Below are 56,756 nucleotides of genomic sequence, written 5' to 3' on the forward strand. Positions count from 1 at the left end.
CTGCGGCAGCCAATGGCCCCTCGACAACGGCCATCGGCGGCGAATCCGTTGCAACCGGCCCCGGCGCCTCTGCCATCGGCTGGCAGTCGATGGCCACCGCCGAACGCGCGCAGGCCTTCGGGCATCTGGCGACCGCGCAGGGCGTGCGTTCGCTGGCCGTCGGTGAAAACGCCGATGCGCAAAGCGACCTGTCCACCGCCATCGGCAATGAAAGCATCGCGAACGGCACCGATGCGTTGGCGCTTGGCGATACGGCGATGGCCAACGGCACCTCGACCACGGCAATCGGTGGCGAATCCGTTGCCATGGGTCCGGGCGCGACGGCACTGGGCTGGCAATCGGCGGCAACGGCTGAACGGGCACAGGCCTTCGGGCATCTGGCGCAGGCGACGGGCGTGCGGTCCACCGCAGTTGGCGAGGCGGCGGCTGCCGCCGGTGCACGGTCCATCGCAGTGGGCGATCAGGCCTCGGCGACAGGCGACAACTCGGTCGCCATCGGCGCCGGCGCGGAAGCGACGGGCGACAATCAGTTCGTGCTGGGCAACACAAGCAACACCTATCGCGCAGCCGGCATCGCCTCCGAAGCCAGCCTGGCGGCGCAGTCAGGGGCGGTCGGCGTGGTCACCTCGGACGCGCAGGGCAACCTTGCCGTCGATCGTTCGCTTGGCACGGCGATGGGATCGCTCAGCAATTCGATCCGGTCGAACTCCAGGCAGATCGAGGACAACAAGGAAGGTATCGCCATGGCGATGGCGCTGGATGCGCCCTATGTCCCCGAGGATCGGACCTTTGCGGTATCGGCCGGGTTGGGCAGCTTCGAGGGCAGTCAGGCCATTGCAGCCTCGATGGGCTATCGCTTCAACGCCAATACCCAGTTTGACGCGGGCATCACCTACGGTATGGATCGTGACCAGATCGGTGGTCGAATTGGTGTGACATACGCGTGGTAAGACATATCGCAACGATACTTCTGGGGGCGCTGCTGCTTGCGGCGACCCCTTTCATGGCCGGAAACGTCAATGCGCAGTCGCAGGACGATGCGCCTCTGGTCGAGGAAAGCTACGCCACCGCCGTGGTCCGCGATGTCCTGACGGCGGTCAATCATGGCAACTGGACAGGCAACTACACGGTCCTGCGCGACTATGCGTCGCCGGATTTCGCGCTGACCAACGACCCGACACGCCTTGCCGGGCTGTTCACGCAATTGCGCGTGCAACGCCTGGATCTGTTGCCTGTGCTTGTCACAGATCCCGTTCTGCTGCGAACGGACCTGGCTGAACAACAGTCCCAGATGCGGCTGACAGGCTATTTCCCGCTGCAGCCGCAACATGTCAGCTTTGATCTGACCTTCGAGCGCGAGGGATCGCGCTGGCTGCTGCTGGCAATCTCGGTCGGAGCTTTTGATCCGATCGAAGAGGGCGAAACCGAATAGCCTGGCCCGATCCTTCGCAGAATCCACTGTTCCGTCATGACACGATCATGCGGCGAGGATCGGCGATCAGCGCCGCGTAATGGGAAAGAAAGCGCGCGGCCTCGGCCCCGTTGATCACCCGATGATCATAGCTGAGGTCCAGCGGGACCATCGGCACAGGTTTGGGAACCCCGTCGTGCCAGACCGTGATCGTTTCCGTCCTCGTGATGCCAAGGATCGCCAGCTCGGGCGGGTTCACGATGGGTGTGAACCCCGTGCCGCCGATCCCGCCCAGATTAGAGATGGTCATCGACGCGCCCACCATTTCATCAGGGCCGATCTTGCGCGCCTGCGCGCGGCCGGCAAGATCGGATATTTCTGCGGCAATCGTCCACAGGCCCTTTCGGTCCGCGTCGCGAATGACAGGCACCATCAGTCCGTGTTCGGTATCGACCGCGATGGCGATATGAACATAATCCTTGATGAAAAGGATCTGGCCGTCCGCCGACAACGAGGCGTTGAACCGGGGATACGCGCGCAGGCAGCGGGCCAGCGCCGCCACATGGAACGCCAGTGGCGTCAGCTTGATCCCACGGGCAGCCGCCTCGGCCTTCCACTGTCGGCGAAGCGACTCGATCGCGGTGACATCGGCGCGATCATGATGGGTGACTTGCGGAATCAACGCGTTGGCCGCTGCAAGATTGGCGGCGGCGACGCGGGAAAACCGGCTGGTCGCCTCTTCTGTGACCGGGCCGTAGGCGACGTGATCAACATCCCAATAGGCAGAGGCCGAAGGGCTGCCCGTTGTGCTTTGCCCGGCCTTTAGATCTTCGCGCGCGATACTGGTCCGGCCAAGGTCACGACCAAGCCGATCCAGATCTATTCCCTTCTCGCGTGCCAGCGCCCGAACCGAGGGCGGTGCGATTACATCCGTCATCCTGTCACCTACCAGCTTGCCGAGATATATTGCGTTTCCATGAACTCCAGCATGCCCTCGTGCCCGCCTTCACGCCCCAGCCCGGATTGCTTGACGCCTCCGAACGGCGCGGCGGGATCGCTGACAAGCCCCCGGTTCAGTCCGACCATGCCATAGTCCAGACGCTCGCAGACCTGCATGGCGCGCCTGAAATCGCGCGAGAAGACATAGGCTACAAGGCCGTATTCCGTATCATTGGCGCGCCGGATCACGTCGTCCTGATCTGTAAAGGTCTGAATCGCGGCGACCGGGCCGAATATCTCGTCATGGACGCAATCGGCGGCTTCGGGGACACCCGATAGAACCGTGGGTGGGTAGAAGAAGCCCCGCCCCTCGGGAACCGATCCGCCGCATTCGATCCGTGCGCCCTTGGCAACTGCGTCCTGGACGAATTCAGCCACCTTGTCCCGCGTCGCCGCGTTGACCAGCGGCCCGACATCCACGGATGGATCGCTGCCGTCGCCCAGCCGCAGCGCGGACATGCGTTCGGTCAGTCGGCGGGTAAATTCTGCCGCGATGGACCTGTGGACATAGATCCTGTTGGCCGCGGTGCAGGCCTCGCCCAGGTTGCGCATCTTGGCCTGCATCGTGCCGTCGATCGCCTCGTTCATGTCGGCATCCTCGAAAATGATGCAGGGTGCGTTTCCGCCCAGTTCCATCGCTGGTTTCAGCACCTGGTCCGCCGCCGATTTCAGCAGCTTGCGCCCCACACCGGTCGAACCGGTGAAGCTGACCACCCGCACGCGCGGGTCGTGCAGCATGTGATCGACCAGGGCCCCTGTCCGGCGCGACGGCAGGACATTCACCAGCCCGGGTGGAACCCCGGCCTCGGCCAGCAGCGGCATCAGTGCCAGCATGGTCAGAGGTGTCTCGGACGCCGGTTTGATGATGACGCCGCACCCAGCCGCCAGGGCCGGTGCGATCTTGCGCGTCCCCATCGCGGCAGGATAGTTCCAGGGCGTCACAAGGACCGCCAGACCCGCAGGCTTGTGCTGGACCATGATCCGTGCGCCGGACGACGGGGCACGGGTGATCATCCCATCGGCGCGAACCGCCTCTTCCGCGAACCAGCGGAAGAATTCGGCGGCATAGGTGGCCTCGCCCATCGCATCGGCACGGGCCTTGCCGTTTTCCAGCGTGATGAGGCGCGCGAAATCGTCAAGCTGCGCGGTCATCAGCTCCCACGCCTTGCGAAGCACTTCTGAACGCTGCCGCGGGGTCCGCGCGGCCCATTCCCCCATCGCGCGCTCAGCGGCATCCAAAGCGGCATCGGCGTCCGCGATATCTGCCGAAGCAACCGAGGCCAGAACCTCTTCGGTAGCCGGGTTAATGACGTCGAACCGGTCTCCGGACTTCCGCCAGTCGCCATCGATGTAAAGGTCGGTATGTTCCATTTCGGCGTTTCCAGATGTCAAAGCAGGTGGCGAAGCGGCTGTTCCAGCCGACCTGCAAATTCGGTGAGAAGGTTGATCGCGTCGCCTGCTTCAAGCTGGGCAGAACTGCATTCCAAAGTGATCGACAGACCGCGTCCGGCTGCCATCATGGTCAGCACGGGAATCTCTGCCGCACCCATCTCGACATGCCGCAGGCGGCTGTCGCGCAGATCTCGAAGCAACAGCGCAGGACGATCGTCGCTGCGCACGACTTGCGACAGATCCGGCCCTGCGGGCACGGAGTAGCTGCGCTGCACGCCCAGACGCTGAATGGCAACCACCTTTGTCCCGGACACGGGCAGGCAGGCACCGGCAAGACCGGCGAGGATCGCGTCGGGATCGGCCAGCCCCTGCGGGTTGCGCGCCCATGAAACGAACTCGGTCAGGCCTTCTTCATCCAACTCGGCTGTCAGGCGCTGCGCGGCGACCGCGGGGCCCGACGCAGCGGGCGACGGCAGGGACGCCAGCCTGTCCAGATCCGCTGCGTGATAGGGCTGCGGATGGCCCGCATCTACCAGCCGCGCAAGGTCCAGGCCGCGCTCGGCCGCCAGTCGCCGCGCCTTCGGAGAGGCAAGAATGCGGCCACCCTGCCTTGGTTGCGCGGACGAACGCGCGTTGGAGGTGACCGGCTGAGACGATTTTTCTGCCTCGGCCTTCTTGGGCGCTGTCACCTTTGGGGTTTCGTCGGGGCCATTTTGAAAGCTGCGCGAGACGGGATTTTCCGGCCGGTCGGCGCTGATGATGGCGACCGCCGATCCGACGGGAACCGTCTCGCCCGCCTCGGCCAGCGTCGCGGCAAGATATCCGGCGGCGCCTGCCGGCACCTCCATCGTGCTCTTGTCGGTTTCGACCTCGAACAGGACATCATCCTCGGCAACCTGATCGCCGGGGGCCTTCTGCCAGTTGACCAGCAGACCGCTGTCCTGCGCCATGCCAAGCTGCGGCATGGTGACTTCCCTGCCCTTGGGCAACGCCGCTGTGGCCGATGCGCCCGGCGTGGCATCCGATTTCGGTTCGGGTTCATCCGCAGGCTCGTCCGCGCTGTCGGTGATGCGCGCAATGATCTGACCGACGGGCACATCCTCGCCCGCCTCGGCCCTGACGCCTGTCAGAAACCCGTCCGCCTGCGCTTCGACCTCCATCGTGGCCTTGTCGGTTTCCACCTCGAACAGCGCATCGCCCTTGGATACGGCATCGCCCGGTTTCTTCAGCCACGAGACGATCTTGCCTGCATCCTGGGCCATGCCCAGTTGGGGCATGGTGACGTCATGCGGCATGGATCATCTCCCCGGCGCACAGCTTGCGCGCGTTCGCGGCGACGTCTTCGGGCGTCGGAACGGTCAGATCCTCAAGCGCGGGCGAGAACGGCACGGGCACGTCCATCGCCCCCATGCGCAGGACAGGCGCATCAAGATGATAGAACGCCTTCTCATTCAGCCTGCTGGCGATCTCTGCGGTGACGCCATAACTTTGGTGGCCTTCGTCGATGACGATGGCCCGGCTGGTCTTTCGCACGCTTTCCAGCAATGTCTGCTCGTCCAGCGGCACGATCGTGCGCGGGTCGATGACTTCGGCCTCGATCCCCTCATTCGCCAGAATTTCGGCGGCTTTTTCCGCCACCTGAACCATCGACGATGTTGCGATCAGGGTGATGTCGCGCCCCTCGCGCTTGATGTTCGCCTGACCGAACGGGATCAGATATTCCTGTTCGGGGACCGGCGCCTTGTCCTGATACATCAGCTTGTCTTCGAAGATCACGACGGGGTTGTTGTCGCGGATCGCGGTCTTCATCAGCCCCTTGGCCTCGTAGGCGGACGACGGCATCGCGACCTTCAGACCCGGAATATGCGCCACAAGCGCCTGCAGCGATTGCGAGTGCTGGGCCGCCGACCGGCGCGTGGCGCCCAGATTGGTGCGCAGCACAAGGGGCACGTTCAGCTTGCCGCCCGACATGTAGTGGGTCTTGGCCGCCTGATTGCACAGCTGATCCATGATCAGGAAGATGAAATCGCCGAACATCAGATCGACGATCGGACGGGCGCCGGTCATCGCCGCGCCGACGGCAATTCCCATGAAGCCCGGCTCGGCGATCGGCGTATCGATGACACGGTCCGTTCCGAATTCCTCGACCAGCCCGGACAGCACCTTGAAGGGCGTGCCCGCCTCGGCGACGTCCTCGCCGATGATGAAGGTCGTCGGGTCGCGGCGCATTTCCTCGGCCAAGGCCTCGTTGACGGCTTGCGACAGGGTGATCTCTCTCATCGTCTCTTCTCCTCAGGCCGCATAGACATGCATGTCGACTTCGGACGTGTCGGGATAGGATGCGGCCTCGGCATAGGCGACAGCATCGGCGGCATCCTTTTCGATCTCGGCATTGATGGCCTCGATCTCGTCCTCGCTCGCGACGCCCTGATCGACCAGCCAGGTGCGGAAGCGGACGATCGGATCGCGATTTTCGCGCCAGTCCTTCTCTTCCGCCTTGGAACGATAATATTCCCGGTTGATGTCGCCGACATGGTGGCCGTGATACCGATAGGTTTCCAGTTCGACGAAGAACGGCCCTTCTCCCTTGCGACAGCGGGCCACCAGCTTTTGCGCCAGTTCGTTCACCGCCAGGACATCCTGGCCATCGATCCTGAACGCCTCGATCCCGAATGCCTCGGCCCGCGCGGTGATCGAGCCTGCGGCGATTTCCTCGGTCCTGGTGTATTCGGAATAGCCGTTGTTCTCGCAGGCATAGATGACCGGCAGTTTCCAAAGCGCGGCCATGTTCATCACCTCGTACATCAGGCCTTGCGCCGTCGCACCATCACCGAAGAAACAGACCGTCACATCGTCGGAACCCTGCAGCTTGGCACGCAGCGCGGATCCGGTCGCGATGCCCATCGACCCGCCGACAATGGCGTTTGCGCCAAGATTGCCGTGGCTTTGATCGGCGATATGCATCGAACCGCCCTTTCCCCGGCAATAACCTTCGGCCTTGCCCAGCAATTCGCAGAACATCTTCTTGAAGTCGGCACCCTTCGCCACGCAGTGCCCGTGGCCGCGATGGGTCGATGTGATGCGATCATCATCGGTCAACGCCTCGCAGATGCCGACGGCCACGGCCTCTTCGCCCGAATACATATGTGTCAGCCCTGGCATCTTCGCCGACAGGTAAAGCTGGTTTGCATTGTCCTCGAAGGTGCGGATGCGGACCATCTGGCGATACATCCGCAAGTAATCCTCGGTGTTTGTCTTGGCACTGGCCATCTGGACCTCCCACGAGGGGCAAGGGCATCGCGCCCCCGCATCCTCTGTTGAAAACACGTCCCGGCCGGAAAGGGCCGGGCAACGACGGTCAATACCGGTTGGCGATCGGCAGTTCTTCGCCCGGGAACAGCGAGATCACCTCGACGCCGGTATCGGTCACAACCACTTCTTCCTCGATCCGGGCCGCGGAATACCCGTCGGCCGCGGGGCAATAGGTTTCCAGCGCGAAGACCATGCCGGTCTGGATTTCCATCGGGTGATCCAGCGATACGGCGCGGCTGATGATCGGCCGTTCATGCAGCGCAAGCCCAAGCCCGTGACCGAATTGCAGGCCGAATGCCGCGTCCTCGTTCGGAAAGCCGAATTCCTCGGCCTTGGGCCAGACGGCTGCAACCTTGTCGGTGGTGACGCCCGGCTTGATCATCGCGATCGAGGCGTCGATCCATTCGCGCGCCTTCACATAGGCGTCGCGCTGCGCGGGCGTCGCACGACCGATATTGAAGGTCCGGTAATAGCAGGTCCGGTACCCCTGATAGGATTGCAGGATGTCGAAGAACGCCTGATCGCCGGGCCGGAAATAGCGATCGGTGAAGTTGTGGGGATGCGGATTGCAGCGTTCGCCGGAAATCGCGTTGATCGCCTCGACATCGTCCGAGCCCATTTCATAGAGCATCTTGTTGGACAGCGCGACGATGTCGTTTTCGCGCACGCCGGGCTTAAGTTCCTCGTAGATCATGTGATAGACGCCATCGACCATGCTGGCCGCCTGGGTCAGCAACTGGATCTCGTCCCAGTTCTTGATCTCGCGCGCCGCCAGCATGATCTGCTGACCATCGACCACGTTGATCCCCTCTTCCCGCAGCGCGTGGAACATCGCCGTTTCGGCGTAATCCACACCCACCGGCATGTCGGCCATGCCCGCATCACGGATCAGGCCCGCGATCTGTCTGGCATATTTGCGCATCAGCCCGAATTCAGGCGGGATCGTGCCGCGCATGCCCACGACACCGGCAAGGCAGTGATCAGGCTCCAGCCAGTCGGAATATTTCTTGTGATGCATGGCTGCAGAGCCGAAATCCCACACATATGGGCTGTCGTCCCCGGTCAGCAGGCAGAAGCGACACATCTTGTCGCGTTCCCATTCGCCGATCTTCGTCGCGCTGACATAGCGGATGTTGTTGACGTCGAACAGCAACAGCGTTCCGGCGTTGGACGCTTTCAGGGCCTGACGCGTGCGGGCAAGGCGATAGCGGCGCAACCGGTCATGGTCGATCCGGCGTTCGAAATCGACCGAAGTGTGCCCCCAGGCAGGCAGGCGACCTTCCCACCGCCAGTTCGGTTCAAGGTCTTGCGGTGTAAGAAGATTCGGCATCAGGGCGCGGGACATGGAAAATCCTTTCATCGGGCAGGCCGACGCCCGCCCCGGTTTAGGGTCTGTCTGTGGGTGGATGGCCGGCGCGCAAGCCGGCCTGATTGGTCACTGGATGCACCAGCCCCCGTCGATATGGATCATCTGGCCGGTCATGTAGTCGCTATCGGGACTGACCAGGAACGCGGCCGTGCCCTTCACATCATCGGGATAGGAGACGCGCTTGATCTGCAGGGCATCGCGGACGATGTCTTCGTAGGCCTGCCCTTCCTTGTCCTTGAACCCGATATCGACCAGATCCTTGTCAAGCTGTTCCCACAGCGGCGTCACCACGACGCCCGGCGCATAGCCGTTGACGGTAATGTTGTGTTCCGACAGCGCCACCGCACCGCAATGGGTCAGTGCAAGGCAGCCGTATTTCGAGGTGCAGTAGACGGTCACGTCGACCAGCGGCTTTCGCGAGGCGATCGAACCCACATTGATCAGCTTGTAGGGATAGTCCTGCTTGCCCTGCCGGATCATCTGACGCGCGGTTTCCTGCATGCCCAGCCACATCGCCTTGGTGTTCACGTTCATGATGAGGTCCCAGTTGTCCTCATCGATATCCATGAAGAACCGCGGCTTGTTCAGTCCGGCATTGAACAGCCCGACATTGATCAGCCCGAATTCCTCGACCGTTGCCGCGACGGCGGCGGCATTGTCCTCGCGCTTGGTGACGTCCATGCGGACCGCGATCGCCTTGCCGTTTCCGGCCTGATTGATCTGCTGCGCGATCTCTTGAGCTGCGTCCAGATCCAGATCCCCAAGGCAGACATTCGCGCCCTGCTCGGCGAAGTGCTGGGCATTGGCGGCACCCATGCCGCGGCCCGCGCCGGTGATCAGAATATTCTTGCCCTTCAGGCGATTGGGGTCCATCGGATCCTCCCTAGGTAAGCGGTTTTCTCATGATTTCCTCGGCGCGGGCCTGCGCGCGCGCCAGGGCGTCTGCGGGCGGCGCGATGCCCCGCAGCATGTCGTGCAGTTCGTGACCGCAGATGCGGATGATGTCGGAAATCTGCGGGATGGGCGGACGCGGCCAGAACTGCAGCTCGTCGCGCCACGACATCTGATCCACGGTTTCGAAAATCGCCGACAGACCGTGCACTTCCGGATCGGCGCCCACCGAATAGCGGGGCGCGGTGCGGCTGCCATTCTGCGCATACAGTTTCTGCGCAGCGGGCGAGGTAAAGGCGATCAGCGCCTCGACGGCGCCCGCAACGCGATCCTCGGCAAGATTTGCAGGCACCGCCAGGACATATCCGCCCACGGGGGCGATCGGCGCCCCCTCGGGCCCGTGCGGATGCGGCAGATAGCCTGTTTGGCCATGTGCCGGGCAGGTTTCGTCCAGTTCGAAATACGGCGCAAGCAGCGTATAGCCATAGGCCATCGCAACCTTTCCGGACGCGAAGGGGCGGACGCGTTCATACCACGACATGGACAGGATATCGGGGGGCGAATAGTCCATCAGCCGGACAAGATATTCCGCCGCCGCCAGCGCGCGGTCGGAATCCAGCCGCGGCCTGAACTCGTGCCCTTCCAGATGGTCGGCATCGAAACCGCCCGCCGTCCGGGGCAAATCGATGATCGGCTGCCCGAACGCGGCACAAGTCATCATGAAGGTGTGGCCCAGTGCGGTGCCCCGCGCGGCGTTCCACGCCACACCATATTGGCCATTGCGCGAATCGTGGAAATGACGCGCGGCGGCGATCACGTCGTCCGTCGTCCGCGGCGGCTCCAGCCCGGCCATCGCGAACATGTCCTTGCGATAGAACATCAGTTCCGGCGTGGTCTGGCTGGGCACGGCATAAGGCACCCCATCCCAGTGCGCCGCACGCCAGCCAGCCGTATGGAAGTCGCTGGGGTCAAGCCGCGCGACATCCATGATGCGATGCAGCGGCTGGATCAGACCCTTCTTCACGAATTCGCCGACCCAGGGCAGATCCAGCGCGATCAGGTCATAGCGGCTCTTGCCGCGTTCTGCATTGCGCAGCGCCTCTTCGCGCAGCCTGTCGATCGAGAAGGCGCGCTGATGAATATCGACGCCGATGATCTGTTCGAATTGCCGCTTGAGATGATCCATGACCATGAAGGTCGGATCGCCATGGACAAGGATGCGCAGCCCGCCGGGCAGTCTCAACGGCGATTGCAGCACATGCGGCGGCGGGATCATTGCCTTCCCCGGAACATAGGTGCCGCCGAAGTAATAGTCCTCGTGGGCGCGATCGGGTTGGCCGCCGGCAAACGTCGTGCTGCCGATCCGGTCGATACGATCCGCCAACTGGTTGAAGCGTTCCAGCAGTGCGGGGCTGGGATGCAGCGAGAAGCTTTTCCCCGATTTCGTGCGCGGTCGCTGTTCGATCAAACCTGCGGCCTGTATGTCGTGCAGCTTTCGCACGGCGGTCGCATAGGGCACGCCCGCCGACGCCACGATGGATGACGCAGACACCAGCCGTCCCTCGATATGACAGCGCAGCAAATGCAGCACCATGTTCAGATGCGGGTTCGGGGTATTTGGCTCCAACGCGGCTTCGATCTCTCCGCCGAGTTCGGCCAGGAACGCCACAATCCGCGACAACTCGGCACCGGCGGGCTTTGATGCGCGCCGCTCGGACGTTGCCGTGCGAGCTTGTCCATATCGGATATTTTGGGCAAGTTCCTGTTGCATGGCGTCTTGCGGCGAGGCCTTTCCCTTGCTGGTTGTGCGCTTTGTCATCGTCGTGCCTCCCGTTTTGATCCGGTTTGATACTCAGTCGATACGCGGTTTTGATCCATTCTGGACATCTGATTATCCAGAATGAACAAAAATGCGTGTGCTAGTTGGCGCTGAATGCCGCTGGATTGGTTCAGGTCGCATCGGACGATTCCCCAAACGGAACGCCGGGCGAAAGAGGACGAAAATCCAGGGAGGAGATGAGGAATGAAACGCACCATCAAGGCGATGCTGGCCTGCAGCGCAGCGATGCTGGGCACGGCAGCAGCAGCCGAAACCATGACGATCGGCATCACCCAGAACAATGTCGGCGTGGACAGCTATCAGACGACCTACGAGAAGGCTTTCATCGAAGCCGCCGACGCAAATCCGGATGTCGAGGCCGTCGTCCTGGACGCGGGCGGCGACGTCGCCCGCCAGATCGCCCAGATCGAGGATCTGATCCAGCAGGAAGTGGATGCGATCATCATCTGGCCGACCAACGGAGAGGCCGTTATCCCCGCCGTGCGCAAGGCCAAGCAGGCTGGAATTCCGGTCGTCATCACCAATTCGAACATCGCCGAGCAGGGCTTCGATTTCGTCAGCTCGTTCTCGGGTCCGGACAACATCACGCAAGGCGCGCGCGCGGCCGAAATCATGTGCGACAAGTTCAAAGAGATGGGCACCGACACCGAGGCGCAGATCGTCCAGATCAGCGGCCAGCCGGGCTATACCACCGCCATCGAACGCGCCAAGGGCTTCGAGGATCGCCTGCCCGAGGTCTGTCCCGACGTGACCCTGCTGGAATCCCAGCCCGGCGACTGGAACCGCGAGAAATCCCAGCAGGTCATGGAAGCGTTTCTGGTCAAATATGACGACATCGACGGCGTCTATGCCGGCGATGACAACATGGGCGTCGGCGCCCTGAACGCCGCCAAGGCCGCAGGACGCGCGGGCGATATCATCTTCGTCGGCGCGACCAATTTCTCGGTCGGATACGAAGCGATGGAGGCCGGCGAATACTGGGGTTCCATCTACCAGTCGCCCGTCGATGACGCCAAGGCCGCGCTGCAAACCGCCATCGATATCCTGGGCGGAAAAGAGCTTCCGTTCCTGAACTACTTCGACACTCCGAAGATCACCCAGGACAACATGGCCGAGTTCGACAAGCCCGTCTTCTGATGTTCCTCGGGCATATGCGGTGCCGTGATCCATGGCACCGCATATGTTTGACCGTCGCTGCGACCCTGCAGCGCCGGACGGCCGGTTTGCGCATCTGGCGCAATCCAGAGGCGGGACAATCCTGTCTGGCAAGGCCAAAGGGACCGGTGGAACATTGCTGCGGCAGGGATGCCGCGAGACGATAACGGGAGGAGATAATGTCAGCGATGACACGACAAGGCGTGGCCAAGTTGCTTGCGCGACAGGGCATTCTGGTGGCGTTCGTCCTTTTCATGGTCGTATTCGCCATAGCCAATCAGCGATTTCTGGCCATCGACAACATTTCCGGGGTGATCCGCTCGTCCGCGATTCTCGGAGTAATGGCGCTTGGCGTGACCTTTGTCGTCATCGGCGGCAATCTGGATCTTTCGGTCGGGTCCATGATGTCCTTCTCGACGATCGTCGTTCTGGATCTGCACGACAAGCTGGGTCCGACGCTGGCGATCCCCGCCATGTTCGGGCTGACACTTCTGCTTGGCGCCTTCATCGGCGTCTTGGTCGGATACCTGAAACTGAATTCCCTTATCGTCACTCTTGGGATGCTGTCGGCGATCCATGGCCTGACGCTGACATGGTCGGGCGGAAAGAACATGGACATCGCCGACAAGGAAGCCACCTGGTTCAGCGTCTTCGGACAGGGCGACATTGTCGGCATCCCCGTTCCGATCCTGATTTTCGCGCTGCTGGCCGGGGCGCTCAGCCTTGTGCTTGGGCGAACGCCCTTCGGCCGCAAGGTCTATGCCGTGGGCGGTAACGGCGTCGCGGCGACGTTCTCGGGTGTGCCTCGCGCCCGCGTCGTGTTCTTCACCTATCTGATTTCCGCTTTCTGCGTGGCGACGGCAGGGCTGATCCAGGCCAGCCGCTCGCTTGGAAGCCAGAACACCGTGGGCCAGGGGATGGAACTTGAAGTCCTGGCCGCTGTCATCCTGGGCGGCGCCTCGCTTCTGGGCGGATCGGGCACCGTTTTCAAGACGGTGATCGGCGTTCTGATCCTGGGGTTCATCCAGAACGGGCTGCTGCTGGTAGGGCTGGAATTCTACGCCCAATACATCGTGACCTGGATCATCATCATCCTGGCCGTCTGGCTGGACATCGCGGCCAAGCGTGGCCGGCTGTGGTCGTCGATCGCCTGAGGAGGGGAACCATGACTAAGGAAAACCTGATCAAGCAGGGGGCGATCTGGGCCTTCATCGCGGTCGAGCTGATCTTCTTCACGGTAATGGGCGATATCCTGTCCGTCACCAGCAAGTCGTTCATGGATTTCGAGAACATGCTGTTGTTGCTGAAACAGTCGGCACCGATCGGGATCATCGCGCTTGGCATGACGATCATCATGGTCAACGGCAATATCGACCTGTCCGTCGGCGCGACATTCGCCCTGTCGGCAGTGGTCCTGCTGGACAGTTTCTCGTGGCCGTTCATGGCCGCGATCGGCGACTGGGCGATCCCCCTTGCGTGGTTCTTCGCGCTGGCGACCGGCCTGATTCTGGGCGCGATCAACGGGCTGATCGTCTGGAAGACAGGCGTCGACGCCTTCATCGTCACGCTGGGGTCGATGCTGGGCTATCGCGGTCTGGTCTTCATGTATAACGGCGAACAGCCCACCAGCCATCTGAACTGGACGCTGGTAGATTTCGCCGAGTTGCAGTTTCTGGGCCTGCACACCGCCACGTGGTTCCTGCTTCTGACGGCTTTGGGGTTGTGGCTGCTGATGACCAGAACCGTGCACGGCCGCAACGCCTATGCGATCGGCAACAACCGCGAGGCGGCGGTGAATGCAGGAATCCGTGTCGGTCCCCACTTCCTGATCAACTTCATGCTGATCGGGTTTCTGGCGGCCCTGTCGGCGGTGGTGTTCTATTCGGAAAGCGGCTCGGTGAACCCCAATGACGGCACGCTTTACGAATTATGGGCGATCACCGCCGTCGTGCTGGGCGGCACCAAGCTGACCGGCGGCTACGGCTCGATCGTATCGACGCTTGGCGGGGTCATCGCGATCCAATTGCTGCGCAAGGGCCTGGGCCATATCGGCGCGGACACCGAAACGGTCAATCTGGTGATCGGCCTCATCCTCATCACGGTGCTGTTCCTTGACCGGCAACTGAACCGTCAGGGCAAAGAGGAACTGAAGACATGAACAACGATATCCCGATCCTGCGACTGGAAGGCATCGTGAAGACGTTTCCGGGCGTCCGCGCCCTGGACGGTGTCAGCTTCAACGTGTTGCCGGGCGAGGTTCATGCCCTGATGGGCGAAAACGGCGCCGGAAAATCGACGCTGATGAAGGTGCTTGGCGGCATTCACCAGCCCGACGAGGGCCGTATCCTGATCGCGGAAGAGCCGGTGGTGATGACGTCCCCGATTCAGGCCAAAGCCAAGGGGGTGGTCTTCATCCATCAGGAACTGAGCCTTGCGGACGAATTGAGCGTGGCCGAGAATATCTTCCTTGGCGAATTGCCCCGCAAGACGTTCGGGCGGGTCGACTGGACCCGGCTGTATGCCGAAACGGATGCGATCCTGAAGACGCTGAATGTCGGCTTCAATGCCCGCACCCGCGTCGGCGACCTGTCGATCGCGAACCAGCAGATGGTCGAGATCGCGCGCGCCCTGACCGTCGATCCACGCGCCGTCATCTTCGATGAACCGACAGCGTCGCTGACGGACGCGGAAAAGGTGGTGCTGTTCGACGTGATCGCCGATCTGAAAACCCGTGGTGTCGGGATCATCTATATTTCGCACCGCATGGAAGAGATCTTCAAGATCACCGACCGCATCAGCGTCCTGCGCGACGGCGAATATCGTGGCACGCTGGTCACCGCCGAAACCGACGAGGACAAGGTCACCCAGGCGATGATCGGCCGAAGCCTGGATCTGACGCGCAGCCCGCTGCAGCACGAAATGGGCGACATCGCGCTGGAAGTTCGCGGCCTCGAATGCGGAGCATTGTATCAGGATGTCAGCTTTTCTGTCCGCAAGGGTGAGGTGGTCGGTTTCTACGGGCTGGTCGGCGCGGGGCGCACCGAGATCGCCGAAACCATCTTCGGCCTTCGCGCACCGTCCGCGGGCAAGATCCTGATCAACGGGCAGGAAGTCCGCATCGGATCACCGATCGAAGCGATCCGACTGGGCATCTCGCTGGTCCCCGAGGATCGAAAGGGGCAAGGCCTTGTTCTGGGCATGAACTGCCGGGACAACATGACCTTGCCGCAGGTGGATGACATGACCGCGGGGCCGTTTCTGGCAAACGGCGCAGAGGTGGCGATCTTCGATCAGTATCGGGACAAGCTGGACATCCGCACGCCGGGTTGGCGGCAACAGGTCGGCAATCTGTCGGGTGGAAATCAGCAGAAAATCGTGATCGGCAAATGGCTGTCGATGCATCCCGAAGTCCTGATCGTGGACGAACCGACGCGCGGTATCGATGTCGGCAGCAAGTCCGAGATCCACAACCTGATCCGCGAACTGGCCGCGCAGGGCTATGCCGTCATCGTCATCAGTTCCGAGATGCCCGAGGTTTTGCATGTCTCGGACCGGATCGTTGCCATGCATAACGGCCGGATCACGCGCGAATTCACCTCGGACGAGGTGACCGAGGACAGCCTGATCCAGGCAATTTCCGGCATCGCATCCGACAAGGTGGCGTGATGCGGATAGGTTTCGCCGGTCTGGGCCGGATGGGCGCCTGCATGGCCCGGAATCTGGCGCTTGCAGGGCATGATCTGACGCTGTGGAACCGCTCGGCCGGCAAGGCGCGCGACCTGGCCCACGAATTGGGATGCAGGACGGCCCCGACGCCTGCGGCCCTGGCCGCAGAGACCCAGATCGTGGTCACCATGCTGGCGGACGATGCCTCGTCGCGTGAGGTTCATGCTGGTCGGGCGGGGCTTTTTTCAGGTCACAGCGCGCAGATCTTCATCGAAATGGGCACGATGAGCCCATCGCATATCGCTGAACTGGTCGAAACGGCCCCGTCCGGCACGCTGGTCATCGACGCGCCGGTGTCGGGCGCCACCCAGGCGGCGGCGGATGCACAGCTGCTGATCATGGCCGGCTGCACCGACGATCTGGCCAGGCCGCTGATGCCGGTTCTTAACGCAATGGGTCGTCACACGATCTGCCTGGGACGTTCCGGCGCAGGCGCGGTGATGAAGCTTGCCGTGAACTCGCTGATCCACGGCATCAATCAAACGCTGGCTGAAGCCATGACCTTGGCCGAAGCGGCGGGTATCGCGCCCGCGACCGCCTTCGACGTGATCGAGAACAGTGCCGCCGCCGCGCCGATGCTGTCCTACAGACGGCCGCTGTATCTGGACGAAACCGCGCATGACGTCACCTTCACCGTTGCGCTGGCGCGCAAGGACATGGAGGTGACGGCGGCGCTGGCAGCCAGTCTAGGCACGTCGATGCCGCAGGGACAGGTGACGCTGGACATGCTGCGACGCGCAGAAACCAAGGGCTATGGCGCGCGCGACATGGCCGCGATTCTGGATTTCATCAGGAAGGAGCCGACATGAAGGCCGCAGTTTTCGTGGGCGGATGGGAAGGCCACGCACCGATCGATTTCGCAGACTGGTACAGGACGCTTCTGGAAGCGAACGGGTTCGAGGTGGTCGTCTTCGACACGCTGGAGCCGCTGGAGCGCCCGGATGATCTGGCCGATCTGGACCTGATCACGCCAATATGGTCATCCGCGCGATCCGGACATCGCGAGGAATTCGGCAATATGACGAAGTCTCAAGAGGACGGTCTGCTGAAGCTGATCGCAGCAGGCTGCGGACTGGCCGGATGGCACGGTCACATGGGCGACGCATTTCGCGACCGACCAACCTATCACTTCCTGATCGGCGGTCAGTTCGTCGCTCATCCGCCCGGCTGGCCCGACAACCTGCAACCGGCCGAGGATTACATCGACTACGACGTGACAATCTGCCAGCCCGACCATCCTCTGGTGCAGGGAATCCGCAGTTTCCGCATCCGGTCCGAACAATATTACATGCTGACAGATCCGTCGAACAACGTGCTGGCGACCACGACCTTCTCGGGCGACCACCTGTGGTGGATCGAGGGAACGGTGATCCCGGTGACATGGACCCGCCGCTGGGATCGCGGCCGGGTGTTCTACTGTTCCATCGGTCACGAACTGGACGACCTGAAACTGCCGCAGGTGACCGAGATGATCCGCCGTGGCGCGATCTGGGCGGCAGAGGGCAAAGAAGCCGCCCGTTCGGCCCTGGCACCAGAGCGCGAGCAACGGACGGCAAGCTTCACCTGACAGATACGCGACCGAAGGCCATGCGGCGTCGGTCGAATTGCCGCATCTCCCGCGGTTTCATCCAACGGGAAACGAGGCAATTCATCGATCAGAACGTGAAGTCTGACAGGTCCAGATCGGATTTCTGCATGTCCTGAATGCTGACAGAGGTGCTGCCGTTGAGGCGCAGGACAAGATCGTCTCCCCGCTGCTCGGCCTGGTTGATGATTCGCTGCACTTGCGCACGACTGAAGTCGTCCAGCTCCAGGCGGTCGGTCCCGTTCTCGAAATCGGTGATGACATCGCGGCCATCTCCTAATTCGAATTCGAACACGTCCTGACCGCGACCACCGGTCAGGATGTCGTTTCCATGACCGCCATCCAGCGTGTCGCGGCCAAAGCCCCCAGAAAGCCGGTCGCGTCCACTGCCGCCCTCCAGTTCATCATTGCCCCAGCCGCCCCACAGACGGTCGTTGCCACTTCCGCCGTCCAGTTCATCGTTGCCCCAGCCGCCCCACAGACGGTCATTGCCGCTTCCGCCGTCCAGCTCGTCATTGCCGGATCCGCCCCACAATCTGTCATGACCGGATCCGCCCTCCAACTCATCGTGGCCGGCCTCGCCACGCAGCCTGTCGTTCCCGGCCCCCCCCTCAAGCTCATCATGGCCGCCGCCGCCAAGCAACGCATCATGCCCGTTTCCGCCGAACAGTTCATCGTTGCCGCCATAGCCCCAGATCCGATCATTTCCGTTCAGGCCGAACAGGAAATCGTCCAGACCTGTACCCTTTATCTGGTCATTGCTACCCGTGCCCCATCTGCGTGCCATGTGATCTATCCTTTCAACTGAAATCGCGGCGCTTGCCGCATTGCAAGGACGGCTTACAAGCATGCGGCTGACAGCAGCCTGACGGCCATTGTCAGCGAAATGTCAGCGACGCCGCACTAAAGGATGACGATGCGTTCAATCCACCTAGCCTCATTTCTGTTCGTGACCCTGTCCCTGCCCGCAGGCGGAGAGTCCACGCCGACCCGGACCAGTGACTACGAGATGGCAACAGAGGCCGTGACTCGAGGCGATTTCATGCCTCTTGACCAGATCCTCGATATCGTGTCGCTGTCCCATCCTGGGCGACTGGTAGAGCTGGATCTGGAAATGGAAGACGGCCGATGGGTCTATGAGGTAGAGCTTATCACCCCACAGGGCCGATTGATCGAGGTGGAACTGGACGCAGCCACTGGCGACATCCTGACCGTCGAAGACGACGATGACGACTGATGCGCGCTCTGATTGTCGAAGATGATCGCCGGATCGCCGAGGACTTGCAGCAGGCCCTGCGCGGCGCTGGATTCGTGGTCGAGCATGTCGAGGACGGAGAACTAGCCTGGTTTCAGGGCTCGACCGAAGCCTATGATCTGATCGTCCTGGATCTAGGCCTTCCTCGGCTGGACGGGCTTACGGTCCTGAAACGATGGCGCGCCGAAGGCTGCGACAGTCCGGTTCTGATCCTGACGGCGCGCGGAGCCTGGACAGAGCGCGTGGACGGTATCGATGCCGGGGCGGACGATTATCTGCCCAAGCCGTTTCGCATGGAGGAATTGACAGCGCGCGCGCGGGCCTTGGTGCGCCGTGCCGGTGGCCTTGCCGCGCCCCGGCAGCAGATCGGCCGGATCCTGGTCGATCTGAATCGCATGTCCGTCACGGTTGACGGCAACCCCGTCGTTCTGACGCCTCTGGAGTTCCGGCTTGTCGCCTATCTCGCCTTGCATCGGGAACGTATCGTGCCGCCGACGGAATTGCTGGAACATCTCTACGGTGACGACGAATCGCGCGAAACGAACGCACTAGAGGCCGTCGTCACGCGACTGCGCCGAAAGCTGGGACAAGGTATCCTCCTGACCCGACGCGGCTTCGGTTATGGACTGGATGACGGTAAATGAGACCGCTTTCGCTGCGCTGGCGATTGCTTGTCGCTGGCGGTGCCGCGATTCTTGTCAGCCTCAGCGTCGGCATCGCCGGGCTTGCGGCGCTTTTCGATCGACATGTCGAGCGGGTGGCCGTTGCGAATCTGGAAGCGCGCGCGCAGGCCGTGATCGCGATGGTCGAGCCGGTTGCGGGCGGCGCACCGATCCTGCGACAGGCGCCGCGTGACCCGAACTATGATCAACCTTTCTCGGGTCATTACTGGCAGCTGCGCCTTGGAGAAAGGACGGTTCGATCCAGATCACTATGGGACTATGCCTTTCCAATGGCAGAGACCGCCAGGCACGGCGCGCAAGAGGTCGTCAGCCTGACCGGTCCGCGAGGAAATCAGCTCTTGGCGATCGAGCGGCACCTGCTGGTCGGACGCGGCCCAGAGGCCGTTCCAATGGCGGTGATCGTCGCCTCCGAGCGTGCAGAATTGGTCAATGCCCGGCGCGGCTTCTTTCGGGATCTACTGCCATATGCAGCCGCGATGGCCGGGCTGCTGCTGGCGGCCTTCGTCGCGCAGGTGATGATCGGCCTGCGGCCACTGTCGCGCATCGCGGCGCGGATCACGGATCTTTCGCTTGGCAAGCGTGCCCGGTTGGGGGGCGATCTGCCGTCCGAGGTCATGCCTCTGGCGAGGCAGCTTGATCTGTTGCTGGACGACCGGGACAGGGAAATGGCCAGGGCACGCCACCGCGCCGCAGACCTGGCGCACGGCTTCAAGACGCCGTTGCAGGCCTTGATGGGGGATGCCGGCGAACTTCGCCGGCTGGGTCAGGCGCGTATTGCCGACAATGTCGAAAGCGTGGCCAAGACCATGCATCGCCTCGTTAGCCGCGAACTGGCCCGCGCCCGGATCCAGTCGGATCGCGCCAGTGCAACCTGCGATGCAGCCGCGGTGGTGGACAGGGTGGTAAGGGTCCTTCAGCGCGTGCCTGCCGGACGTCGCATGGATTGGCAGATTACCGTCTGTGACAATGCGATCGCCCGAATGGACGGGGACGATCTGACCGAAGCCGTCGGCGCCCTGCTTGAGAATGCCGTGCGCCACGCAGTCAGCGGGGTGCGGATCGAGATGTCCCGAACCGCCAAGATGATCCATATCGAGATCAGCGACGACGGCCCCGGCATCCCCGAGAAAGACCTTGCCCGACTGATGCAGCGCGGCGAACGGCTGGATAGTTCCGACGGTCAGGGCATCGGACTTGCCATTGTCTCGGATATCCTGGACGCGGCAGGAGGAAGGCTGAGCATGATCAATGCGCCGGCAGGTCTGAAAGTCACGGTATCGATCCCCGGCGCAGATTGATCTCGGTGCGGGGATATTTCCTGAGCGGACCGGACCCCGCGACCCGGAATGCGCATCAGGACGGCATGGTCGTCGCAGGCTGCGATTGACCGTCTGCCGCGGAACTGGCCAGTTGCGTCAAGTAACCTTCGCGCCCGAGAACTTATTCTCAGGCTTTTGCCTCCAACAGTGCGGCCATCGCCCTTTGGGTCACATCTTCAAGCGGATCGCTCATATCCAGACAGATCGCGCGCTCGTTCGGCAAGGGTGGCTGCAATGTGCTGATCTGCGAATCCAGCAGCGCGGGCGGCATGAAGTGCTGGCGTTCTGACATGCGCTTGCGGATCAGCTCTGGCGGTGCCTGCAGCATGATCAGCCGCAGCGGTCCAATCCTTTCGCGCAGGAAATCACGGTAGCTGCGCTTGAGGGCCGAACAGGTGAACACGGTCGGCCGGGCCGCGCAGGACGCCTTGACCGCTTCCGACAGGGCCGAAAGCCATGGCATCCGCATCTCGTCGGTCAGGGCGCGGCCCGCGCTCATCGCGGCCTGGTTTTCAGCAGGATGATAGTCGTCCCCTTCGATGAACACGGCACCGATCCGATCAGCCAGTGCATGGGCGAATGTCGATTTGCCGACCCCGCTTGGCCCCATGACCATCACGCACAGCCCGGCGGGGACGGTCCTGGGTTCAACGGCGCCCATCATTGGCTTCTCCTCTGGTCTCGTTCAGCGCCCGGTAATTCCCGGAAACGCGATCAGCAGCGACACTGCCAATATCTGAAGCGCGATGAAGGGCAACAGGGACCGGAAGATCATTCCCAGCGAAATATCGGGCGGGGCGACCGATTTCAGGTAGAACGCTGCGGGGCCGAATGGCGGCGACAGGAAGCTGACCTGCATGTTCATGCAGAAAAGTACCCCGAACCAGACCGGGTCCATCCCCAGATCGGTGATGATCGGGACGAAGATCGGCATTGTCAGAAGCGCGATCCCAACCCAGTCGAGAAAGGCACCCAGGATGAACAGGATGCCCATCATCACCAGCACGATCACTGTCGGATTGTCGGAAATTCCGGTGATCAGGTTCGACACGAAATCGACGCCGCCCATGAGGTTGTAGACGCCGACGATTGCAGTCGCGCCGATGCCGATCCAGACGATCATGCCGACCGTCGCCAGTGTCTGAATGGCCGCGTCTCTTAGCAGTGCATAGGTGAATTCGCCGCGCAGGATCGTGGACAACACCACCCCGCCCACACCGATGGCCGAGGCCTCGGTCACCGAGGCGATGCCGCCATAGATCGACCCCAGCACCATCACGACCACAAGGATCGGCAGCGCCAGCCCCTTCAGCAGCCGCATCTTTTCCTCGCGCGGGACCGGCGTCGGATCAACGTCCGGCACCGCACCCGGCGTCAGATAGGCGCGCGCCAGGATATAGGCACAGTAAAACATGGCCAGCATGAAACCCGGCAGGAACGACGCCGTGAACAGGTCACCGATCGAGACGTTGGCGGTCAGCCCATAGATGATCAGCACGATCGACGGCGGAATCATGGTGCCCAGAGAGCCGCCGGCACAGACGACGCCGATGGCAAGGCTGCGATCGTAGCCAAGCCGCAGCATCTGTGGCAGCGCCAGCAGGCCCAGCAGCACGATCTCGCCCCCGATGATGCCCGACATGGCGGCAAGGATCACCGAGACGAAGACCGTCTGGATGGCGACGCTGCCCCGGACCCGCCCGGCGAACAGCTTCATGGCGTCGAAAAGGTCGCGCGCGATCCCGGATCGGTCCAGGATGGCCGCCATCAGCACGAACATCGGAACCGATACGAAAACGAAGTTCATCACGAAGGAATAGACCCGGCTGGTGATCAGCGGGATCGACATCGGGCCGAACCATCCCAGCGCGAAGATCAGCGCGACCAGCAGCGTCACGAAGGCAAGCGGCATCCCGGTCAGAAGCAGCACGACCAGCATGCCGAACATGACCGCCGTGCCCCATTCGATGCCCAGGGATTGCAGATTGAATCCAAGCTCGATCATCGTTGGTTATCCTTTGGCCCGGCGGGCGTAGTTCACGGCAAGGATCAGGAACTGCACGACCAGCAGGATCATGACCACGAAGATGAAGATCTTGATTAGTGCGGGTGTCGGCGGGCTCCAGGCGCTGCCGGTCGTTTCCAGTCGAATATCGCCCGACGGCGTCCAGACAGCGCGCGTGACCATGTGCCATGCGGCATAGGCGAAGAAGCCCGAGGCGACCGCAGAGATCACGGAAATCACGATGTCGAAGATCCTGCGCGTGCCAGCAGGCAGGACGTCATAGATCAGCACGACCCGGATATGGCTGTTGCGGCTGGTGCAGTACAATCCGCCAAAGGTGAACGCCAGGCCGCACAGGAAGACCGTCGTCTCATGCGCCCAGATCGTAGGGCTGTTCAGCAGATAGCGCATGAACACTTCGTACAGAAGCACGGCGGCCGAGATGACGATACCGGCGGCAAAGACATAGGAGATGCGATCCACCATTCGCCCCATCAGGCCGGATTCGGGCGGGATGTGGCTGGTGGGCGTGCCGATCGCGGCAATGTCGATCTGTTGATGATCTTCGGTCATGGGCGTTCCCCGGAATGAAAAGGCCGCCCCGCGAAATCGGGGCGGCCCTGAACAGGCTTACTCCAGCATGCCCTTGTCGTTCAGATAGGCGATCAGGGTGTCATAGACCTGCTGCGCCATCGGCGATTGGCCGGCAATCTTCTGCCATTCCTCGGTGCCCAGCTTACGGAACTTGGCGCGCTCTTCGTCGGACCAGTTGTGAACGGTGATGTTGGGATCGGCCTCGGCCTCTGCCAGCGCCTTTTCGTCGGCGTCACGATTGCCTTGCAGCTGGGTCTGCTGGAATTCCTTTACGGTTTCTTCCAGCAACGCCTTCATATCGTCGGGCAGCGCGTCCCATTTCGCCTTGTTCATCGACACTTCGACCAGCGGCAGCGAATGGAAGCCGGGATAGACCGGATGCGGCGCGGTCTTGTTCAGGCCCTGTTGCTGGTTCACCGAAAAGACCGAATAATCGGCCGCATCAACGACGCCCTTGTCCAGCGACGTATAGACCTCGGATGAGGGCAGGTTCACCGGCGAGGCACCGGCCGCCGCGAACACGTTGGCGATCGGCCCTTCGGGCGTGCGGACCTTGACGCCCTTCAGGTCGTCAACGCCCTCAAGCGGCACGCGCGACACGAAAGCTTCAAGCCCGGGCGTCGAGACGCCGATGAAGTGCAGGCCATAGCTGCCAAGCAGTTCCTGCATGATCTCCTTGCCGCCGCCATTCTCGACGAAGTCGATCATCTGTTCGGGATCGGACCAGGCCCCGACCGGGTTCGAGATCAGGCCGAAGGCAGGGTCCTTCCCGGCCCAGTAGGAACTGTCGCAGATCTGACCGTCCAGGATGCCCGCGGCGACAGCATCCAGAGTTTCGTTGTATTCGACAACTGAACCCACGGGCAGCATCTCGATCTGGATCTTGCCATCCGACCGCTCGGCGACCAGTTCGGTCCAGCCTTTCTGGAACTCGTAGTTCGGGTTGCCGGCCGGATCCGACGACTGGAACTTGAAGCTGTATTCCTGGGCAGCGACACCGCTGGCCGTCAGGATAAGGGCCATCGTGGCCGCATGGATCAGTTTCATCTTAGTCCTCCCTGTACTTCAGATGTTTCTGGATTTGTCTGGCGTGGCGGATAGCCGCTGCACGCCGTTCGGGCTAGGACGCCCGTCCTCCCGGACCCTCGTCGAGACCGAAGCTTATATCCAGCAGCGCCGGATCAATGTTGCGTTCCAGCCGGTCCAGCATGACCAGCCCGAATTCGACCAGCCGGTCCGACATGGTCCGCGCCAGCGCCACGTCGCCCGCAAGCACGGCGCGCATGATTGCCAGATGGTTTTCGACCGTTTCCTCCAGCCCCTGCTGTCCGCTGACCTTGCTGATATCCAGAAAGCCCGCGCGCCGCCCCAGCGCCTTCAATGGACGCAAGCTGCGTTCCAGAAACCGTTCGCGCGAAGCCTCGATCATCAGCCGGTCGAAGGCCTTGTCCAGCACGTTGAACTGGTCCAGCGTGATCGTCGGCTGCTGATCCTCCAGCCTGCGCATGATGTGATACAGACGGGCGCGCTCGTTCCCCTCCATCTCCGATATGACGGCCCCAACCACGAAACGGTCCATATCCCGGCGCAGATCGGCAAGCCTGCGCTCGCGCGCCAGATCGATCGGCGATACGAGCAGGCCGTTTCTTGGCTGAACATCCAGCAACGTCTCGGCCGCCAATCGCCTGACCGCCTGATGGACGGGTGTCCGACCCAGCCCCGTCAACCCTTGCAGATCCTGCGTCCGCAACGTCGATCCGGGCGCAAGTCGCAGGGATACGAACAACTCCTCGATCCGCTCATAGGCGACGCTGGTGAGGTCTCCCGATGGCGGTGTCAGCGCGGCATCGGCACCTTCAGGGGCTTCCTGCCCCTTCAGTCGTTCCGATGTTTTGCCTTGAACACCCATCAAGTCTCTCCTATTGATGTTTTCTGATATTTCACAGCATATCTATAAAGTCAACGCGATTCGTTGGCGATTCGAGCGGAGGACACAGGGTGAAGATCACGGCGATAGAGACGCTGCGCACCGAGGAATTTTCGAATGTGCTGTGGGTCAGACTGCATACCGACGAAGGCAGCATCGGCCTTGGCGAGACGTTCTATGGTGCTGCGGCGGTCGAGGCGCATATCCACAACACCCTGGCCGTGCGCTTGTTGGGCAAGGACCCGACCCGGATCGAGGCGCTGAACCGCGCGATGGTCGATCTGCCGATGGCGCAAAGCTCGACCGGCGTCGAATACCGCGCGGCCTCGGCCATCGACATCGCGCTGTGGGACCTGTTCGGCAAGATCACCGGCCAGCCGGTACACAACCTGCTGGGCGGGCTGAACTGCGACCGGCTGCGGATCTACAACACCTGCGCCGGCTATGGCTATGTGCGCAGCAACAATATCCGCCCGGTGGACACCTGGAATATCGGCCGCACAGAGGGTCCCTACGAAGATCTGAACGCCTTCATGACCGATGCGGGCGCGCTGGCCGAAAACCTGCTGGAAAGCGGCATCACCGCGATGAAGATCTGGCCTTTCGATCCGCCGGCGCAGGAAAACCGCGGCATGTTCATCACCGCCGAACAGATGCGCACGGCGCTTGAGCCGTTCGAGAAGATCCGCAAGCGCGTCGGCGACAAGATGGACATCATGGTCGAGTTCCATTGCCTGTGGAACCTGCCGGCCGCCAAGCAGATCGCGCGCGCGCTGGAGCCTTATCAGCCGTTCTGGTACGAAGACCCGATCCGCATGAACAGCCCGCAAGCGTTGGAGGAATACGCCGCCTCGACCGATGTCTGGGTCTGCGCCAGCGAGACGCTTGGGTCGCGCTTTCCCTACAAGGACATGCTGGACCGGGGCGCGCTGCATGTCGCGATGGTCGATCTGTGCTGGACTGGTGGGCTGACCGAGGGTCGCAAGATCGCCGCGCTGGCCGACACCTATCACCGTCCCTTCGCGCCGCATGACTGCACCGGCCCTGTCGGGTTCGTCGCCGCGATCCACGCCTCGTTCAGCCAGCCCAACACGCTGATCCAGGAATCTGTGCGCGCCTTCTATGACGGCTGGTATCGCGAACTGGTCACCGAAATGCCGGTGATCCGCGACGGCCACGCCCTGCCCATGCAGGGGCCGGGCCTGGGGACCGACCTGCTGCCCGCCGTCTATGAGCGCAGCGACCTGACCGTCCGCAAATCGGAGTTGAAGACATGACCACAAGAAACCTGTTCGACCTGACCGGCCGCACCGCCCTTGTCACCGGATCGACCCGTGGTCTGGGTCGCGCCATTGCCGAAGGCTTTGCCGCCGCGGGCGCCGCGTTGGTCATCAATGGCCGCGACCCTAACAAGACCGAGGCCGCCGCCCAAGAGATGCGCGATGCGGGCATGACCGTGCGCGCCGCAGCCTTTGACGTCACCGACGAAAAGGCCGTCGAAGCCGTGTTCCGCGATCTGGATGCCGAAGGGATCGAGATCGACATTCTGGTGAACAATGCCGGCATCCAGCATCGTCAGCCGATGGTCGAACTGGCGCTGGCCGACTGGCAAAGGGTGATCGACACCAATCTGACCAGCGCCTTCCTGCTGGGTCGCGAGGCGGCGAAACGGATGATCCCGCGCGGCCGCGGCAAGGTCATCAATATCGGATCACTGACCAGCGAACTGGCCCGCGCGACGGTCATTCCCTATACCGTCGCCAAGGGGGGCATCCGTCTGCTGACCAAGGGCATGGCCGCCGAATGGACGCCGCACGGCATTCAGGCCAACGCGATCGGGCCGGGCTACATGCTGACCGAGATGAACGAGGCGCTGACCTCGAACCCCGATTTCGATGCCTGGGTCAAGGGTCGCACCCCAGCCGGCCGCTGGGGCCGTCCGGATGAACTGGTCGGCACGGCGATCTATCTGGCCTCGGATGCCTCGAACTATGTCAGCGGCCAGTTGATCTTCGTTGACGGGGGGATGATCTCGGTCCTCTAGGGGCCATAGGTTCGGATCCCTGCCTTCAGCATCCGAACCGCCGCAGGCCCGCGCCTGGAAGGATCAGGAATCCAGGCGCATGCCTGCCATCTCGCGGGCCAGTGCGTCGCACATCAGGCGTTTCGCGGGATCGATAGAGCTTGTGGCCGACACGAAGATCCCGACGCGGATGTTCGCAAGCATCTCCTGGATCAGGGGAATGAAGCGCAGTTGGCCGCTTTCGATGTCGTCGTGGAACCCGATCTTGGTATAAAGACCGATGCCGTGCCCGCTGAGGATCATCAGCTTCGCAAGCGAAAGCGTGTTCGTGAAGATGTGGGTGGACAAGGGCGTCACCAGCGTTGTGATCGCGTGATCGATGATCGAATTACCCCCCCGCGCGTCGATCGTGCGGACAAGCCTGTAGGTCGCGATATCTTCGATCGTCACACTGGTCCGGCCAGCCAGCGGGTGGTCGGGACGCAGAATGACGCCGAACGGGGCCGATTTCTCGGATAGCAGCCGGACGCCCGGCTGATCCGAAAAGGTGAAGGCGACGCCGACCTCAGCGGTGCCGCTGGCCACCGCATGCACCGCATCCTCGGGCTGCGAGGTGGTCACCGAGATCGAGATGTCCGGATAGACCTTTCCGAATTCGTTCATCGCGCGCGGCAGGCAACCCATCGTCATGGAATCGATCGTGTGGATGTTGATATGACCCGTTCGCAGGTCACGCATGTCGTCGATCAGGATTTTCGTCCGTTCGAAGTCATGCAGCACGGTGCGACAGTGCTCCAGAAGGATGGTGCCCACGGCCGTCAGCTCGACGCCCTCTGGCGTGCGGTCGAAGATGGAAACGCCCAACCTTTGTTCGACGCTGATGATCTTGCGATTGACGGACGTGGAAGACACGTTGAGCAGCTGCGCCGCCTTGCGGATCGACCGCTGTCGGGCAACCTCGTCAAAATACCTGAGAAAACTCGAATGCATGCGGCCGCCTGCCGAAGGACAAAGGGGGTGGTGCGTTTTCCGCACCACCGTTGGCAGAACTTTCTCCTACCTGCACCGCCCGCGCAACGGTAAAGTCATTTTAACAAGGTCGAAACAAGGGCCGCTTTCCCACCGACAGGAGAGACGCGAATGACGCAAGATAAGATGACGCTTGACCGCCGCGGTCTGTTGCGCGGCATGACGGCCTTTGGGGCTGCCCTCGCCGGGACGCATATCGGTATCGAAAAAGCCTGGGCCGCCGATACCCATACCGTGAAGCTGCAGCTTGGCTGGCTGGCCGGGAACGGTATCCTGGGTGAACTGGCCGCCGACGCGAATGGATATTTCGCGGAAGAAGGGCTGTCACTTGAGGTCGTGGCCGGCGGTCCGAACGTGGATGGCGTGGCCTCGGTCGCGTCGGGTCGGGCACAGATCGGTTCGATCAGTTCCAGCCCGTCGCTGATGCTGGCAAGATCGCAGGGACTGCCCATCAAGTGCATCGCCGCCGGATATCAGCAGCATCCGTTCACCTATTTCTCGCTTGAGAAGAACCCGGTGCGTCAGCCGAAAGACCTGATCGGCAAGACCGTGGCAACCAACGGGACCGCCAGGATCCTGTTGCAGGCACTGCTGGCGGCCAATGACATTCCCGAAGATCAGGTCGAGGTGCTGGTGATGGGGGCCGACATGACGCCCCTGCTGACCGGACAGGCCGACGTGGTGACCGGCTGGAAAACGAATGTCGGCGCGCTGTCGGTCCTGGGACCGGATCGGGTCGACATGAGCCTGTGGGACGCCGGGATCAGGCTTTACGCCAATCCCTATTACGTCAACGACAGCGCGCTGACCGATCACCCCGACCAGGTCCGCGGCATGCTGCGGGCCATCGCACGCGGCTGGGGCTGGGTGCATGACAACCCCCAGGAAGCGGTCGATATCCTTGTCTCGCGCTATCCCAATCTGGACCGCGAATCCGAATTGGCGGCGGTGGACGCCGTCGTCAAATACAGCTTCGACGAGAACACACGCCAGAACGGCTGGGGTACCATGACGCCCGATAACTGGCAGGACCAGATCGACATTTATGACCGACTGGGCCAGTTCGAAGGCGGGGCGCCGCAGGTCGACGACATCATGACGCTGTCGGTGCTGGATGAAATCGCCGCATCGCGGCCGGTCTACGGGTGATGGGCATGATGGAATCGAAAGCCACGCTGACGGGGCAGCCGATCGACGCGCTGCCCGCCGAAATCCCGGCCGCCGCGCTGAAGGCCGCCACGGTCCGCTTTGGCACCTACACCGCCATCGAAGAGCTTGATCTGCAGATCGAGGCCGGTGCCTTCTACACCATTCTGGGTCCCTCGGGCTGCGGCAAATCGACGATGCTGCGGCTGGTCTCGGACTTGATCCCTGCGGCGGGCGGCGATGTGTCAATCTTCGGGAAGACGACCGAACAGGCGCGTCTTGCCCGCGAATTCGCCTTCGTCTTCCAGGATGCGGCACTGCTGCCCTGGCGATCGGCGCTGAAGAATGTCGAATTGCCGCTAGAGATCGGACGCAAGCGGAATGTCGAGATCCCTGTCGGGCCGCGCAGCCCGCGGGAATTGCTGGAACTGGTCGGCCTGAAGGGGCGCGAAAACGCGCTGCCCCATGAATTGTCGGGCGGCATGCGTCAGCGCGTCGCGATCGCAAGGGCGCTGCTGTGCCAGCCGAAACTGTTGCTGATGGACGAACCCTTCGGCGCGCTGGACGAGATGACGCGCGACCGGCTGAACCTTCAGTTGCTGGATATCTGGCGCGAGACCGGCACGACCATCCTGTTCGTCACGCATTCGATCTCCGAGGCCGTGTTCCTTGGGCAGAAGGTCATCATGCTGCGCGCCAATCCCGGCCGCCTGCGCGAGATCGTCGATATCGACCTGCCCGAACCGCGCCAGATGAAACTGCGCGACACCCCCGAATTCAACCGCTACTGCGGCTATCTTCGCGAACTTCTGGAGACCTGCTGATGGCTGTCGCCGAGACAATCGACATCGTCGATCCCGAAATCCAGGCTCGCAACGCCGCCCGGAAACAGAAGCTGATGTCAGCGGTCGTACCGCTGGCGACGGCGGCGGGTCTTGTCGCCTTGTGGCAACTGGGCGTGAAGGGGTTCGGCGTTCCGACCTATATCGCGCCTGCCCCCTCGGACGTCGCCGCGACCTTCGTCGAGAAATTCCCGCTGCTGATGCAGAATTTCTGGCCCACATTCATCGAAAGCGTGGCCGGCTTCGCGGTCGGCAACCTGGCCGCGATCCTGATCGCCGTGGCCTTCGTTCATTCCCGCAATGTCGAACGGGCGTTCTTTCCCATCGCGGTCTTCGTGAACACGATCCCGATCCTGGCGATCGCCCCGATCCTGGTGCTGATCTTCGGACCCGGCATGACCGCGAAGGTGGTGATCGCGGCCCTGATCTGCTTCTTCCCGACCTTGGTCAACATGGTGCGGGGCCTGCAATCGGTCAGCCCGCAGACGCTGGAACTGGCGCGGATCCTGTCGGCATCGAAAACCGAGGTGTTCTGGAAGATGCGCCTGCCATCCTCACTGCCGTTCCTGTTCTCGGCACTGAAGATCTCGGCGACGACCTCGGTCATCGGCGCCATCGTCGGCGAATGGGTCGGCGCGGATCTGGGACTGGGGGCGCTGATCATCGATGCGACCTTCAACTTCAATTCGCCGCTGCTTTACGCGACCGTGCTGATGTCTTCGGGCCTGTCGGTCCTGATGTTCACGCTGGTCTCGCTGGCCGAACGCCGGATCGTTCGCTGGTAGCCTAAAGGCCTTCAAGCAAAAGAGAAATCGACGCCGCAGGCATGGACCCGCCGCGGCGTGACAGGAGGAGTTTGTCCAATGACCGAACGCAACAAGGACTTCATCGACAGCCGCGCAGAACAGGTTCCCGTCGTGTCGGACACCGATGTGGTGGTGATCGGGGCGGGACCCGCAGGCCTGTCGGCCGCCGTTTCGGCCGCACGGAACGGTGCGCGGGTGACGCTGGTCGAACGCTATCACCATCTGGGCGGCATGGCCTCGGGCGGGATGGTTTTGGTGCTGGACGACATGGTCAATGCCGGCACCGAGATCGTCACGACCGGCATCGTCAGCGAATTCGTGGACCGGATGCAGCGTCAGGACGGTGCCGTCTTTCCGCCGCCCGAGGACTGCCTGACGAATTGGGAAATGTGGCAGAAATGGTCGCGTTGGGGATGCATCGACTTTCACAAGCAGGGCATGCCGCAACCGATCATCCATGCCGTCGCCTTCGATCCCGATGCGTGGAAGCGCGTCAGCCTGGATCTGGTTCAGGAAGCGAAGATCGAACTGCGCACACATAGCTGGTTCTCGGAGGCGCTGGTCGAGGGCAGCCGGGTCACGGGCGTGATCGTGCAGACCAAGCTGGGTCGTCAGGCGATCCGGGCGCGTATGGTCATCGACGCATCGGGTGATCTGGACGTCGCTTCCTCTTCCGGCGCCTCGTTCGCCACAGGACAGTTCATCGTCACCACCGTCTTCCGGCTGATGGATGTCGATACCGCCAAGGCCGAGGCGTTCGAATACCAGAACCCCGAGGCATACAAGGCGCTGGACCGTCAGGCCCGCCGCGTCATCGGAGGGGCCTGGGGCATGTGGTGGCTGAAAACCCCGCTGCCGGGTGTTGTATGGTGCAACTGCCCGCACATGCCGGGCTATGACGGGATGTCGCCCGAACACATGGTCGAGGCCGAATTCGAAGGCCGCCGCCGCATGATGGCGCTGCTGGATTTTGCCCGCGCCAATCTGCCGGGATTCGAGAACGCCAGGATGCTGGGGGCGGCCGAACAGATGGGGATCCGTCAGACGCGGCTGCTGCAGGGTGAATATATCGTCACCAAGGACGACGTGAAGAAACGCCGCCATTTCGCGGACTCGGTCTGCCGGGGTCGCGACTACTACACGCCCTATCGTGCGCTGCTGCCCAAGGGCATCGACAACCTGATCGTCGCGGGCCGTCACTATTCGGTCGAGAGCGAGGCGCAAAAGCAATCGCGCGAGATTCCCCCCTGCATGGCCCAGGGCGAGGCTGCCGGCGTCGCCGTCGCCAAGGCGCTGCAGGCCGATTGCGCGCTGCGGGACGTCGATGTGACGGCGATCCAGAAACAGATGCGCGCGCAGGGCGCCGATCCCGGCGACGTGCCATCGGCCAACGCCCTGATCGAAGAAACCGCCGCAGCGTAAGGAGAAGACATCATGACCAAACAGGCACTTCCTTTGGAAGGCGTTCGCGTCCTTGACTTCACCCAAGTGATGATGGGCCCCTGCGCGACGCAGATGCTGGCCGATTTCGGTGCGGATGTGATCAAGATCGAACGCCCCGGCGAGGGCGATCTGTCGCGGAACTTCTTCGGCGAACCCAGCGAAGAGGCGATGAACAACGCCGTCTTCGCCTCGCTGAACCGCAACAAGCGATCGGTCGAGATCAACACCAAGTCCCAGACGGGGCGCCAGATGATCTACGATCTGGTCGCGCACTCCGACGTGGTGGTGGACAATTTCCGCGCCGGGGTGATGAAGCGACTGGGCTTTGATCATGACACGCTGAAGAAGATCAATCCGCGCATCATCTGCGCCTCGGGCACCGGCTTCGGTGAGGTTGGTCCCTATGCGCACAAGGGCGGGCAGGATGTTCTGGCGCAGGCGATGACCGGGGTCATGGAAAAGACCCAGGATCCTGCGGTTCCCAAGTCCATCTATCCGACAACCTTGTGCGACTATACGGCCGGAATGCACCTTGTTCAGGGCATTCTCGCGGCGCTGCTGGCGCGCGAGAAGACCGGGCGCGGCCAGAAGGTCGGGGTCTCGCTGTATGATTCCATGATCGCCATGCAGATGCAGGAGGCCGCGCAATGGTCCAAGCATCGCGAGGTGCTGAACTGGGCCGCCATGCCGCTGACCGGCGTCTTCGACACGACCGACGGCGCGGTTGTCGTGGTCGGTGCGTTCAAGCCGCATCCACTGCGCGACATCTGTGCCGCGCTGCAGATCGAGGATCTGTCGCCCGACTACCCCAACCTGGCGGCGCAGCGCGCCAACAAGCCGTATCTGCAAGGACGCTTTCGCGACGCCTTTGCCACCAACACCACCGCCCACTGGATCGAGCGGCTGGAACAGCAGGATCTGTTGTGCGCACCGGTCCGGTCACTGGGTGAGGCCTTGGCTGATGACCAGACCGCTGCGAACGGGATGCTTGTCGATATCGACCATCCCATCCTGGGCAAGATCACGCTGGTCGGATCGCCCGTCCATCTCAGCGAGGCGCCGGTGATGGTGCGCCACACCCCGCCACGGCTGGGACAGCACACCGACGAGGTGATCCGCGAATTCGGCCTAGATGCCGTCGCGCGGAAGGAGGCGGTATGAGCGTTCGCTTCGACGTCACGGGTCACGTCGCGCGAGTCACGATCGACCGTCCCGATCGGATGAACGCGGTTGATGCGGCGACCGAAGCCGAACTGAGCCGCATCTGGGCGCTGGTCGAGGCCAGCGATGACATCCGCTGCGTGGTCCTGACCGGCGCGGGCGACCGCGCCTTCAGCGCCGGCGCCGACATGAAAGCCGGCAACGGTCTCAGCGGGCTGGAATACTGGGCCGCGGCAAATCCCGACGGGTTCGGGGGCATCGCGCTGCGGCAAAGCCTGACCGTGCCGGTCATCGCGCGGGTCAACGGCCTGGCCCTGGGCGGCGGGTTTGAAATGGTGCTGGGCGCTGACATCGTGATCGCCTCCAGCACCGCGCGTTTTGGGTTGCCCGAGGCCAAGGTCGGCCGCCTGCCGCTGGATGGCGGCATGGTCGCGCTGCAGCGGCTGATCCCGCGCAACATCGCAGCGGGGCTGATGATGACGGGACGGATGATGCCTGCCGACGAGGCTGCGCGCCTGGGATTGGTCAATGCGGTCGTCCCGCCGGACCAGCTTGACGCCGAGGTGGATGCCTGGGTCGCCGACATCCTGTCCTGCGCGCCCCTTTCCGTGGCTGCGATCAAGGACACGATCCGTGCAACCGCCCATCTGGACCCGCAAGAGGCACGCGACCTGCGTCGGCCGGCGCTGATCGCCGCGCTGCAGTCCGAGGATTCTCTGGAAGGCGTCGCGGCCTTCCGCGAAAAGCGCGCGCCCGTCTGGCGCGGCAGATAGCGGGGATGCCATGACGCTTGTGATCCAGGGCCAATGCATCGACATCAAGGACGGGATCTGCACGACCTCGTGCCCGGTGGACTGCATCTACGAGGGTGAGCGGATGTTCTACATCCACCCGACGGAATGCATCGAATGCGGCATGTGCGAAAGCATCTGCCCGGTCGACGCGATCCGCTACGAGGATGAACTGGACGCAGAAAACGCCATCTTCGCCCGGATCAACCGCGAGGTTTTCCAGGCACCCACGGGCGAGATCGAGGAACCGGGCGGATGGTCGCGCGACATGGCACCGCGCCGCGACCACCCTGACCTGCCGCCGCGGCCCAGCCTGGCCACCCAAGACAACTGAAGGAAACCATCATGCACGGAATTATCGCGGCGGTGCCGACTCCGGTCACCGCGCAGGGCCGGCCTTCAAAGGCCGCGTTTCTGGAACACGCCCGATGGGCGCTTGCCAATGGCTGCGACGGCGTGAACATCCTGGGATCGACAGGCGAGGCGAATTCCTTCGACAGCGTGACCCGACGCGAGATCATGGCAATGGCCGCGAACGGGCTGGATCGCAGCCGCCTGATGGTGGGGACCGGCACCCCGTCGCTGGCCGAAACGATCGCGCTGACACGGCACGCCGATGATCTGGGCTATCCCGTGGCGCTGGTTCTGCCGCCCTACTACTACACCCCGCCTTCGGACGAGGGATTGATCGGCTGGTATCTGGCGCTTGATGCGGCGCTGGCCGACCGGCCAATCCGCGTCTGGTTCTACAACTTCCCGCAGATGACCGGGTTCGTCATTTCTGCATCGGTGATTGAACACCTACACGCCCTTGCCCCGCACCGGTTCGACGGAATCAAGGACAGTTCGGGCGATCTTGACTATTGCCGGCGTCTGGCGACCAGCCTGCGGAACCTACGGGTTTTTCCCAGCTCTGAAACCAGTCTGGCCGAAGGCCGCGCGGCCGGATTTGCGGGCTGCATTTCGGCCACCGCCAACCTGACGGCTCCGACCTGCGCGCGCGTCTGGGCGGGCGAAACGCATCTTGCCGGGCATCTGGCCGATATGCGCGGCGCGGTTTCCGCCCATCCCTTGATTCCTGCGGTCAAGCATCTGGTTGCCCGGCGCACGGGCGATCCCGCCTGGCAGAACGTCCTGCCGCCCTTCACCCGCCTCGGATCGCCCGAGACAAGAATTCTGGACCGCCTGACATCCGAAGTCCTTGCGGCCTGAGCGAAAACGGAGATTTCCATGAAAGACATAAGCGACATCCACGGCCACCTGATCGCAGGCGAATGGCAGCGGGGCGATGACAGCCGCCCGAATGTGAACCCTTCGGATACACGCGACATCATCGGCCTCTATGCCTGTGCCGGTCGCGATGAAGTGGATCGCGCCGTCGGCGCCGCCCGCGCGGCCTTTCAGACCTGGGCCTTCTCTGGTCCGCAAGCGCGTCACGAACTTCTGGACGCCGTCGGCACCGAGTTGTTGACCCGAAAGGACGAGATCGGTCGCCTTCTGGCGCGCGAAGAGGGGAAAACCCTGCCCGAAGCCATCGGAGAGACCGCGCGCGCCGGCCAGGTCTTCAAGTTCTTCGCCGGCGAGGCCTTGCGGGTGACCGGCGATGTGCAACAATCTGTCCGGCCCGGAATAGATGTCGAGGTCAGCAGGGAACCGGTGGGGGTGATCGCCCTGATCACCCCGTGGAACTTCCCCATCGCGATTCCCGCCTGGAAGATCGCGCCCGCGCTGGCCTATGGCAACTGCGTCGTTCTGAAACCGGCCGAGCTGACGCCTGGCTGTGCCCATGTCATCGCGCAGCTTCTGCACAAGCACGGCTGCCCGCCCGGCGTTTTCAGCATGGTGATGGGCTCGGGATCCGTGGTCGGCGACGCGCTGGTGTCGCATCCGGATGTCGATGCGGTTTCCTTCACCGGCTCAGCCGCGACCGGATCGCGGATCGCGTCGACCTGTGGCGGCCTGCGCCGCAAGGTGCAGCTGGAGATGGGCGGCAAGAATCCGATGGTCGTCATGGACGACGCCGACCTGAAAACAGCCGTGCAGGCCTGTCTGAACGGCTCGTTCTTCTCGACCGGGCAGCGCTGTACCGCGTCTTCGCGACTGATCGTGCAAGCGGGCATACACGACGCGTTCGTTCAGGAACTTGCCCGTCAGATGCGCGCGCTGCGTGTGGGCGACGCGCTGCAGGGCGACACGCAGATCGGGCCCGTCGTGGACGAACGTCAGCTGGCCTCGAATCTCGAATATGTCGAACTGGCGCGCCGCGAGGCATCCGAGGTGATCGGTGGCGAACGGCTGGACCTGGCCGCGCCCGGCTTCTATCAGGCCCCTGCCCTGTTCCTTGGCACGAAGAACGACGCTCGCATCAACCGCGAGGAAATTTTCGGCCCCTGTGCGACCGTGATCCGCGTCGATGATTTCGACGAGGCATTGGCCGTCGCGAACGACACCGATTTCGGGCTTTCCGCGGGGATCTGCACCAGCAGCCTGAAGCAGGCCACGCTATTCCGCCGCAAGGTCGAGGCGGGAATGGTCATGGTCAACCTGCCGACTGCAGGTGTCGATTACCATGTGCCGTTCGGCGGCCGCAAAGGGTCATCCTTCGGCCCACGCGAACAGGGGCGCTATGCCGCCGAGTTCTACACGGTGACAAAGACCACCTATCAAAGTGCCTGAGATCAGCCCTGACCGGAACGGCGCGCCGCGACGTCGCGCGCCATCGCGAGGAAGGCGGCAAACCCCGCCGAGGGGTTCCGCCTTCCGGGATAATACAGGCTGAAGCCCGGACGCGACGGCGTCCAATCTTCCAACAGTCGGATCAGCCGACCGGATGCGATGTCGTCGATCACGTCCTGCTCGATGAAGAAGCCGATGCCCGCGCCGTCAAGAACCGCCGCGCGGGCAATCGCGGCCTCGTCCAGCGTCAGTCGTCCCTTGGCATCGATCTGCACGGTTTCACCGTCACGTTCGAAAGGCCACCGGAACAATGCACCATTCGGCAGCCGCACGCGAATGCACTCCTGCAACGGCAGATCCGCCGGGGTTTGCGGCGCGTCATGCGCGGCGATCCATTCCGGCGAGGCCACGACGGCGTATCGCTGCGGTCGGCCCACCGACAGGGCGATCATGTCGCGCGGCACCAGGTCGGCGGGGCGAATACCCAGGTCGAATCCCTCGGCCACGATGTCAACCAGCCGTCCCTCGGTCACCAGATCGACCTGCATCTGGGGAAAGCGGCGCAGGAAGGCCAGCACGAGTGGCGCGATTTCCCGTCCTGCCTGGACCGACGCGTTGATCCGCAGCAGACCCGAAGGTGTCCGGCGCTGCGACCGCGCGCCATCCATCGCACCCCGGATCTCTGTCACCGCCGGACCGATGCGCTCGACGAATTCGCGACCGGCATCGGTCAATGACACGCTGCGCGTGGTTCGGTTGAACAGCCTCACGCCAAGGGCGGTCTCGAGCCGCCTGACAGTATGTGAAAGCGCCGTCGTCGAGATGCCAAGATCGATCGCCGCCGCCCGGAAAGACCCGCGCCGCGCGATGGCCAGAACCGACTCGAGTGCCTTCAGCCCGCTCTCCATTGTCCCGATTCTGTCATCACTTGATGCCGTTTTATCCTGATTATTAACGCGACCGTCCAGCCCTATATCTTGGTTCAGAACCAGAACCGGAAGGACTGCCTCATGCAACTGCCCCGCCCCATCCAGACCTATTTCACCGCGCGTGCGCCACGGGACGGTGACGCCCTTGCCGCCGCATTCGCCTCCGATGCCATCGTCCATGATGAAGGTGCCGACCATCATGGCCCGCAGGCGATCCGCGACTGGTGGCTTGCCGCCAAGGCGAAGTATCATCATCACGCAGAGCCGATGAGCGCGATCGAAACCAGCGGAAAGACCGTGGTCAAGGCAAACGTGACCGGCGATTTTCCGGGCAGCCCGGCCGTGCTGACCTTTACCTTCGGCCTGAACGGTGACCGTATCTCTGACCTGGAGATCGGCTGATGCCTGATTTCCTGGCACTGAACGGCAAGCGCGCGCTGGTCACCGGCGGCACGCAGGGCGCTGGCGCAGCCACCGTCGCGCTGTTCCGTGACTTGGGCGCGCAGGTCATGACGACGGCCCGCAAGCCTCCGGGCGATCTGACCGACGACATGTTCGTTGCCGCGGATCTGACCACGCCCGAGGGATGCGACGCCGTGGCGGCGGCCGTGCGGGCCCGGATGGGCGGCGTCGATATCATCGTTCACATGCTGGGCGGATCATCGGCACCCGGTGGCGGCTTCGCGGCATTGGGCGAGGCGGAATGGCAGGCCGAACTGGCCCTGAACCTGCTTCCTGCGGTGCGTCTGGATCGGACGCTGCTGCCCGGCATGGTCGTGCAAGGCGCGGGGGTGGTGGTTCACGTCACCTCGATCCAGCGTCTTCTGCCGCTGCCCGAGGCGACGACCGCCTATGCTGCCGCCAAGGCGGCACTGTCGGTGTACAGCAAGAGCCTGTCGAAAGAGGTCTCTCCGAATGGCGTGCGCGTGGTCCGCGTGGCGCCGGGATGGATCGAGACCGAGGCATCGGTCCGGCTCAGCGAACGCGTGGCCGCCGAGGCCGGCACCGATCTTGATGGGGGACGACGGATCATCATGGACAGTCTGGGCGGAATCCCGATTGGCCGCCCCTCAACGCCCGCCGAGGTCGCCAACCTGATCGCCTTCCTCGCCTCGGATCTCGCCGCGACGATCACCGGCACGGAATACGTCATCGACGGGGGAACGGTGCCGACCGCCTGAGGCGGCGTGGTGGCGATAGAGACGTTGTGCAGGCTGCTGCGTCCCTTGACCACGTGCAGGGGCTGGACCGTACGACCCAAGTCTGGCCACAGGCAGCAGCAAGGCTGAAAGGAAATGTTACGATAAGGCGGCGCATTCGAATGGACCTTTCACCGGCGGCTTCTTTCCATCCTGCGCCGTTCCCATCAAATCCTGTCTTGACGGCAAAGACTCTTGCCGAGCAGGAATCACAGATGACATCCGATGATGATCCCCGGATCCTGCTTCTGGGGGCAGGGCATGCGAACCTGCTGGCGGTGCGTCTGTTGCGTGCGGAATTGCCGCGGGCCCGCATCACCGTGATCGACGCTGCGGCGCAGGCAAATTATTCGGGGATGTTTCCCGGCTATGTCGCCGGTCACTATTCAATCGACGAAATGCGTGTCGACCTCACGCGATTTTCCCGATCGCACGGGATTTCGTTCGTTCAGGGCTGTATCTGCGGGATCGACCCGATCGCCCGGAAGGCAATCCTGCAGGACGGCACGCGGATCTCCTATGACCTTGCGGTTCTGGACGTGGGCAGCCACGGCACCATGCCAGAGATACCGGGTTTTTCCGACCACGCCATTCCCATCAAGCCGCTTGACGGATTCAGCGCCCGGTTGCGGCAAACGCCCGCGACGATCCCCGCAGCCATCATCGGCGGCGGCGTCGCGGGCGCTGAAATAGCCCTTGCCCTGCGCCATCGCGGGGCAAGCCAGGTCACGGTGATCGAGGCGGGATCCGTCGTCGCGCAGGCATTGGGGCTGCGGGCGCGCAGATATCTGGCGGCGGCGCTGCACGGATCTGGTATCCGCATCGTGACTCGGGCCCGGATTGCGTCGGTCCAGAACGACGCGGTTCTCTTGTCGAATGGCACACGCATCGCCTCTGGCCTGACAATCGGCATCGCGGGTGCGCGCGCGCACGGCTGGATGAGCCTGACCCTTCCCGTGGACAGCGCGGGATTCGTCCGCGTGACCCCGACATTGCAGGTCGAGGGACACGAGGCGCTGTTTGCCGTCGGTGACTGTGCCGCGATGGTGCATGCACCGCGCCCCAAGGCGGGCGTCTTTGCCGTTCGTCAGGCGCCGGTTCTTGCCGCGAACCTTGTCGCCGCGGCATCCGGCAAGCCCATGCGCCGATATGACCCGCAGCAAGATTACCTCAAGATCATCTCGCTGGGGGGGCGAAACGCTTTGGCCGAATGGCGCGGGCTGACCCTTCGTGGGGCGTGGCTGTGGCGATGGAAGGACAGGATCGACCGGCGCTTCATGTCCGAACTTCAAAACTGATCGCAACGCGCCGCGCCGGGAAGGATCTGGGCCAGCACCGGATAGTGGTCCGATGGCCATTGCTTGTCCGGCCGCGACCGGATCGCGACTGGCCGATCAGTCAGCCGGGCGGCGCAGTCATGCAGGATGTGGTCGATCGCGCCAAAGAGGTTCAGGCCACGGTTGAAGTGAAAGCTTGACCCGCGAGCGGGCGTCAGGACCAGTCCCGCGTCCGTCAGGATTCGGGCTGTCCGGCTGCCCGCCAAGGCGTTCAGATCACCGGCCAGGATGACATGCTCTTGCGCCTTCAGCCATGGTGCGATGCGCGCGGCCACCAGCCTGGCCGATTGTAGGCGATTTCGCGCACTGCGGAAGTCGAAATGGACGCTCACGACTCGCAGCCGCTTTCCCGTGCTGCGATCCTGAAACCAGGCCCAGGATGCAAAGGCCGGATAGGATCCATTGAAGGTCCGCGAATAGATCACGTCGGGTGTGTCCGAGAAAAAGAACCACCCCTGGTCAAGCAACCGCAGACGGTCCGTTCGATAGAAGATCGGTTGCGTCGATGGAAATTGCCGCCAGTCACCGCTGGCAGCGACCGAGAAATCCGGCATCGCAGCCTGCAGGTCGTCGCGGGCCAGGTTGACGGCACCGTCATCGTCATGGCGAAAGCTCTCCATTTCCTGAAATGCGATCAGGTCTGCGTCCAGGTCTTGCAGCACCTGTGCCATGGCCACGCGGCGCCGATGCCAGCCCTGAATCGACCAGGGGCTGTCATGCCGGGCATCAAGAAGAATGTAATGTGTGTTCATGGTCACGATCCGAAGGGCGCCGTCGACGCGCTTCGGAGGTTCCCCGCCTCGTGCGTTCCATGCCATCAGCGCGACGGCCAGCAGCGCAAGAAAGGCCGGAAATGCAAGGTATAGACGCGGGCGCATGGCCTATCAGGTGCAGGAAGTCCGTTCATGTCAATTCCGTGACGACGATCCGCTGTCGTCAGCCCGACGCAAGAATGCCGAACCCGACGGCTGCCAGAGTCGCAGGACGAGTCATCCCTTTGTCCCGTGCGTCGCCGTTTGAGGGATCGCCGCGACAGCTACATCGTCACGATTCCGTGGCTGGTGCAACATTGCCGCGCACCGATAGGATGACGGCATCGACACGCCAAGCAGGAGAGCCAACATGCAGCGTCGCTCATTTCTGGCCACGGCAGCGGCCATGTGTGGAATCGGCGGCGCGTCTGTCGGCGACGCCCAGCAGGCCACGCGCATCCCCTTTGACAATGCATGGCGTGCAGTCAATTTTCCACGCCTCTCGCCAACCCGCTACGGGCTGGGGGGCGGAACCCTCTCGATTGCGGGGGATGCCAGTTCTTCGCTGATCTACCGGGCGGTGCCCGATGCGGCACACGGCGCACGGACGGCGCAGTGGGACTGGAGCGTGACGCAAACCGTGCCGCCCACCGATCTGGCTCGCAAGGGCGGCGATGACAGAAACATCTCTGTTTATTTCGTGTTCATGCCGCGACAGGCGGCAAGCCGATTGTCGCCGGACACGTCTCCGCAGCGATTGCTGTCCAATCGTTCGGCGCGAACACTGATATATGTCTGGGGTGGCGATCGTCGCGAAGGCGCGATGATCGCAAGCCCCTATCTGCGCGGCCGTGGTTTCACGATCGCCCTGCGGCCTGCAGGCACCGGAAGGGGTCGGGCGCAGGTCGACCTGGCCCGCGATCATGCCGCCGCATTCGGCACCGAACCCGAAATTCTGGTCGGGCTGGCGGTTTCGGCCGACAGCGACGACACGGACAGTCAGCTGCGCGCCAGTGTGTCGAACCTCATCCTCGGCTAGGTCAGCGCGACCACCGGCCCGCCCGCAGCGTCTTCTTCCTGCCGGTCGTGGGACACCAGCAATGCCGGAATGCGGCTGCGGCGGATCGTCGCCAGTACAAATTCCCGGATGTCGTGGCAACGCCCTGGATCGAGCGCCGAAAACGGTTCGTCCAGCAGCACCGCCTTGGGAACTGCCAGCAGGGTGCGCATCAACGCCGCCCGTGCGCGCTGCCCGCCCGACAGCCTGGCCCCGCGCACCCAGCAAAGGCATGTGTCCGAAGCCCGCCGGCACGCTGTGGACCACACGGATCATCACCGGCAAGATCACCGCAATGGCGATCGCCGCACCGCTGATCCCGCGCAGAGAGATCACCGCGTATAGCGGTCTTGCCATGCTGCGGTCAGCCGCGTCATCCAATCGGGGTGCGGTTCCGCCAGAACGGTCCCCAGATCCGACAGCGCAGGCAACGCGGGCGCGGTCGGAAGGGCCGCGAACGCGGCCTGACCCGTGGCATCCAGCTTCGCCGGATCCAGACCGAGAACGACCCCAAGACTTCGATATTCTGCATTCGTGCCTGCGCGGCGGGCGCCAGCATGGCATCGGCCCGGCGTCGGCGGTATCGGCAATCGGGACATGCTGCAGCGTCACGCCTTGCCGTTCCAGAACCTTTTCGCCCACCGACGTATGAAATCACTGGTGCGCTGGTCTCCGCCCCAGGCGTGGAAGAAGACAGTCTGGCCCCGAGCCTAGTCCAGCGTCTGTTGTCTGCGACAGGACGACGGTCACGCTCAGCATCGGCGCGGCGGCGGTCAGAATGGGGTTCATCGAAGTCTCCGGTCCTATGGAGGTCAGTGGAAGGCGGTCCAGCCCTGATGCCAGCGCAGGATGGTGGTCACACCGCAGGCTGCGGCAAAGATCCAGGCCAGTGTCGGGAAGGATGCGGGAAACAGGCACATGGCCAGAAACAGCATGATCGTTTCGAACCCCTCGGTAAGCCCGCCAAGATAATAGATGCCTTTCGTGCGAAAGCCTGTTGCCTGATCGCCGCGCTTGGCGGCGATCGCGGCGAAGGCCAGAAAGGATGATCCGGTGCCGACAAAGGCCGCGATCAGCACCGCGGCGGGCAATCCGTTCTCGGTCGGGTCGTGCAGCGCGAAGCCCACGGGGACCAATGCGTAGAAGACGAAATCCAGCGCGATGTCCAGAAACGCGCCGCGGTCGGTCGGTCCATGGATGCGCGCCACAGCCCCGTCCAGCCCGTCCATGATCCGGTTTGCGGCAATCAGGGCAAGCGCGGCCGACCACCAGCCAAAGGCCAGCGCGGGGATCGCCAGCAAGCCAATCGCAAAACCCATGACGCTGAGTGTATCGGCTGTGACGCCGCGCGCCGCCAACAACACCGCAGGCGGGCGCAGGACAGCGTGTTGCAGGGGTTGCAGTCGCGCGTCGATCATCCGCGCCTCCAATCGTGGAACCGTTTGACGATTGCCAGCAGGCGGGCGTTCACATGCGCCCGTCTCCAGTCGCCGGCAACGGCCTTGTTCGCTTCCGCCCAGGTCGGATAGATGTGGATGGTGCCCAGCATCTTGTTCAGCCCCAGCCCGTGTTTCATGGCAAGGACAAACTCGGCGATCAGATCACCGGCATGATCCCCGACGATGGTGACCCCCAGGATGCGATCCTTGCCCGGAGCGGTCAGAACCTTGACGAAACCATGCGCCGCACCGTCGGTGATCGCACGATCCAGTTCAGCTAGGTCATAGCTCGTGACCTCGACAGGGATTCCCTTGTCCTTCGCCTCGGTCTCGGACAGTCCGACACGCGCCACTTCTGGGTCGGTGAATGTCGCCCAAGGGATCACACGGTAGTCGGCCTTGAACTTCCGGAAGGTGCCGAACAGCGCGTTGACGCTGGCGAACCAGGCCTGGTGCGACGCGGTATGCGTGAACTGGAACGGTCCCGCGACATCGCCTGCGGCCAGGATGTTGGGAAACCGCGTTTCAAGATAGTCATTCGTTTCGACCGTCCGGTCACTGATGATGCCCAGTTCTTCAAGACCGAACCCGTTCAGGCGCGCGCTACGACCCACCGCCACGATGATCTGGTCGAAGGCAATGCGGCGGGCGTTGCCGTCATGCTCGACCTCGATCCACTTCTCGCCGGTCTCGTCCACGCCGCATGCCATGGCCTTGTGCCCGGTCAGCACCGACACCCCGTCGGCCTTGATCGAGGCGGTGACCAGTGCCGAGGCGTCGGGGTCTTCGCGCGTCATCAGCCGGGGGGCCATTTCGACCTGGGTCACGCCCGAGCCGAGCCTTGCGAAAGCCTGTGCCAGTTCGCATCCGATGGGCCCGCCCCCCAGGACCACCAGACGACGCGGTGCCTGATCGTGGCCCTGAAGTCTTGTCCAAAGATTGTCCGAGGTCAGCGGGTCTACAAGTTCAAGGCCCGGCAGCGGCGGGATGAATGGGCGCGCGCCGGTTGCGATGATGATCGCGCGCGTGGTCAGACGCTGGCGGTTGCCAGCCGAATCGGAAATCTCGACCGTCCACGGATCGATCAGGCGAGCGTGACCCTTTCGCACATCGACCCCTAACCCTGTATAGCGTTCGACGCTGTCATGCGGGGCGATATCGGTGATGATGCGCTGGATGCGATCCATCACCGACCTGAACGGAATGTCGGGGGCCGTGTCGGTCAAGCCGTATTGCCCCGCCTGGCGCATCTGGTGTGCCAGGGTCGCGCTGCGGATCAGCGCCTTGGACGGCACGCAGCCATAGTTGAGGCAGTCGCCCCCCATTTCGCTGGCCTCGACCAATGTCACCTTCGCCTTTGTTGCCGCGCCGATATAGGCCGCGACAAGTCCTGCGGAGCCTGCGCCGATCACCACCAGATTGCGGTCGAACCGCTTGGGCCGCGTCCAACCGGCATAGACGCGCCTGCGCTGCCACAGGCCCAGAACGGCACGGGCGATCCAGGGAAACACCGCCAGCAGGGCGAACGACGCCAGCAGCGGGGGCGAGACGATGCCGGACAGGCTGTCCAAGGCCGCGAGTTGCGTCCCGGCGTTCACATAAACCGCCGTGCCGGCAAGCATGCCAACCTGGCTGACCCAGAAAAATGTCCATGCCCGGATCGGCGTCAGCCCCATCAGCAGGTTCACCGCAAAGAACGGCACCACCGGGATCAGCCGGAGCGAGAACAGATAAAAGGCACCGTCGCGCGCCAGTCCGGCCTCGATCCCCCCGGCCCGCGCGCCCAACCGCGCCCGCACCCAGTCTCGCAGCAGATAGCGCGATGCCAGAAACGCAAGCGTCGCGCCGATGGCCGAAGCAAACGACACGATCAGCAGACCGGTCCAGAACCCGAAAAGCGCCCCTGCCGCCAGCGTCAGCCAGACGGCAATGGGCAGAGACAGCGCGGTCACCGCGACATAGAACGCCAGAAACAGGGCTGCGACAACGAATGGACGGCTCTGCTGGACCTCTCGGATCGCGGCCAGACGGTCGCGCAAGAACTGAAGGTCGATGTCCTGACCGGAAATCAGCCACAGCCCGGCGGCGATCAGCCCCGCGAGGGCAATCAGCAGGACAGGTTTCTTCACATCGATTCCTTCATCTCATTCCGGGCCGGACCTTCGGCAGCACTACCTGCAAGGTCTGCAAACAGATCATGTTTGTTACAAGGCTCCGACGGAATTGGGTTCACGACCGCGTGATTTGATTGGTACTGCCATCGCGGCGGTCAACGAAGCCGCAACAAATGCAGGGCGGTCTGGATGTCACCAAACAGGCGAACGATACTGGTTCGCGGCATGGTCCTCTTGCGGCACGATTGAACCAGTTCTGAAGCGCTTCATTGACGTCGAACACCAGAATCGGGCGCCGTTGGCCCGGCGGTGCCGGCTGTCTCAATGACGAATCATGGACGTTTTTTCCCTGCAGTCCAACTAACGGGATTTGAACCGCAAAGCCCGAAAGCTTGATCCGCCCATAACTTCGACGTATCATGAAGTATGGATAACTTTCAAACACTGGCCGCGCTGTCGGCGCTTGCTCAAGACACCCGGCTGGACGTCTTCCGCCTTCTTGTCAAAGCCGGTCCCGAAGGTCTGGCCGCAGGCGAGATCGCGACAGCTTTGGACGTTCGGCCAAATACTCTGTCGAACAACCTCAACATCCTGTCTGCGGCGGGTCTGGTGCGGTCCGCGCGCGAGGGACGCTCGATCCGCTACTTCGCCCGGATGGAAACGATGCGAGCACTGCTTGCCTTCCTGTTGGAAGACTGCTGCGGGGGGCGGTCCGAACTGTGCCAGCCGGTTCTGGACCAGATCGCCTGTGAATGCTGACTTCAGCATGACCAAAAATACCCAAAGCCGAACCACGATGAGTGACATGATACAGCACCCGGCCAGTCCGTTGGGCGCCTTCGAACGCTGGCTGACCCTGTGGGTTGGGCTGGCCATGATCGCGGGGCTTGCCTTAGGCGTTCTGGCGCCGGGGTTGGTTCAGGCCGTCGCGATGGCCGAAGTGGCTTCGATCAACCTTGTCGTCGCCGTGCTGATCTGGGCGATGGTCTATCCGATGATGGTCAATGTCGACTTCGGCGCCGTGGCCGGTGTTGCGCGACAGCCCAAGGGCCTGCTGATCACCTTGACCGTCAACTGGCTGATCAAGCCCTTCACCATGGCGCTGCTGGCGGTCCTTTTCTTCGACCATGTGTTCGCCCCGTGGATCGCGCCCCAGGATGCGCAACAATACATTGCCGGCCTGATTTTGCTGGGCGCGGCGCCCTGCACGGCCATGGTCTTCGTTTGGTCGCAGCTGACCCGCGGTGACGCGACCTACACGCTGGTGCAGGTCTCGGTGAACGACATCATCATGGTGGTTGCCTTCGCGCCCATCGTGGCGCTGCTTCTGGGCGTGACCGAGGTCGTGGTGCCGTGGCAGACGCTGGTGCTGGCGACCATCCTCTATGTCGTGCTGCCGCTTGCGGCGGGTTTGCTGACGCGCCGCGTGCTTGGAAGCCCCGCCCGGATCGAGTTATTTTCGGCGCAGGTGAAACCCTGGTCCATGATCGGGCTGATCGCCACGGTGGCGATCCTGTTCGGACTGCAGGGGCAGACGATCCTTGATCGACCAGTCATCATCGCCCTGATCGCGGTCCCGATCCTGATCCAAAGCTACCTGATCTTCGCCATCGGCTACAGCGCGGCCTGGCTGATGCGCGTGCCGCACCGGATCGCAGCACCCTGCGCGCTGATCGGCACCTCGAATTTCTTCGAACTGGCCGTCGCCGTCGCCATCAGCCTGTTCGGGCTGAATTCGGGTGCGGCGTTGGCGACGGTCGTCGGCGTGCTGGTCGAGGTGCCGGTCATGCTGTCCCTGGTCGCCTTCGCCAACCGGACCCGCGCCCGTTTCCCGACGGAGACCACAAGATGACCGACGACCTGCCCGCGCTGGAACGCGGCCTGTTGCCCGGCGGCCTCGTTCTGCCCGAAACGACGGAACCCGGCCATCCGCCGCGCATCCTGATCCTCTATGGCTCGCTGCGCGAACGCAGCTTTTCGCGCCTCGCGGCCGAGGAGGCGGGGCGCATCCTGGCCCATCTTGGGGCCGAGGTGCGGTTTTTTCATCCGTCGGGGCTGCCCTTGGTGGATGACGGCACCGATGCTGGCCACCCCAAGGTGCGCGAACTGCGCGAGCTGGTCGCATGGTGCGAAGGGATGGTCTGGTCCAGCCCCGAACGGCACGGCGCGATGACCGGGTTGATGAAAACCCAGATCGACTGGATCCCCTTGTCCGACGGCGCGGTGCGCCCGACGCAGGGCAAGACCCTGGCCGTGATGCAGGTCTCGGGCGGATCGCAAAGCTTCAACGCCGTCAACCAGATGCGCGTGCTAGGCCGCTGGATGCGGATGCTGACCATCCCCAACCAATCCTCGGTTCCGAAGGCTTTCCAGGAGTTCGATGAGGCCGGCCGGATGCGCCCCTCACCCCTCTATGATCGGATCGTGGACGTAATGGAGGAACTGGTCCGCTTCACCCTGCTGACTCGCGGCAAGGCGGGCTGGCTGGCCGACCGTTATTCCGAACGCAAGGAAAGCGCGGCAGAACTTATGGCGCGGGTGAACCTGTCGCAGGCGACCTGAGCGCAGCGGGGTGGTCATCACCGCGTCATGAAAACTTCACTGGACTGCACCATAATTTCATCTATTCCGGAATTATGGAAGTAATTTGTGCCGCCGAATCCTTTGCCACGCTCGGCCATCCCGGCCGCCTTGCCGTCTTTCGACAGCTGATGCGCTTTGCCCCGCGCGGGGTGCGTCCGACCGAGATCGCGCAGGCCCTGGGGTTGAAACCGAACACGCTGTCCCATCGCCTGTCGGACTTGACGGGCTGCGGGCTGGCACGGGTGCAACGCGACGGTCGGTTCCTGCTTTACTCGGTGGATCTGGACCGGACCGAGGCATTGCTTGGCTATCTGGCGCTGGATCTGGGACAGGCGCGACCCGACCTGATTGCGCCCATCACAAAGGAAAGACCCATGTCGGGGATATTCAATGTCCTGTTCATCTGCTCGGGCAATTCCGCCCGTTCGATCTTTGCCGAGACGCTTTTGCGCGATCTGGGTGGCGCGCATTTTGCCGCCTATTCAGCGGGCACGCGCCCCGGCACCCAGCTGAACCCCTTTGCGCTGGAGGTGTTGGAGCGCAACGGCCACGACGTCAGCCGGATGCGGTCCAAGCACCTGTCCGAATTCCAGTCCGAGGACTCGCCGCGCATGGATTTCGTCTTTACCGTCTGCGACACGGCGGCGGCCGAGGAATGCCCGCCTTGGCCCGGCCAGCCAATCACCGGCCATTGGGGCCTGCCCGACCCGGTCAAGGCCAAGGGGACCGACGCCGAAAAGGCACTGGTCTTTGCCCAGACCTATGGCGCTTTGCGCCGCCGGATCGAGGCCTTCGTGGCGCTGCCGATGGCCAGCCTTGACCGTATCTCACTGCAGAAACGCGTCGATGCCATCGACACTGACGCCAAGGACTGACCCATGACGCGCATCGCCATCAACGGCCTCGGCCGCATCGGCAAGCTGGCGCTGCGACGCCTGATCGACGAAGGCATGGGCGCACAGATCGTCCTTCTGAACGACCTGGCGGGGGATGCCGAACAGCATGCCCTGCTGATGGAGTTCGACAGCGTCCATGGCCGCTGGCCCGTCGCCGTCAGCGTCGATGGCGATGCACTGGTCCTGGACGGGCACCGCATCCCGCTGATGCGCGCGCGCACGATCGAGGCACTGCCGCTGGAGGGCGTCGATCTGGTCATCGACGCCACAGGCACCTTCAAGACCGAGGCGAAGATCGCCCCCTATTTCGCCGCCGGTGTCCGCAAGGTCGTGGTCAGCGCCCCGGTCAAGGACGGGGGCGCGCTGAACCTGGTCTATGGCGTCAACCACGACCTTTACGATGGCAGCCAGCGCATCGTGACAGCGGCCAGTTGCACGACGAATTGTCTGGCACCGGTGGTCAAGGTCATCCACGAAGCACTGTGCATCCGCCACGGCTCGATCACGACGATCCATGATGTGACCAACACCCAGACCATCGCGGACCGCCCGGCCAAGGATATGCGCCGCGCCAGATCGGCACTTGCGAACCTGATCCCCACGACCACGGGCAGCGCGACGGCGATCACGCTGATCTATCCCGAGTTGAAGGGCTGCCTGAACGGCCATGCGATCCGGGTTCCCCTGCTGAATGCCTCGCTGACCGATTGCGTCTTCGAGGTGGGGCGCCACACCACCTCGGACGAAGTGAACGCGCTGCTGCAAGCTGCCGCCGAAGGGCCTTTGGCGGGGATCCTCGGCTATGAGACGCGGCCCCTCGTCTCGACCGACTATGTCAACGATCCGCGCAGTGGAATCGTGGATGCGGGATCGACCATGGTCGTGAACGGCACGCAGGTGAAGATCTACGCCTGGTATGACAATGAATGGGGTTATGCTTGCCGCCTGGTCGACATCGCCCGCATGGTCGCGGAGCGGATGGCATGAATGGACTTCGCGCCTACGCCGCCGTAACCGCAGCCTACTGGGCCTTCATGCTGTCGGACGGCGCGCTGCGCATGCTGGTCCTGCTGCATTTCAATGGGCTCGGCTTCTCGCCGGTGCAGCTGGCGTATCTGTTCTTGCTCTACGAGATCGCGGGGATCGTGACCAACCTGACGGCGGGCTGGCTGGCCGCGCGCTTCGGGCTTGCCTCGACGCTGTATGCGGGGCTGGGCATCCAGATCGTGGCGCTGGCGGCGCTGGCGCAGCTGGACCCGGGCTGGACGGTGGTCGCGTAGGTGGTGTTCGTCATGGCGGTGCAGGGCGCGTCGGGGGTCGCCAAGGACCTGGCCAAGATGTCGTCGAAATCGGCGGTGAAGGTTCTGGCGCCAGCGGATGGCGGCCTTTTCCGCTGGGTCGCAGCACTGACCGGGTCCAAGAACGCGATCAAGGGCGTTGGCTTCTTCCTCGGCGCGGCACTTTTGGCACTTGCGGGGTTCCAGGCGGCAGTCTGGGCGATGGCATCCGTCCTGGCCGTCATTCTGCTGTCGGTCGTGCTTTTCATGCCCCCGGGCCTGCCCGGTCGGATGAAGGGCGCGGACAGCTGGTCCGGCTGGCGTTCGACGGACCAGCGGGTGAACCGGCTGTCGCTGGCGCGCATGTTTCTTTTCGGCGCGCGGGACGTGTGGTTCGTCGTCGGCATTCCGATCTATTTCCAGGCGGTCCTGTCGGATGGCACCGCCGAGGGTCGGCGCGCGGCCTTTTTCCTGGTTGGCGGCTTCATGGCCGTCTGGATCATTCTTTACGGCGGGGTGCAGGCAGCGGCACCCCGCATCGTCGGCGGGTCGAACCGCCCCGACGACGCGGTGACCCGCGATGCAATCCGGTGGGCCGGACGCCTGGTGCCGATCCCCTTCGCGCTGGCCCTTGCGGTGCTGGTGGCCGGTGATGCCGCGCCCTGGCTGACGGGGCTGCTGGTTCTTGGGCTGCTGGGCTTTGGCTATGTCTTCGCGATCAATTCCTCGGTCCATTCCTACCTGATACTGGCATTCGGTCAGGCCGAGCGGATCACGCGCGATGTGGGCTTCTACTACATGGCCAACGCGGCGGGACGCCTGATCGGCACGCTGCTGTCGGGGATCAGCTATCAGCTTGGCGGACTGCCCCTGTGTCTGTCCACCGCCGGGATCATGGCCGCGGCCAGTTGGTGGGCGATGACGCGGGTGAGCCATTCATCGCCAGAATAGACAGCAACCAAGTCGGTATCGTCGCCGCATTTCGCAATTCTGATGGAATGCGGAGGCCAACCAGAATCGACCCAAAACCGGCCTGTCGCCCGACGTTTCAAGGGCTTGGAACATCGCGCCGGCGCAGTCACGCCTCGCAACGCCCGGCGATAGATAACGGTTTACAGGGGCGGACCGGATCACCCCTGCAATCTCTGCCATTACCGGCAGACAGACTGTAACCGGCGGGACGCCAGCCAGGTCAGATGGGTTGACGGCAGGATTGCAGGTTTCGGTTCACGCTGCGGTCCAGGAAGCTGATCTGCCGGTAATGGCGCGGCGGATCCGCCCTGACATAGCGTTGCAGATCCTCTGACGCTGCTTCCAGAACCGTCCCGGAACAGCGGCAATAGGCACGCGTTTCATTCATGATCATGCCATCATCCAGCGCGCGGATACAGATATCGGCCATGCTTTGGGCCGCTGCCGGAATGTCTTTTGCCGGATCTTGAACATAAAGACGGATGTTCTCGAACATCGTGCGAAGTTCCGGCCCGGTGCAATTCAGACTATTCAGCAGGATCTGCGCATCGCCGTCGGCCATCAACATGATTTCATCACGCCGCATCGCCTCTGCAACCGCCGGCCCAGGATCCGCAAGCGTCTGCAGCCCCTGCAGAAGATTTTGCAGTCCCTGCGCCGCCATCTGATCCCGACTGCCGGTCAGCGCGTCAAGATCGATGAACTGCCCCGCGATCAGGCGCGGAAGGTCAGAGGGAAGCGCAGCCGGGCAATAGGTGTTGAAGGTACCGGTCAACTGCTGGAGGTAGATCATCGTCGTATCGCGATCGGCCCGATAGGGCACCATTCGGTCGCCGCTCAGAAACGCTGTCAGCAATGCATTGTTTCGCAACCCGGCCAGGCCCCCTTTGGACAGAGCGGGGTCGGCTTGCGGCGCGGTGTGTTCGGCGGGCAGGCTGGCAACGGCCGCGGCCAGAAGATCACCTGCCTTTCTGTCATAGAGGGGCCAGAGCCCTTGCGCCTCCGCCCCCTCAAGCGCAGAGATTTCCTGGAAGACCGGGCGAAGACCGGCGATCTCGGCGACATCGTCAAGCCGATCCCGAAGCGTTTGCAAAGCGTCCTGTTTCCTGCGCGCGGCCTGTTCGGCAAGTGCGTCCAGCCGACTGGCGATGACGGGATAGACGCGCAGATCGGCCGCCCCGGCAGCTGCGGCATCGTCGATGGTGCCCGCCACCTCGGCCGCGCGGGGTTGCAGCCGGTCGCGCCATGCGTCCCGCGTTTGCGCGGGCGCTGTCGCAAGGATCTGCTCGGCCCGTGACAGGGCCGCAATGCCTGAGGGTTCCCGACCGTCGGCCAGGGCCGTCAGCCAAGCCTCGTTTTCCGATTGTTGCGCCTCGTCCTGACGTGCCGCGATGCGATCCGCGACACGCGTCCGATCACCTGCGGTCAGATTCGACAAGGTCTCGCTTTCGGCGCGAAGGGCCTGCAACGCCGTGGTCATGCGGTCATCGACGGGCAAAGCCGCGATCCGGTCCAGCAAGGGCGCAAGCGCGGCGCTGTCCCGTTGCGCCAGCGAGACGGCTGCGCGGAATCGCTGCGCGTCGCTTGCAAAAAGGTCGCTGTTCCGGTCAAGGCCGAACGCGGCATTGATGACCTTCGAAAAGAACGGTAAATCCTGTCGAAGGTCACGACATTCATCCCTCAGGGGTGCCAGCAGCGCCTGGCCTACCTGGGGCGAGGCGCGCAAGCGGTCATAGGGCAGACCCATGAAAGGCGTGAACTTGTCATCTGCAAAAATCGCCGGCCAACTGGCGAAATCCTTGTCATGAGACATGCTGGCTTCGTCGGGCTGCAACTGTGCCGCCCATTTCCGCATGGACGTGCAAAGGGCGGCGGGGGGTGCCGCACGAAGCTGGTCTTCACCCATGGCGACGAAGGCAAAGTCTTGTGGACCGTCAGCCGGTGTGACGGTCAAGGGCAAGGGCGTTTCGGCCAATGCCAGCGTGACCGGCTGGCAAAGATCGCCTGCGAACCGGATCTGCAATCCATCGTCCTGCCTGACCAACTGCGCGGGAACACCGAATTCGTGACCCTGTCGACGCACCACATTTTCCAACAGGCGGGCCGACAGCGTTCCGTCGGCCCCGGCCGCGATCTGCAACTTTTGCCATGCGCCGGGAATGAAGCCTGTCACCTCGGCATAGCGGAACTCGGCCGCGCCGTCGCCCATCGACAGATCGGCCAGGTCAAGCTGCATGATCTGATCCTCGCCGTGACATTGGCCGATGCCCGTCCAGGTGCCGGCCAACCCGGTCAGCGCACCCGTTTCGATCAGCCCGGCCGTAACCGGCGTGTCGTCCGTCTGTTCCAGAGAGACCGGGCCGCATCCCTCGATCTCACCGGCCATCTTGCGCCCGTCCGGTGCGATCCGCAGCGTGACGGGCAACGCGCGATGACCGCTTGGCTGCTTGACCCAGCCAAGGGGATACAGGCGCACCTCGCCCGGACCGGTCGCCTTGACCTGAAACTCGATCTCGCCATCAAAGCCGGGGGTGGGACCGGCCTCGCGATAGCGCCAGCGGACAAGCGGGAACCCGGCGGCCGGATGGCGGGCAAAGCCCAAGTCAAGCGCCATCTGCGCCCCGCATTGATATTCCCCCTGCCAAGTTCCGCCGAAGCCGGATTCGGCCAGCTGCGCAGCCTCGGCCAGCGCCATCTGCGGTTCAGGCAGCGGCGCGCGCGCCAGGTGAAAGTCGCTGCAACCATGCCGCAGCAGCGCGCCATTCTCGATCCGCAACCCGTCCCGGGACAGCGTCGCGCCCGAGATCTGAGCCATGCCATAGCGTTCGAACGGCTCTGATTCCGGGCTGTCGGGTGTGATCGCAACCGTACGGGAAGGTTCGGTGTAGTTGACGATCAGCGGCCAGCGCCCCGTTCCGCCCGCGTTGTCACCATCGACCAGCGTCACATCCATCGCGCCAAGGTAACTGCCGCCGGGACCAAGCCAGAGCCGCGTCGATATCTCGGCAGCGCCGTCCGGGCAGACATAGCCGCCCTGCCACTCTCCGGCCAGGCCGTATCTTTGGGCAAAGGCGATTTCCCTGTCGGATCCGGGCGCCCGATCTTCTGTCCACATCCCTTCCGCCGCAAGCTGCGCGCGGGCAAGCAGCGGATCGCCGGCACCCTTGAGATGCAGACGAAATTCCGTCGCACCCGGCACGCCCTGAAAACTCAGCGCCGAATCCGTCTGGCCTGAAATGTACTGAAATTCGTCATATTCGCCCTCTGGCGTATCGGGCGGCACCAGCGTGACCCAGTAGGTTTGGGCCGGATCCAGATCCGACACCGTGACGCCGAGACTGGTGTCAGCGGCGTCGGCCTCGGTCTGGATGCTCGGCTCGGCAGCCGCAGCGCCGGGAACCAGAAGTGCAACAGCGAGGAAAAGAAGCGCGCGGAACATGATGCTTCCCGTATTTGATCGGGATAAGTCTAACATGCGCTGGCGCGATCCATCCAGCATATCGTCGTGCAGATACGGCGAATGGCAAGGACGGTGCGCTGCGATGCAGCACTCGGGCCTATTTTTCAATCCAGCGAGCGCCGGAGGTAACGAGGCGCGGAAGGATGCGACCAGCTAGGAATCCGGCTTGATCGCAATCTGCGGCGAAAACAGTATCAGGCCGGTCAGAGAGCCCTTTTCCGCGGGCATGATCGAACGTCTCATCGACATCGTTCTGTTGGCAGAATGATTCAATAATCGGTGTCAAACCCCGGGGTCGCCACGGCGGGATCATATTAAAGGGCTGATAAGGAATAATATCTTTTGAAGGCCCGTTTTCAAAGATACTCTCTTCTTGCATCTGGCTTCCACAAGCCTCTCAGCCAGATATTCTGAACGCACAGAAAATGACGCATGCTTGTCATCGCTGGCACGCTACGGGTGCATTGTCACTCGGGCCACCACAGACATGCCGGGCACCAGGCGATCGGTAAGTTTCTGGTCCGGGTCGATGGCGATCCGTACCGGCAGCCGCTGCGCGATCTTGATAAAGTTTCCGGTTGCGTTCGAACTGCCGAGCACACTGAACTCAGAGCCGGTCGCGGGGGAAAAGCCCTCGACATGCCCGCTCATCTGCGCGCCACCCAGGGCGTCCACCTCGACGCTGACCGGCTGACCTACATACATCCCGGCAATCTGGGTCTCCTTGAAGTTGGCGATGATCCATTTGCGGTCGGGCACCAGCGCGGCCAGACGGGTGCCCGGCGTCACGTACTGGCCGGCCCGTGCCGAAATCTCACCCAGCTTGCCGCCTGCAGGCGCGGTGATGCGGGTATGATCCAGGTTGATCCGAGCCAGATTGACGGCTGCCTGAGCCTCGGCGACCTCAGCCACGCGCGACTGGCGTTCGGTTGCGACCGAGTCCACGCTCTGGCGTGCGGTCTCGGACTGTGCCCGGGCCTGCCGAAGCGTGGCCTGTGCCTGGTCGAATTGCAGCTGCCGGTTCTGGATGTCACGCTCGGTGATGGCACCGCTGCTGCGCAGTTCCGTGGCACGATCCAGCTCGGCTCGGGCCACTTTCAATGCGGCCTCTGCGGACTCGACCCCCGCGTCTGCAGATTCGACGTCCGCGGCGGCAGAGAGGCGCTTTTGCCTGGCGCTCGCGAGTTGGGCACGGGCAGCTTCCAGATGCGCGTTTGCCTGAGCGAGCTGCTGGTTATACGTGGAATCGTCCAACCGGATCAGCAGATCGCCCTTGTCGACCCGGTCAAAGTCGCCCACGACAACCTCTGCGACTTCACCTGCCACCTGCGGAGCAAGAAACGTCACCTTCCCGCGAACAT

Annotated in this window: 55 protein-coding genes and 1 pseudogene (1 of these 56 running past the window's edge); 32 read left to right on the forward strand and 24 right to left on the reverse strand. The window is 63.2% G+C overall.

Annotated features, from left to right (window positions below):
• Together MU516_RS16435 and MU516_RS16440 are read left to right on the forward strand one after the other, a co-directional pair.
• Positions 1 to 950: YadA-like family protein (locus MU516_RS16435; RefSeq protein WP_260278357.1), on the forward strand; the 950-nt coding region annotated here is incomplete at its 5' end.
• Positions 944 to 1,432, forward strand: coding sequence for a hypothetical protein (locus MU516_RS16440; protein ID WP_260278358.1), 489 nt, complete (start codon positions 944 to 946; stop codon positions 1,430 to 1,432). The genes MU516_RS16435 and MU516_RS16440, both read left to right, overlap by 7 nt.
• Before the next feature lie 34 nt (positions 1,433 to 1,466).
• Here the strand turns inward: MU516_RS16440 and MU516_RS16445 are convergent, their stop codons facing one another.
• The 8 genes from MU516_RS16445 to MU516_RS16480 all read right to left on the reverse strand — a co-directional run bounded on the left by MU516_RS16445 (position 1,467) and on the right by MU516_RS16480 (position 11,193).
• Positions 1,467 to 2,348, reverse strand: a complete 882-nt coding sequence (locus MU516_RS16445) for a 2-oxo acid dehydrogenase subunit E2 (RefSeq protein WP_260278359.1) — start codon at positions 2,346 to 2,348, stop codon at positions 1,467 to 1,469.
• Positions 2,349 to 2,356: 8 nt separating this feature from the next.
• Complete coding sequence (locus MU516_RS16450) at positions 2,357 to 3,781, reverse strand: NAD-dependent succinate-semialdehyde dehydrogenase (RefSeq protein ID WP_260278360.1); 1,425 nt, start codon at positions 3,779 to 3,781, stop codon at positions 2,357 to 2,359.
• Positions 3,782 to 3,798: 17 nt separating this feature from the next.
• Positions 3,799 to 5,097 (reverse strand): biotin/lipoyl-containing protein, encoded by a 1,299-nt coding sequence (locus tag MU516_RS16455; RefSeq protein WP_260278361.1) that lies wholly within the window; start codon positions 5,095 to 5,097, stop codon positions 3,799 to 3,801.
• Positions 5,087 to 6,082, reverse strand: coding sequence for an alpha-ketoacid dehydrogenase subunit beta (locus tag MU516_RS16460; protein WP_260278362.1), 996 nt, complete (start codon positions 6,080 to 6,082; stop codon positions 5,087 to 5,089). Before MU516_RS16460 ends, MU516_RS16455 begins: the two co-directional genes overlap by 11 nt.
• Before the next feature lie 12 nt (positions 6,083 to 6,094).
• A complete protein-coding gene (locus MU516_RS16465; protein WP_260278363.1) occupies positions 6,095 to 7,072 on the reverse strand; it encodes a thiamine pyrophosphate-dependent dehydrogenase E1 component subunit alpha in 978 nt (325 codons plus the stop codon).
• Positions 7,073 to 7,160: 88 nt separating this feature from the next.
• Positions 7,161 to 8,459, reverse strand: coding sequence for a M24 family metallopeptidase (locus tag MU516_RS16470; protein WP_260278364.1), 1,299 nt, complete (start codon positions 8,457 to 8,459; stop codon positions 7,161 to 7,163).
• A gap of 90 nt (positions 8,460 to 8,549) precedes the next feature.
• Complete coding sequence (locus MU516_RS16475; RefSeq protein ID WP_260278365.1) at positions 8,550 to 9,356, reverse strand: SDR family NAD(P)-dependent oxidoreductase; 807 nt, start codon at positions 9,354 to 9,356, stop codon at positions 8,550 to 8,552.
• Positions 9,357 to 9,366: 10 nt separating this feature from the next.
• The gene (locus MU516_RS16480; RefSeq protein WP_260278366.1) at positions 9,367 to 11,193 is read right to left on the reverse strand and encodes an ABC transporter substrate-binding protein; all 1,827 of its coding nucleotides are present in this window, start codon (positions 11,191 to 11,193) and stop codon (positions 9,367 to 9,369) included.
• A gap of 204 nt (positions 11,194 to 11,397) precedes the next feature.
• Here MU516_RS16480 and MU516_RS16485 point away from each other — a divergent pair, with 204 nt between their 5' ends.
• The 6 genes from MU516_RS16485 to MU516_RS16510 all read left to right on the forward strand — a co-directional run bounded on the left by MU516_RS16485 (position 11,398) and on the right by MU516_RS16510 (position 17,662).
• Positions 11,398 to 12,351 (forward strand): sugar ABC transporter substrate-binding protein, encoded by a 954-nt coding sequence (locus tag MU516_RS16485; RefSeq protein ID WP_260278367.1) that lies wholly within the window; start codon positions 11,398 to 11,400, stop codon positions 12,349 to 12,351.
• Positions 12,352 to 12,557: 206 nt separating this feature from the next.
• Positions 12,558 to 13,523, forward strand: coding sequence for an ABC transporter permease (locus MU516_RS16490; RefSeq protein WP_425606876.1), 966 nt, complete (start codon positions 12,558 to 12,560; stop codon positions 13,521 to 13,523).
• Positions 13,524 to 13,534: 11 nt separating this feature from the next.
• Positions 13,535 to 14,527 (forward strand): ABC transporter permease, encoded by a 993-nt coding sequence (locus MU516_RS16495; RefSeq protein ID WP_260278369.1) that lies wholly within the window; start codon positions 13,535 to 13,537, stop codon positions 14,525 to 14,527.
• Entirely contained in the window at positions 14,524 to 16,035 is a 1,512-nt protein-coding gene (locus MU516_RS16500; protein ID WP_260278370.1) for a sugar ABC transporter ATP-binding protein, read from the forward strand. The genes MU516_RS16495 and MU516_RS16500 overlap by 4 nt, the downstream gene beginning before the upstream one ends.
• Complete coding sequence (locus MU516_RS16505) at positions 16,035 to 16,904, forward strand: NAD(P)-dependent oxidoreductase (RefSeq protein WP_260278371.1); 870 nt, start codon at positions 16,035 to 16,037, stop codon at positions 16,902 to 16,904. Before MU516_RS16500 ends, MU516_RS16505 begins: the two co-directional genes overlap by 1 nt.
• Entirely contained in the window at positions 16,901 to 17,662 is a 762-nt protein-coding gene (locus MU516_RS16510) for a ThuA domain-containing protein (RefSeq protein WP_260278372.1), read from the forward strand. Before MU516_RS16505 ends, MU516_RS16510 begins: the two co-directional genes overlap by 4 nt.
• Positions 17,663 to 17,750: 88 nt before the next feature.
• Here MU516_RS16510 and MU516_RS16515 read toward each other — a convergent pair whose 3' ends face one another.
• Positions 17,751 to 18,467 (reverse strand): calcium-binding protein, encoded by a 717-nt coding sequence (locus MU516_RS16515; RefSeq protein WP_260278373.1) that lies wholly within the window; start codon positions 18,465 to 18,467, stop codon positions 17,751 to 17,753.
• A gap of 129 nt (positions 18,468 to 18,596) precedes the next feature.
• Between MU516_RS16515 and MU516_RS16520 the strand changes: the two genes are divergently transcribed.
• The 3 genes from MU516_RS16520 to MU516_RS16530 are packed head-to-tail and all read left to right on the forward strand — an operon-like array spanning position 18,597 to position 20,916.
• Positions 18,597 to 18,917 (forward strand): PepSY domain-containing protein, encoded by a 321-nt coding sequence (locus MU516_RS16520; protein ID WP_260278374.1) that lies wholly within the window; start codon positions 18,597 to 18,599, stop codon positions 18,915 to 18,917.
• On the forward strand, positions 18,917 to 19,579 hold the full coding sequence (locus MU516_RS16525; protein WP_260278375.1) for a response regulator transcription factor: 663 nt from the start codon (positions 18,917 to 18,919) through the stop codon (positions 19,577 to 19,579). Before MU516_RS16520 ends, MU516_RS16525 begins: the two co-directional genes overlap by 1 nt.
• Positions 19,576 to 20,916, forward strand: a complete 1,341-nt coding sequence (locus MU516_RS16530; RefSeq protein WP_260278376.1) for a sensor histidine kinase — start codon at positions 19,576 to 19,578, stop codon at positions 20,914 to 20,916. The genes MU516_RS16525 and MU516_RS16530 overlap by 4 nt, the downstream gene beginning before the upstream one ends.
• Before the next feature lie 148 nt (positions 20,917 to 21,064).
• Here the strand turns inward: MU516_RS16530 and MU516_RS16535 are convergent, their stop codons facing one another.
• The 5 genes from MU516_RS16535 to MU516_RS16555 form a co-directional block, all read right to left on the reverse strand.
• Entirely contained in the window at positions 21,065 to 21,601 is a 537-nt protein-coding gene (locus tag MU516_RS16535) for a gluconokinase (protein ID WP_260278377.1), read from the reverse strand.
• Between the two features lie 21 nt (positions 21,602 to 21,622).
• Positions 21,623 to 22,942, reverse strand: a complete 1,320-nt coding sequence (locus MU516_RS16540; protein ID WP_209056750.1) for a TRAP transporter large permease — start codon at positions 22,940 to 22,942, stop codon at positions 21,623 to 21,625.
• A gap of 6 nt (positions 22,943 to 22,948) precedes the next feature.
• A complete protein-coding gene (locus MU516_RS16545; RefSeq protein ID WP_260278378.1) occupies positions 22,949 to 23,515 on the reverse strand; it encodes a TRAP transporter small permease subunit in 567 nt (188 codons plus the stop codon).
• A 57-nt stretch (positions 23,516 to 23,572) separates the two neighbouring features.
• Positions 23,573 to 24,583, reverse strand: coding sequence for a TRAP transporter substrate-binding protein (locus MU516_RS16550; protein ID WP_260278379.1), 1,011 nt, complete (start codon positions 24,581 to 24,583; stop codon positions 23,573 to 23,575).
• 73 nt (positions 24,584 to 24,656) lie between these two features.
• Positions 24,657 to 25,445 (reverse strand): GntR family transcriptional regulator, encoded by a 789-nt coding sequence (locus tag MU516_RS16555; protein WP_260278380.1) that lies wholly within the window; start codon positions 25,443 to 25,445, stop codon positions 24,657 to 24,659.
• Between the two features lie 89 nt (positions 25,446 to 25,534).
• Between MU516_RS16555 and MU516_RS16560 the strand changes: the two genes are divergently transcribed.
• On the forward strand, positions 25,535 to 26,740 hold the full coding sequence (locus tag MU516_RS16560) for a mandelate racemase/muconate lactonizing enzyme family protein (protein ID WP_260278381.1): 1,206 nt from the start codon (positions 25,535 to 25,537) through the stop codon (positions 26,738 to 26,740).
• On the forward strand, positions 26,737 to 27,507 hold the full coding sequence (locus MU516_RS16565) for an SDR family oxidoreductase (protein ID WP_260278382.1): 771 nt from the start codon (positions 26,737 to 26,739) through the stop codon (positions 27,505 to 27,507). Before MU516_RS16560 ends, MU516_RS16565 begins: the two co-directional genes overlap by 4 nt.
• A 63-nt stretch (positions 27,508 to 27,570) precedes the next feature.
• Here the strand turns inward: MU516_RS16565 and MU516_RS16570 are convergent, their stop codons facing one another.
• Positions 27,571 to 28,476, reverse strand: coding sequence for a LysR family transcriptional regulator (locus tag MU516_RS16570; RefSeq protein ID WP_260278383.1), 906 nt, complete (start codon positions 28,474 to 28,476; stop codon positions 27,571 to 27,573).
• Positions 28,477 to 28,626: 150 nt separating this feature from the next.
• On the opposite strand from MU516_RS16570, the gene MU516_RS16575 reads away from it, so the two are divergent.
• The 9 genes from MU516_RS16575 (at position 28,627) to MU516_RS16615 (ending at position 37,380) form a co-directional block, all read left to right on the forward strand.
• Positions 28,627 to 29,664 (forward strand): ABC transporter substrate-binding protein, encoded by a 1,038-nt coding sequence (locus MU516_RS16575; protein WP_260278384.1) that lies wholly within the window; start codon positions 28,627 to 28,629, stop codon positions 29,662 to 29,664.
• Between the two features lie 5 nt (positions 29,665 to 29,669).
• The gene (locus MU516_RS16580; protein ID WP_247740345.1) at positions 29,670 to 30,485 is read left to right on the forward strand and encodes an ABC transporter ATP-binding protein; all 816 of its coding nucleotides are present in this window, start codon (positions 29,670 to 29,672) and stop codon (positions 30,483 to 30,485) included.
• Positions 30,485 to 31,288: an ABC transporter permease gene (locus MU516_RS16585; RefSeq protein ID WP_260278385.1), complete on the forward strand. Its 804-nt coding sequence runs from the start codon at positions 30,485 to 30,487 to the stop codon at positions 31,286 to 31,288. Before MU516_RS16580 ends, MU516_RS16585 begins: the two co-directional genes overlap by 1 nt.
• A 78-nt stretch (positions 31,289 to 31,366) precedes the next feature.
• The gene (locus MU516_RS16590) at positions 31,367 to 32,731 is read left to right on the forward strand and encodes an FAD-dependent oxidoreductase (protein ID WP_260278386.1); all 1,365 of its coding nucleotides are present in this window, start codon (positions 31,367 to 31,369) and stop codon (positions 32,729 to 32,731) included.
• A 12-nt stretch (positions 32,732 to 32,743) separates the two neighbouring features.
• Positions 32,744 to 33,913, forward strand: coding sequence for a CaiB/BaiF CoA transferase family protein (locus MU516_RS16595; protein WP_260278387.1), 1,170 nt, complete (start codon positions 32,744 to 32,746; stop codon positions 33,911 to 33,913).
• Positions 33,910 to 34,686, forward strand: a complete 777-nt coding sequence (locus tag MU516_RS16600) for an enoyl-CoA hydratase-related protein (RefSeq protein WP_260278388.1) — start codon at positions 33,910 to 33,912, stop codon at positions 34,684 to 34,686. Before MU516_RS16595 ends, MU516_RS16600 begins: the two co-directional genes overlap by 4 nt.
• Positions 34,687 to 34,696: 10 nt before the next feature.
• Positions 34,697 to 35,038 carry a 4Fe-4S dicluster domain-containing protein gene (locus tag MU516_RS16605; RefSeq protein WP_260278389.1) on the forward strand — a complete coding sequence of 114 codons (342 nt, stop codon included), beginning with the start codon at positions 34,697 to 34,699 and terminating at the stop codon, positions 35,036 to 35,038.
• 11 nt (positions 35,039 to 35,049) lie between these two features.
• Positions 35,050 to 35,916 (forward strand): dihydrodipicolinate synthase family protein, encoded by an 867-nt coding sequence (locus MU516_RS16610; protein WP_260278390.1) that lies wholly within the window; start codon positions 35,050 to 35,052, stop codon positions 35,914 to 35,916.
• An 18-nt stretch (positions 35,917 to 35,934) separates the two neighbouring features.
• Positions 35,935 to 37,380 carry an aldehyde dehydrogenase family protein gene (locus MU516_RS16615; protein WP_260278391.1) on the forward strand — a complete coding sequence of 482 codons (1,446 nt, stop codon included), beginning with the start codon at positions 35,935 to 35,937 and terminating at the stop codon, positions 37,378 to 37,380.
• Between the two features lie 2 nt (positions 37,381 to 37,382).
• Here MU516_RS16615 and MU516_RS16620 read toward each other — a convergent pair whose 3' ends face one another.
• Positions 37,383 to 38,288 (reverse strand): LysR family transcriptional regulator, encoded by a 906-nt coding sequence (locus tag MU516_RS16620; protein WP_260278392.1) that lies wholly within the window; start codon positions 38,286 to 38,288, stop codon positions 37,383 to 37,385.
• Positions 38,289 to 38,390: 102 nt separating this feature from the next.
• Here MU516_RS16620 and MU516_RS16625 point away from each other — a divergent pair, with 102 nt between their 5' ends.
• The 3 genes from MU516_RS16625 (at position 38,391) to MU516_RS16635 (ending at position 40,806) form a co-directional block, all read left to right on the forward strand.
• A complete protein-coding gene (locus MU516_RS16625; protein WP_260278393.1) occupies positions 38,391 to 38,711 on the forward strand; it encodes a nuclear transport factor 2 family protein in 321 nt (106 codons plus the stop codon).
• Entirely contained in the window at positions 38,711 to 39,490 is a 780-nt protein-coding gene (locus MU516_RS16630) for an SDR family oxidoreductase (protein WP_260278394.1), read from the forward strand. The genes MU516_RS16625 and MU516_RS16630 overlap by 1 nt, the downstream gene beginning before the upstream one ends.
• A gap of 233 nt (positions 39,491 to 39,723) precedes the next feature.
• Entirely contained in the window at positions 39,724 to 40,806 is a 1,083-nt protein-coding gene (locus tag MU516_RS16635) for an FAD-dependent oxidoreductase (protein WP_260278395.1), read from the forward strand.
• Here MU516_RS16635 and MU516_RS16640 read toward each other — a convergent pair.
• Positions 40,797 to 41,723 (reverse strand): endonuclease/exonuclease/phosphatase family protein, encoded by a 927-nt coding sequence (locus MU516_RS16640; protein ID WP_260278396.1) that lies wholly within the window; start codon positions 41,721 to 41,723, stop codon positions 40,797 to 40,799. The genes MU516_RS16635 and MU516_RS16640 overlap by 10 nt on opposite strands.
• 244 nt (positions 41,724 to 41,967) lie before the next feature.
• Between MU516_RS16640 and MU516_RS16645 the strand changes: the two genes are divergently transcribed.
• Entirely contained in the window at positions 41,968 to 42,636 is a 669-nt protein-coding gene (locus tag MU516_RS16645; protein ID WP_260278397.1) for a DUF3047 domain-containing protein, read from the forward strand.
• Here MU516_RS16645 and MU516_RS19375 read toward each other — a convergent pair.
• The 4 genes from MU516_RS19375 to MU516_RS16665 all read right to left on the reverse strand — a co-directional run bounded on the left by MU516_RS19375 (position 42,633) and on the right by MU516_RS16665 (position 46,222).
• Entirely contained in the window at positions 42,633 to 42,923 is a 291-nt protein-coding gene (locus tag MU516_RS19375; RefSeq protein ID WP_425606877.1) for an ATP-binding cassette domain-containing protein, read from the reverse strand. The genes MU516_RS16645 and MU516_RS19375 overlap by 4 nt on opposite strands.
• Positions 42,924 to 42,986: 63 nt before the next feature.
• On the reverse strand, positions 42,987 to 43,253 hold the full coding sequence (locus MU516_RS16655) for a hypothetical protein (protein ID WP_260278398.1): 267 nt from the start codon (positions 43,251 to 43,253) through the stop codon (positions 42,987 to 42,989).
• Between the two features lie 213 nt (positions 43,254 to 43,466).
• On the reverse strand, positions 43,467 to 44,072 hold the full coding sequence (locus MU516_RS16660; protein WP_260278399.1) for a CDP-alcohol phosphatidyltransferase family protein: 606 nt from the start codon (positions 44,070 to 44,072) through the stop codon (positions 43,467 to 43,469).
• Complete coding sequence (locus tag MU516_RS16665) at positions 44,069 to 46,222, reverse strand: FAD-dependent oxidoreductase (protein ID WP_260278400.1); 2,154 nt, start codon at positions 46,220 to 46,222, stop codon at positions 44,069 to 44,071. Before MU516_RS16665 ends, MU516_RS16660 begins: the two co-directional genes overlap by 4 nt.
• Before the next feature lie 411 nt (positions 46,223 to 46,633).
• Between MU516_RS16665 and MU516_RS16670 the strand changes: the two genes are divergently transcribed.
• The 6 genes and pseudogenes from MU516_RS16670 to arsJ all read left to right on the forward strand — a co-directional run bounded on the left by MU516_RS16670 (position 46,634) and on the right by arsJ (position 51,914).
• Complete coding sequence (locus MU516_RS16670) at positions 46,634 to 46,966, forward strand: ArsR/SmtB family transcription factor (protein WP_260278401.1); 333 nt, start codon at positions 46,634 to 46,636, stop codon at positions 46,964 to 46,966.
• A gap of 46 nt (positions 46,967 to 47,012) precedes the next feature.
• Positions 47,013 to 48,059 (forward strand): ACR3 family arsenite efflux transporter, encoded by a 1,047-nt coding sequence (gene arsB, locus MU516_RS16675; protein WP_425606878.1) that lies wholly within the window; start codon positions 47,013 to 47,015, stop codon positions 48,057 to 48,059.
• Positions 48,056 to 48,769: an arsenical resistance protein ArsH gene (gene arsH / locus MU516_RS16680; protein ID WP_260278402.1), complete on the forward strand. Its 714-nt coding sequence runs from the start codon at positions 48,056 to 48,058 to the stop codon at positions 48,767 to 48,769. The genes arsB and arsH overlap by 4 nt, the downstream gene beginning before the upstream one ends.
• Before the next feature lie 74 nt (positions 48,770 to 48,843).
• A complete protein-coding gene (locus MU516_RS16685) occupies positions 48,844 to 49,665 on the forward strand; it encodes an arsenate reductase/protein-tyrosine-phosphatase family protein (protein WP_260278403.1) in 822 nt (273 codons plus the stop codon).
• Positions 49,666 to 49,668: 3 nt separating this feature from the next.
• Positions 49,669 to 50,673 (forward strand): ArsJ-associated glyceraldehyde-3-phosphate dehydrogenase, encoded by a 1,005-nt coding sequence (locus tag MU516_RS16690; protein ID WP_260278404.1) that lies wholly within the window; start codon positions 49,669 to 49,671, stop codon positions 50,671 to 50,673.
• Positions 50,670 to 51,914, forward strand: a pseudogene (gene arsJ / locus MU516_RS16695) (organoarsenical effux MFS transporter ArsJ). The gene MU516_RS16690 and the pseudogene arsJ overlap by 4 nt, the downstream one beginning before the upstream one ends.
• 241 nt (positions 51,915 to 52,155) lie before the next feature.
• Here the strand turns inward: arsJ and MU516_RS16700 are convergent.
• From MU516_RS16700 to MU516_RS16710, 3 genes are all read right to left on the reverse strand, one after another.
• Complete coding sequence (locus MU516_RS16700; protein ID WP_260278405.1) at positions 52,156 to 55,374, reverse strand: hypothetical protein; 3,219 nt, start codon at positions 55,372 to 55,374, stop codon at positions 52,156 to 52,158.
• Between the two features lie 118 nt (positions 55,375 to 55,492).
• Positions 55,493 to 55,774: a hypothetical protein gene (locus MU516_RS16705; protein ID WP_260278406.1), complete on the reverse strand. Its 282-nt coding sequence runs from the start codon at positions 55,772 to 55,774 to the stop codon at positions 55,493 to 55,495.
• Between the two features lie 74 nt (positions 55,775 to 55,848).
• Positions 55,849 to 56,756: the 3' portion of an HlyD family secretion protein gene (locus MU516_RS16710; protein WP_260278407.1), read on the reverse strand. Its footprint extends 133 nt past the window's final position; the window shows 908 of its 1,041 coding nt (coding positions 134-1,041); its start codon lies off the right edge, out of view — the gene reads right to left on this strand; the stop codon is at positions 55,849 to 55,851.

This window comes from Paracoccus maritimus, assembly GCF_025195095.1.
In the GTDB taxonomy this organism is placed as follows: domain Bacteria; phylum Pseudomonadota; class Alphaproteobacteria; order Rhodobacterales; family Rhodobacteraceae; genus Paracoccus; species Paracoccus maritimus.

Coding starts and splice junctions, on each gene's coding strand:
- MU516_RS16445 (WP_260278359.1), bottom strand. CDS start 2,348: ATGACGGATGTAATCGCACCGCCCTCGGTTCGGGCGCTGGCACGCGAG.
- MU516_RS16630 (WP_260278394.1), top strand. CDS start 38,711: ATGCCTGATTTCCTGGCACTGAACGGCAAGCGCGCGCTGGTCACCGGC.
- MU516_RS16575 (WP_260278384.1), top strand. CDS start 28,627: ATGACGCAAGATAAGATGACGCTTGACCGCCGCGGTCTGTTGCGCGGC.
- MU516_RS16625 (WP_260278393.1), top strand. CDS start 38,391: ATGCAACTGCCCCGCCCCATCCAGACCTATTTCACCGCGCGTGCGCCA.
- arsH (WP_260278402.1), top strand. CDS start 48,056: ATGACCGACGACCTGCCCGCGCTGGAACGCGGCCTGTTGCCCGGCGGC.
- MU516_RS16545 (WP_260278378.1), bottom strand. CDS start 23,515: ATGACCGAAGATCATCAACAGATCGACATTGCCGCGATCGGCACGCCC.
- MU516_RS16585 (WP_260278385.1), top strand. CDS start 30,485: ATGGCTGTCGCCGAGACAATCGACATCGTCGATCCCGAAATCCAGGCT.
- MU516_RS16500 (WP_260278370.1), top strand. CDS start 14,524: ATGAACAACGATATCCCGATCCTGCGACTGGAAGGCATCGTGAAGACG.
- MU516_RS16645 (WP_260278397.1), top strand. CDS start 41,968: ATGCAGCGTCGCTCATTTCTGGCCACGGCAGCGGCCATGTGTGGAATC.
- MU516_RS16555 (WP_260278380.1), bottom strand. CDS start 25,445: ATGGGTGTTCAAGGCAAAACATCGGAACGACTGAAGGGGCAGGAAGCC.
- MU516_RS16485 (WP_260278367.1), top strand. CDS start 11,398: ATGAAACGCACCATCAAGGCGATGCTGGCCTGCAGCGCAGCGATGCTG.
- MU516_RS16670 (WP_260278401.1), top strand. CDS start 46,634: ATGGATAACTTTCAAACACTGGCCGCGCTGTCGGCGCTTGCTCAAGAC.
- MU516_RS16635 (WP_260278395.1), top strand. CDS start 39,724: ATGACATCCGATGATGATCCCCGGATCCTGCTTCTGGGGGCAGGGCAT.
- MU516_RS16530 (WP_260278376.1), top strand. CDS start 19,576: ATGAGACCGCTTTCGCTGCGCTGGCGATTGCTTGTCGCTGGCGGTGCC.
- MU516_RS16470 (WP_260278364.1), bottom strand. CDS start 8,459: ATGTCCCGCGCCCTGATGCCGAATCTTCTTACACCGCAAGACCTTGAA.
- MU516_RS16705 (WP_260278406.1), bottom strand. CDS start 55,774: ATGCAAGAAGAGAGTATCTTTGAAAACGGGCCTTCAAAAGATATTATT.
- MU516_RS16640 (WP_260278396.1), bottom strand. CDS start 41,723: ATGCGCCCGCGTCTATACCTTGCATTTCCGGCCTTTCTTGCGCTGCTG.
- MU516_RS16700 (WP_260278405.1), bottom strand. CDS start 55,374: ATGTTCCGCGCGCTTCTTTTCCTCGCTGTTGCACTTCTGGTTCCCGGC.
- MU516_RS16450 (WP_260278360.1), bottom strand. CDS start 3,781: ATGGAACATACCGACCTTTACATCGATGGCGACTGGCGGAAGTCCGGA.
- MU516_RS16605 (WP_260278389.1), top strand. CDS start 34,697: ATGACGCTTGTGATCCAGGGCCAATGCATCGACATCAAGGACGGGATC.
- MU516_RS16510 (WP_260278372.1), top strand. CDS start 16,901: ATGAAGGCCGCAGTTTTCGTGGGCGGATGGGAAGGCCACGCACCGATC.
- MU516_RS16525 (WP_260278375.1), top strand. CDS start 18,917: ATGCGCGCTCTGATTGTCGAAGATGATCGCCGGATCGCCGAGGACTTG.
- MU516_RS16660 (WP_260278399.1), bottom strand. CDS start 44,072: ATGATCGACGCGCGACTGCAACCCCTGCAACACGCTGTCCTGCGCCCG.
- MU516_RS16535 (WP_260278377.1), bottom strand. CDS start 21,601: ATGATGGGCGCCGTTGAACCCAGGACCGTCCCCGCCGGGCTGTGCGTG.
- MU516_RS16610 (WP_260278390.1), top strand. CDS start 35,050: ATGCACGGAATTATCGCGGCGGTGCCGACTCCGGTCACCGCGCAGGGC.
- MU516_RS16455 (WP_260278361.1), bottom strand. CDS start 5,097: ATGCCGCATGACGTCACCATGCCCCAACTGGGCATGGCCCAGGATGCA.
- MU516_RS16520 (WP_260278374.1), top strand. CDS start 18,597: ATGCGTTCAATCCACCTAGCCTCATTTCTGTTCGTGACCCTGTCCCTG.
- MU516_RS16690 (WP_260278404.1), top strand. CDS start 49,669: ATGACGCGCATCGCCATCAACGGCCTCGGCCGCATCGGCAAGCTGGCG.
- MU516_RS16550 (WP_260278379.1), bottom strand. CDS start 24,583: ATGAAACTGATCCATGCGGCCACGATGGCCCTTATCCTGACGGCCAGC.
- MU516_RS16460 (WP_260278362.1), bottom strand. CDS start 6,082: ATGAGAGAGATCACCCTGTCGCAAGCCGTCAACGAGGCCTTGGCCGAG.
- MU516_RS16590 (WP_260278386.1), top strand. CDS start 31,367: ATGACCGAACGCAACAAGGACTTCATCGACAGCCGCGCAGAACAGGTT.
- MU516_RS16480 (WP_260278366.1), bottom strand. CDS start 11,193: ATGACAAAGCGCACAACCAGCAAGGGAAAGGCCTCGCCGCAAGACGCC.
- MU516_RS16620 (WP_260278392.1), bottom strand. CDS start 38,288: ATGGAGAGCGGGCTGAAGGCACTCGAGTCGGTTCTGGCCATCGCGCGG.
- MU516_RS16495 (WP_260278369.1), top strand. CDS start 13,535: ATGACTAAGGAAAACCTGATCAAGCAGGGGGCGATCTGGGCCTTCATC.
- MU516_RS16540 (WP_209056750.1), bottom strand. CDS start 22,942: ATGATCGAGCTTGGATTCAATCTGCAATCCCTGGGCATCGAATGGGGC.
- MU516_RS16600 (WP_260278388.1), top strand. CDS start 33,910: ATGAGCGTTCGCTTCGACGTCACGGGTCACGTCGCGCGAGTCACGATC.
- MU516_RS16515 (WP_260278373.1), bottom strand. CDS start 18,467: ATGGCACGCAGATGGGGCACGGGTAGCAATGACCAGATAAAGGGTACA.
- MU516_RS16490 (WP_425606876.1), top strand. CDS start 12,558: ATGACACGACAAGGCGTGGCCAAGTTGCTTGCGCGACAGGGCATTCTG.
- MU516_RS16655 (WP_260278398.1), bottom strand. CDS start 43,253: ATGTCCCGATTGCCGATACCGCCGACGCCGGGCCGATGCCATGCTGGC.
- MU516_RS16580 (WP_247740345.1), top strand. CDS start 29,670: ATGATGGAATCGAAAGCCACGCTGACGGGGCAGCCGATCGACGCGCTG.
- MU516_RS16505 (WP_260278371.1), top strand. CDS start 16,035: ATGCGGATAGGTTTCGCCGGTCTGGGCCGGATGGGCGCCTGCATGGCC.
- MU516_RS16475 (WP_260278365.1), bottom strand. CDS start 9,356: ATGGACCCCAATCGCCTGAAGGGCAAGAATATTCTGATCACCGGCGCG.
- MU516_RS16595 (WP_260278387.1), top strand. CDS start 32,744: ATGACCAAACAGGCACTTCCTTTGGAAGGCGTTCGCGTCCTTGACTTC.
- MU516_RS16465 (WP_260278363.1), bottom strand. CDS start 7,072: ATGGCCAGTGCCAAGACAAACACCGAGGATTACTTGCGGATGTATCGC.
- MU516_RS16685 (WP_260278403.1), top strand. CDS start 48,844: ATGGAAGTAATTTGTGCCGCCGAATCCTTTGCCACGCTCGGCCATCCC.
- arsB (WP_425606878.1), top strand. CDS start 47,013: ATGATACAGCACCCGGCCAGTCCGTTGGGCGCCTTCGAACGCTGGCTG.
- MU516_RS16570 (WP_260278383.1), bottom strand. CDS start 28,476: ATGCATTCGAGTTTTCTCAGGTATTTTGACGAGGTTGCCCGACAGCGG.
- MU516_RS16615 (WP_260278391.1), top strand. CDS start 35,935: ATGAAAGACATAAGCGACATCCACGGCCACCTGATCGCAGGCGAATGG.
- MU516_RS16565 (WP_260278382.1), top strand. CDS start 26,737: ATGACCACAAGAAACCTGTTCGACCTGACCGGCCGCACCGCCCTTGTC.